43 protein-coding genes and 4 pseudogenes (1 of these 47 running past the window's edge) are annotated in these 57,671 nt (G+C 33.2%); 10 read left to right on the top strand and 37 right to left on the bottom strand.

The window, feature by feature from the left end:
- Positions 1-256: 256 nt before the first annotated feature.
- Positions 257-384: pseudogene (locus NLJ82_RS28790) on the top strand (IS3 family transposase); the annotation flags it as partial.
- Positions 385-483: 99 nt separating this feature from the next.
- Here NLJ82_RS28790 and NLJ82_RS14705 read toward each other — a convergent pair.
- The 10 genes from NLJ82_RS14705 to NLJ82_RS14750 form a co-directional block, all read right to left on the bottom strand.
- Positions 484-1,125, bottom strand: coding sequence for a nucleotide excision repair endonuclease (locus tag NLJ82_RS14705; RefSeq protein ID WP_001292170.1), 642 nt, complete (start codon positions 1,123-1,125; stop codon positions 484-486).
- 166 nt (positions 1,126-1,291) lie between these two features.
- Positions 1,292-2,707 (bottom strand): amino acid permease, encoded by a 1,416-nt coding sequence (locus NLJ82_RS14710; protein ID WP_000067433.1) that lies wholly within the window; start codon positions 2,705-2,707, stop codon positions 1,292-1,294.
- A gap of 133 nt (positions 2,708-2,840) precedes the next feature.
- Positions 2,841-3,659 (bottom strand): pyrroline-5-carboxylate reductase, encoded by an 819-nt coding sequence (gene proC / locus NLJ82_RS14715; protein WP_001041295.1) that lies wholly within the window; start codon positions 3,657-3,659, stop codon positions 2,841-2,843.
- 458 nt (positions 3,660-4,117) lie between these two features.
- A complete protein-coding gene (locus NLJ82_RS14720) occupies positions 4,118-5,311 on the bottom strand; it encodes a Ger(x)C family spore germination protein (RefSeq protein WP_000680804.1) in 1,194 nt (397 codons plus the stop codon).
- The gene (locus NLJ82_RS14725) at positions 5,308-6,399 is read right to left on the bottom strand and encodes a spore germination protein (RefSeq protein WP_000628607.1); all 1,092 of its coding nucleotides are present in this window, start codon (positions 6,397-6,399) and stop codon (positions 5,308-5,310) included. The genes NLJ82_RS14720 and NLJ82_RS14725 overlap by 4 nt, the downstream gene beginning before the upstream one ends.
- A gap of 26 nt (positions 6,400-6,425) precedes the next feature.
- On the bottom strand, positions 6,426-7,991 hold the full coding sequence (locus NLJ82_RS14730; RefSeq protein ID WP_012644464.1) for a spore germination protein: 1,566 nt from the start codon (positions 7,989-7,991) through the stop codon (positions 6,426-6,428).
- Between the two features lie 693 nt (positions 7,992-8,684).
- A complete protein-coding gene (locus tag NLJ82_RS14735; RefSeq protein WP_000274077.1) occupies positions 8,685-9,629 on the bottom strand; it encodes a response regulator in 945 nt (314 codons plus the stop codon).
- A 4-nt stretch (positions 9,630-9,633) separates the two neighbouring features.
- Positions 9,634-10,950 (bottom strand): sensor histidine kinase, encoded by a 1,317-nt coding sequence (locus NLJ82_RS14740; RefSeq protein ID WP_000584797.1) that lies wholly within the window; start codon positions 10,948-10,950, stop codon positions 9,634-9,636.
- 233 nt (positions 10,951-11,183) lie between these two features.
- Entirely contained in the window at positions 11,184-12,164 is a 981-nt protein-coding gene (gene glsA, locus NLJ82_RS14745; protein ID WP_000588653.1) for a glutaminase GlsA, read from the bottom strand.
- Positions 12,165-12,288: 124 nt separating this feature from the next.
- On the bottom strand, positions 12,289-13,713 hold the full coding sequence (locus NLJ82_RS14750; protein WP_000439278.1) for an alanine/glycine:cation symporter family protein: 1,425 nt from the start codon (positions 13,711-13,713) through the stop codon (positions 12,289-12,291).
- Positions 13,714-14,668: 955 nt separating this feature from the next.
- Here NLJ82_RS14750 and NLJ82_RS14755 point away from each other — a divergent pair.
- Positions 14,669-15,820, top strand: a complete 1,152-nt coding sequence (locus NLJ82_RS14755) for an anion transporter (RefSeq protein WP_000659289.1) — start codon at positions 14,669-14,671, stop codon at positions 15,818-15,820.
- Between the two features lie 261 nt (positions 15,821-16,081).
- Here NLJ82_RS14755 and NLJ82_RS14760 read toward each other — a convergent pair whose 3' ends face one another.
- On the bottom strand, positions 16,082-16,342 hold the full coding sequence (locus NLJ82_RS14760) for a hypothetical protein (RefSeq protein ID WP_001992624.1): 261 nt from the start codon (positions 16,340-16,342) through the stop codon (positions 16,082-16,084).
- A 353-nt stretch (positions 16,343-16,695) separates the two neighbouring features.
- Entirely contained in the window at positions 16,696-17,865 is a 1,170-nt protein-coding gene (locus NLJ82_RS14765) for a serine hydrolase domain-containing protein (RefSeq protein WP_238389569.1), read from the bottom strand.
- Positions 17,866-18,442: 577 nt separating this feature from the next.
- Here NLJ82_RS14765 and NLJ82_RS14770 point away from each other — a divergent pair.
- A complete protein-coding gene (locus NLJ82_RS14770; protein WP_000794268.1) occupies positions 18,443-20,020 on the top strand; it encodes an FAD-dependent oxidoreductase in 1,578 nt (525 codons plus the stop codon).
- A 328-nt stretch (positions 20,021-20,348) separates the two neighbouring features.
- Here the strand turns inward: NLJ82_RS14770 and NLJ82_RS14775 are convergent, their stop codons facing one another.
- From NLJ82_RS14775 to NLJ82_RS14820, 10 genes and pseudogenes are all read right to left on the bottom strand, one after another.
- Positions 20,349-21,677: an MATE family efflux transporter gene (locus tag NLJ82_RS14775; protein WP_012644468.1), complete on the bottom strand. Its 1,329-nt coding sequence runs from the start codon at positions 21,675-21,677 to the stop codon at positions 20,349-20,351.
- Positions 21,678-22,569: 892 nt separating this feature from the next.
- Positions 22,570-22,671 (bottom strand): annotated as a pseudogene (locus NLJ82_RS14780) (alpha/beta-type small acid-soluble spore protein); the annotation flags it as partial.
- A 114-nt stretch (positions 22,672-22,785) separates the two neighbouring features.
- The gene (gene aimA / locus NLJ82_RS14785) at positions 22,786-24,372 is read right to left on the bottom strand and encodes a glutamate/serine transporter AimA (RefSeq protein WP_000794164.1); all 1,587 of its coding nucleotides are present in this window, start codon (positions 24,370-24,372) and stop codon (positions 22,786-22,788) included.
- 808 nt (positions 24,373-25,180) lie between these two features.
- Positions 25,181-26,770, bottom strand: coding sequence for a bifunctional metallophosphatase/5'-nucleotidase (locus NLJ82_RS14790; RefSeq protein ID WP_000913794.1), 1,590 nt, complete (start codon positions 26,768-26,770; stop codon positions 25,181-25,183).
- Positions 26,771-27,316: 546 nt separating this feature from the next.
- The gene (locus NLJ82_RS14795) at positions 27,317-28,957 is read right to left on the bottom strand and encodes a catalase (protein WP_000392238.1); all 1,641 of its coding nucleotides are present in this window, start codon (positions 28,955-28,957) and stop codon (positions 27,317-27,319) included.
- 113 nt (positions 28,958-29,070) lie between these two features.
- Positions 29,071-29,244: pseudogene (locus NLJ82_RS14800) on the bottom strand (alpha/beta fold hydrolase); the annotation flags it as partial.
- Positions 29,245-29,307: 63 nt separating this feature from the next.
- Positions 29,308-30,258, bottom strand: coding sequence for a magnesium transporter CorA family protein (locus tag NLJ82_RS14805; RefSeq protein WP_000388892.1), 951 nt, complete (start codon positions 30,256-30,258; stop codon positions 29,308-29,310).
- A 305-nt stretch (positions 30,259-30,563) separates the two neighbouring features.
- Complete coding sequence (locus NLJ82_RS14810; RefSeq protein WP_000839470.1) at positions 30,564-31,589, bottom strand: ParM/StbA family protein; 1,026 nt, start codon at positions 31,587-31,589, stop codon at positions 30,564-30,566.
- A 35-nt stretch (positions 31,590-31,624) separates the two neighbouring features.
- Entirely contained in the window at positions 31,625-32,017 is a 393-nt protein-coding gene (locus tag NLJ82_RS14815; protein ID WP_000683204.1) for a hypothetical protein, read from the bottom strand.
- 75 nt (positions 32,018-32,092) lie between these two features.
- Complete coding sequence (locus tag NLJ82_RS14820) at positions 32,093-32,479, bottom strand: YflT domain-containing protein (RefSeq protein ID WP_000549422.1); 387 nt, start codon at positions 32,477-32,479, stop codon at positions 32,093-32,095.
- A gap of 132 nt (positions 32,480-32,611) precedes the next feature.
- On the opposite strand from NLJ82_RS14820, the gene NLJ82_RS14825 reads away from it, so the two are divergent.
- Positions 32,612-32,710, top strand: a complete 99-nt coding sequence (locus NLJ82_RS14825; RefSeq protein ID WP_080445125.1) for an acyl dehydratase — start codon at positions 32,612-32,614, stop codon at positions 32,708-32,710.
- 100 nt (positions 32,711-32,810) lie between these two features.
- Here NLJ82_RS14825 and NLJ82_RS14830 read toward each other — a convergent pair.
- Together NLJ82_RS14830 and NLJ82_RS14835 are read right to left on the bottom strand one after the other, a co-directional pair.
- Positions 32,811-33,109, bottom strand: a pseudogene (locus tag NLJ82_RS14830) (alpha/beta hydrolase); the annotation flags it as partial.
- A 115-nt stretch (positions 33,110-33,224) separates the two neighbouring features.
- Entirely contained in the window at positions 33,225-33,533 is a 309-nt protein-coding gene (locus NLJ82_RS14835; RefSeq protein WP_001088218.1) for a hypothetical protein, read from the bottom strand.
- A 300-nt stretch (positions 33,534-33,833) separates the two neighbouring features.
- Here NLJ82_RS14835 and NLJ82_RS14840 point away from each other — a divergent pair, with 300 nt between their 5' ends.
- Positions 33,834-34,199, top strand: a complete 366-nt coding sequence (locus NLJ82_RS14840; protein ID WP_000714883.1) for a YxeA family protein — start codon at positions 33,834-33,836, stop codon at positions 34,197-34,199.
- A gap of 87 nt (positions 34,200-34,286) precedes the next feature.
- On the opposite strand, the gene NLJ82_RS14845 is transcribed toward NLJ82_RS14840, so the two are convergent.
- The 3 genes from NLJ82_RS14845 to NLJ82_RS14855 form a co-directional block, all read right to left on the bottom strand.
- A complete protein-coding gene (locus NLJ82_RS14845) occupies positions 34,287-34,997 on the bottom strand; it encodes an alpha/beta hydrolase (protein ID WP_000758832.1) in 711 nt (236 codons plus the stop codon).
- A gap of 103 nt (positions 34,998-35,100) precedes the next feature.
- Positions 35,101-35,556 (bottom strand): TspO/MBR family protein, encoded by a 456-nt coding sequence (locus NLJ82_RS14850; RefSeq protein ID WP_000749761.1) that lies wholly within the window; start codon positions 35,554-35,556, stop codon positions 35,101-35,103.
- Between the two features lie 131 nt (positions 35,557-35,687).
- Positions 35,688-37,118 (bottom strand): cryptochrome/photolyase family protein, encoded by a 1,431-nt coding sequence (locus NLJ82_RS14855; protein WP_001179953.1) that lies wholly within the window; start codon positions 37,116-37,118, stop codon positions 35,688-35,690.
- A gap of 213 nt (positions 37,119-37,331) precedes the next feature.
- Here NLJ82_RS14855 and NLJ82_RS14860 point away from each other — a divergent pair, with 213 nt between their 5' ends.
- Positions 37,332-37,901, top strand: a complete 570-nt coding sequence (locus tag NLJ82_RS14860; protein WP_000743892.1) for a DUF3841 domain-containing protein — start codon at positions 37,332-37,334, stop codon at positions 37,899-37,901.
- Positions 37,902-38,038: 137 nt separating this feature from the next.
- Here the strand turns inward: NLJ82_RS14860 and NLJ82_RS14865 are convergent, their stop codons facing one another.
- The 8 genes from NLJ82_RS14865 to NLJ82_RS14900 form a co-directional block, all read right to left on the bottom strand.
- Positions 38,039-39,256 carry an NAD(P)/FAD-dependent oxidoreductase gene (locus tag NLJ82_RS14865; RefSeq protein WP_000365637.1) on the bottom strand — a complete coding sequence of 406 codons (1,218 nt, stop codon included), beginning with the start codon at positions 39,254-39,256 and terminating at the stop codon, positions 38,039-38,041.
- Positions 39,257-39,555: 299 nt separating this feature from the next.
- Entirely contained in the window at positions 39,556-40,077 is a 522-nt protein-coding gene (locus tag NLJ82_RS14870; RefSeq protein WP_000095513.1) for a carbonic anhydrase, read from the bottom strand.
- A 72-nt stretch (positions 40,078-40,149) separates the two neighbouring features.
- On the bottom strand, positions 40,150-42,774 hold the full coding sequence (locus NLJ82_RS14875; protein WP_000027422.1) for a DUF2309 domain-containing protein: 2,625 nt from the start codon (positions 42,772-42,774) through the stop codon (positions 40,150-40,152).
- Complete coding sequence (locus tag NLJ82_RS14880; RefSeq protein ID WP_000908900.1) at positions 42,774-44,306, bottom strand: NADH dehydrogenase subunit 5; 1,533 nt, start codon at positions 44,304-44,306, stop codon at positions 42,774-42,776. Before NLJ82_RS14880 ends, NLJ82_RS14875 begins: the two co-directional genes overlap by 1 nt.
- 644 nt (positions 44,307-44,950) lie before the next feature.
- Positions 44,951-45,313, bottom strand: a complete 363-nt coding sequence (locus NLJ82_RS14885; protein WP_000798158.1) for a Na-translocating system protein MpsC family protein — start codon at positions 45,311-45,313, stop codon at positions 44,951-44,953.
- Between the two features lie 350 nt (positions 45,314-45,663).
- Positions 45,664-46,752 (bottom strand): GerAB/ArcD/ProY family transporter, encoded by a 1,089-nt coding sequence (locus NLJ82_RS14890; RefSeq protein ID WP_002027996.1) that lies wholly within the window; start codon positions 46,750-46,752, stop codon positions 45,664-45,666.
- 27 nt (positions 46,753-46,779) lie between these two features.
- A complete protein-coding gene (locus tag NLJ82_RS14895; protein WP_000052122.1) occupies positions 46,780-47,967 on the bottom strand; it encodes a Ger(x)C family spore germination protein in 1,188 nt (395 codons plus the stop codon).
- On the bottom strand, positions 47,964-49,556 hold the full coding sequence (locus NLJ82_RS14900) for a spore germination protein (RefSeq protein WP_041185180.1): 1,593 nt from the start codon (positions 49,554-49,556) through the stop codon (positions 47,964-47,966). Before NLJ82_RS14900 ends, NLJ82_RS14895 begins: the two co-directional genes overlap by 4 nt.
- Before the next feature lie 642 nt (positions 49,557-50,198).
- Here NLJ82_RS14900 and satA point away from each other — a divergent pair.
- On the top strand, positions 50,199-50,756 hold the full coding sequence (gene satA / locus NLJ82_RS14905) for a streptothricin N-acetyltransferase SatA (RefSeq protein WP_001050472.1): 558 nt from the start codon (positions 50,199-50,201) through the stop codon (positions 50,754-50,756).
- A gap of 78 nt (positions 50,757-50,834) precedes the next feature.
- Here satA and menA read toward each other — a convergent pair whose 3' ends face one another.
- Complete coding sequence (gene menA, locus NLJ82_RS14910; RefSeq protein ID WP_000536372.1) at positions 50,835-51,746, bottom strand: 1,4-dihydroxy-2-naphthoate polyprenyltransferase; 912 nt, start codon at positions 51,744-51,746, stop codon at positions 50,835-50,837.
- Positions 51,747-52,052: 306 nt separating this feature from the next.
- Positions 52,053-53,048, bottom strand: coding sequence for a CgeB family protein (locus NLJ82_RS14915; protein ID WP_000678139.1), 996 nt, complete (start codon positions 53,046-53,048; stop codon positions 52,053-52,055).
- Between the two features lie 325 nt (positions 53,049-53,373).
- Between NLJ82_RS14915 and NLJ82_RS14920 the strand changes: the two genes are divergently transcribed.
- The 3 genes from NLJ82_RS14920 to NLJ82_RS14930 all read left to right on the top strand — a co-directional run.
- On the top strand, positions 53,374-54,129 hold the full coding sequence (locus tag NLJ82_RS14920) for an ABC transporter ATP-binding protein (RefSeq protein ID WP_000993160.1): 756 nt from the start codon (positions 53,374-53,376) through the stop codon (positions 54,127-54,129).
- 23 nt (positions 54,130-54,152) lie between these two features.
- Positions 54,153-56,123, top strand: a complete 1,971-nt coding sequence (locus tag NLJ82_RS14925) for an FtsX-like permease family protein (RefSeq protein WP_000522532.1) — start codon at positions 54,153-54,155, stop codon at positions 56,121-56,123.
- A gap of 79 nt (positions 56,124-56,202) precedes the next feature.
- Positions 56,203-57,671 carry the 5' portion of an ATP-binding protein gene (locus NLJ82_RS14930; RefSeq protein ID WP_000761141.1) on the top strand. It continues 121 nt past the right edge of the window, so the window shows 1,469 of its 1,590 coding nt (coding positions 1-1,469); its start codon is at positions 56,203-56,205; its stop codon lies beyond the right edge, outside the window.

The raw sequence follows: 57,671 nt of genomic DNA on the forward strand, positions 1-57,671 counted from the left end.
TTGTAAACAGTATATATAGGATTAGCTTTAGGAATATTATTAAAATGTAATTTATTAACTTTATATTTATAAATTACATTTTAATATTTTGCATATGCAAAATATTCTTCTAAAAACAAGGAATTCCCGCTATTTTAGCGTTACTTGCCCTTTTATCAGTCATATAGAACTAAAGCTTTTCAATAAAGGAACTCATTTGTAAAAAATACGCTATTCTTTCTGTAGATTTATAAGAAAGGATGGCGTTTTTGTATGTCTATTTCTGTATCGAAAAAATTTGGAAATATAACAGATTTCAAACAAGAATTAGCAAAGTATATAGAGTACTATAATCATGAAAGAATCAAGGGAAAATCAAAGGGAATGAACCCAGTATTGTACTAGGCTCATTCCCTAAAGGCTACCTAATAAACCGATCTTTCTAAATTTCGGGGGGCACATTCTAGTTGAATTGTTAAAAGCAACAAATTTACTACTTTAAAGTTAAGTGCTTAACCTTGACGTACTTAAATTCTTTTTTCCAGATAAAGCATACATTATATCTTGATGCTTGATTGTTCTCTTATAATTATGTGGTATCGGGAATTTGTTTCGGTGTTCTTTCATTATAATTAAAGTTTGAAGTTCTATGCTCAATACTTTTGCGAGGACATGATAGTTATATCCATTGTTTAACAGAGAAATTATGTCATAAAACATAGTTTTTCCACCCACTAATTTTACTAATCTATTCTTTAACTCATCCCTTTTTTCTTTAGCTTCATCAATTTCTAACAACATGGATTTTTTATTTGTTTGCTTAATGTATTGAGTATATAACTCTGGGAATTCTTTTTGGACTTCTTTGTTTAATACTGGTTTATATTTAATCATATAAGTAACTTGTAACAATGAGCGTTTTAACAAACTATCTTCAATGAGATACGCTACTTTATTAAATAAATGTACATATTCCTTAATATTGGAATAACTATTAAAATGAGCTAATACTCTACTTTTTATACTAAAAGCCTTGCCTATATAAATAATATTGTCATTATAATCTTTAATGAAATAAATACCACTGTCATCTTTTTCTAATTCATGATCCAGTTCTTCTAAACTCATAAAATGCAATTCACTCATACTTTCCTCTCCTTATTCGTTTTAAATCATGAAAAACAGGCAAGGTTTCTAAAAAAGGCACTCTGCTGTCCTAAGATTTTTCATTTTAGTTCTTGCTAAATATCAAAAAACTGGTTCTATTTTACTCAACTATCAATATGATTATTAATAAAATTTTCGATCGTTATTATCTCGCAATTTTATCATGTAATTTCGAGATCGTTTCCTCATTTAAATTACTGTGTTTTATCGAATAAAGGAAATATACTACTACCCCAATAGTAATCCAAATACTAAAGTACACCCATGTCCTTAACGGTAAATTTAGCATTAAAAACACACAGCATACAATTGCAACGCATGGTAATACAGGTACAAAAGGTACCATAAATCCACGTTTTAAATTTGGGTGTGATTTACGTAGCATAATAACTGATAGACAAACTAACGCAAACGTCACCAAACTACCGATATTAACTAAATTAACCAATTCTTTCAAATCAATAAACCCAGCTATTATAGAACTCCCTATTCCTGCCAATCCAGTTACAAAAGTGGGTGCTCCAGTTTTCTTATTAACTTTCGCAAATGATTTCGGTAACAATCCATCACGACTCATTGCAAAGAATACTCGTGTTGCCGCATACATATTCGAAAAAATAACTGCCATAAGGCCAATTACAGCACCTGCAGCAATTGCACCAGCGACTTTTCCTTGTCCTACCACTTCCATTACATAAGCCATTGCCTCAGGAACATTTAATTCTTTATAGGAAACCATTCCTGTCATAACAAGGCATACCATAATATAAATAATTGTACATATGATTAATGATGCAATAATACCGATAGGAAGATTACGTTTCGGATCTTTTACTTCTTCTGCTGAAGTTGCTAATATATCAAAACCCGTAAAAGCGAATAAAATAGCTGCTCCACCCGTAAAAACTCCACTTAAACCGTATGGTGCAATTGGTATCCAGTTCATTGGTTTTACATAGAATATACCAACCGTAATAAACAACAAAATCATTCCAATTTTAATCAATACCATTATATTATTGATTCGTTTACTTTCCTTCGTACCACGAGATAACATCCATGCCAATATCAATGTAATAATTACTGCTGGTAGATTCACAATACCACCATGCGAAGGAATCGTTACTAGAGCTTTAGGTATCTCTAATCCAAATCCCTTTATTAAATTGTGGAAATAGCCTGTCCATCCAGCAGCGACAGCTGCTGTTGCCACGATATATATTAACAGCAATGACCAACCTACTAGATGAGCAACAAACTCACCAATTGTTGCATATGAGTACGTATATACACTACCAGACGCCGGGAGTGTAGAAGCAATTTCTGCGTAACATAATGCTATAAATCCGCATATAATTGCTGCAAGTACAAATGAAAAAATAACTGCTGGACCAGCATCTCTTGCTGCTACTAATCCAGTTAAGACAAGAACACCTGTTCCAACTATCGAGCCTACTCCTAACATAATTAAATCAAATGCTCCTAATGTTTTCGTTAAAGTCTTGCTTTGATTATGCGCTAACAATTGTGTAACGGATTTCTTTTTTAGTAAATTACTCATATTTTCTGTATCCCCTTTAAAATAAGGTTTGTTCGTCTCGTTAGTGTTGTATATAAATTTACTTAGTTATTAACTAGCCTCATAATATTTCTTTTACATTAAATAGATTTGAAATATTATATAAATTCGCTTCTCACTTACTAGTTAAACTAGACATTTCCATAGATTTTTGCATACAACGTTTCATAGCTGAAATGATAGCTGTTCTTAAACCTTTTTCTTCTAGCGTTACTACAGCTTCTATCGTCGTTCCACCTGGAGAACAAACCATATCCTTTAATTCACCTGGATGTATTCCTGTTTCCAATACCATTTTTGCAGAACCTAATACAGCCTGAGCCGCAAATTTATAAGCTTGTTTTCTCGGCATACCGCCAAGTACAGCAGCATCTGCCATGGCTTCTATAAACATATACACATATGCTGGAGAAGAACCACTAATAGATGTAACAACATCCATTAGTTTTTCATTTACGACCTCCGTCTGGCCGAAAATATTAAATATGTTCAGTACCTCTTTTATATCTTTTTCTGTAACCATTTCATTAAAACATAACGCAGACATTCCTTCTCCAACAAGTGCCGGTGTATTAGGCATTACTCTAACAACTTTTAACTTTCTACCAAATTCATTCTCAGTGCTCTTAATACTTTTTCCTGCAGCAATAGTTACAACGATTACATCATTTTTTATTTGATCTTTTATTTGGTTAATTACCGATGAGTATAAATCTGGTTTGATTGATAAAATTAAAATGTCAGCACTGTTAGCGACTTCATTGTTGTTAGTAGTTATAGTTATGCCATATTCATTACTAGCATTTTTTAAATTAATGACGTTTAAATCTGAACAAATTATTTGATCTGGAGAAACTATATTTTTTTTAATCATCCCACCTATCATAGCAATACCCATGTTTCCACATCCGATGAATCCGATTTGTTTATTCATAATAATTTGCTCTTGCTCCTTCTACTCTAAATTTTATTGATTTTGAAATTATTATTCTAAATAAGGGTTATTACAATTACTGGGTTTATCAATAGAATTTTAAAATTCTCCTTCCTATATAGAGCTTACATATACCTCTAATAATTACTTATTTTCAAAATTCCCTTCTATTTGCACTGCTTTCGCTTGCACTTCAAACTCCCTCCTATTCAAACTTGTAAAGGATATATAACGATTCCTCTTTTTTTCCTAACGTTAAATAAAACACCATTAGTAACGGTTGTTATTTACTTTATAGTGCAAAAGAAGTGTATAGGATAAAGAATGAACTTTTAATAAAATCATTTCTTTAATCTATAATAAGAAGGACATAAAAAAACAAAAAGTTACAAAAAATTTCAAATTAAAATTTTCGTAACTTTTTGTTTTTGTGTAAATATAAGGTCAATTGAGACGTCTCACCGTTTTAAACTTGATGCTCCATAATCTTGTATAGTTGCATTTATATGATATTTAATCGGTACTTTACTAAATGTTCGATCCCAATCTTTTTTGACTTTCTCCCATGTTCTCGGGTGCTTAATTCTTAATTGGTTTCCAAAACCCGCAATATCGACTTGATATTCTTTTTGTATTTTTTTTGTAACATGATGTACTAAGTGCTTTACTTCTTTTTCAATAGCTTTTTCTTCTCTTTTTAAAAATTCATTTTCAAAATCTTTTCCTGATTGCATCCAATTTTCAGACAAACGCCCTTCTGATTCAATGTTTACATCAAAGGAAATATTATTTCCGTTAACATGTGGTATGATTTTGCTTTTTATTGACTTTATTTCGTATATAATGAGTTTCTTTGATTCTTTGTCAAAAGTTTTTACCACACCACCATTCCTTTTTCCGTTTATCCATACTACTCCTTCCAATTCCTGTTCATTTAAAAAGCCCATCAACTTTTTTGTCTTCCCTTTAATTACAGCAGCTCCTGCAAATTTTGTTTCTCCTTTTATCGAGATTACATTTTGCAAAAGAAAACTGGACCCTGACCGCATCTTTCCTTCCAATTTAGCGAGCGATACAGGAGGTAAAATCCTTGTTGTTCTATTTCTATTATCTGCAATTCCAGACAAACGAAATGCTGGGATTTCTCCTTTTTTGTTTGATTCCAGTACCTCCTTCGCTAGACCCTTGCTAATTAAGAGCATACAGCTAAGCCGAACTTCATTGTCACGGAGATACTGTTCAAGTAATTGTTCTAAACTGTATGTACGTACAAGATTATCACTAATAACAATGTTTTTTAAATGTGGGCTGAACATTGTGCTCTCTCTTTTCAATGAAAACTCACGAACAATTTGATGAATGGAATCACCGGTCTCAGAAACATTTATATAACGTTTTTGTTGTCCATTTCCTTTACTTTGTGCTTGCGAACTAACAATTTGATAAGTAGCTGTTATAAGATTTCTTTTAGTATAACCTCCTTCCTCATCCTCTTTCTCAATTGTTGAATCCTTCCCTTTATCTAGTGCTATACCTGCAGTTAAGCTCAACTCTTCTACTTCTTTACTGCTCCAACATCCTGTTAAAAATAGAAGCAAAAGCGTCCCTAACAAAGCCAAATAGAACCGCACATAATTAAATTTATGTTTCACACTACTCCTCCTTTTAATCGCGTAATAATAAGAAGAAGCAGTGGTAGTAAACCAAATAAAAATAATGCAACATTACCGAGCATATCCCCCAATTTAAGCAAGTCATTTATATTTTTCGAAGTCATAGCAATGATGTAAATGATTGGAATCAAAGCAAAAATAAACGGATGAATACTCTTTTTAAAGAGTTGCGCTAATCCTAATGCAGCTGCATAGTAACTAATCGTATAGGTAGCAAATATTTGCATAATCCATATTACAAGCAGTAAAGATTCAAAACGTTCAAATATCAAACCAGAAATTTCAAAACTGCGCATAAGGTCAATTGTCGGCCATGTTCTTGTTACAACCCCATCAATTGATAATGCACCAATGACCATTACAACAGTTATTACATAAAAGATTAACGGAATAGAAATTCCAACTAAAATAGCTTTTACTGCTTTCTTTCGTTGTTCCATAAATACCAAAAGAATTAACATAATTTCAGGACCTGTATATGCGAGAGACGTTGTTTTTATCCCATCTAACACGGGTTTAATTCCCAAACCTAATACGGGACGGAGATTATCTATCTCGAATATTCCGATACTCATAAAGGAAATGATTAAAAAAATAAAAACAGTAATAGGAAATATTATTTCAAACATCCGTGCAATTGAATTAATACCACCCATAATCAAATAGAGACCTATCCACATAAAAGGCATAACAATAGCCCATGTGGGGGTTCCTTCGAGCAAAAAAAAGCTTATTACTTCTGCCATTGAACGAATTTGAAATGCTGAAGTTGTAAGAAAATACCCTATAATAAGAAAACTAAGCAATCTGCCTATCCATTTCCCTACAATATCTTGACTGTATTGGTAAAATGTTTTTTCTGGAAACTGCTGACTTAATTTGACCATAATTACTCCTGAAACCATTGCGAGTATTCCACCTAATATCACACTCAACCATACATCTGGTGTTTTCACTTTTTCCACAGATGCTCTGGGCAAAGTAAGAATTCCTGTCCCAAGTATGTAATTTACAATAATAACAACTGCTTGTGAAGTTGTTATTCGGTCTTTAGGTATAGTAATCACTGAAGGTCACTTCCTTTCGTCATCAGCTACCTTTTGCGGATAGTTTTTTTGGTATGCATTATTTTCGGTCGACGTCTCATTATTTTTAATGGCATGCGAACCATAAAATCTTTCCAGTCACTGAATCGATATGGAACAGCAGGGCTGGTATAAGGAACGCCAAAACTTTTCAGTTTCACTAAATGACTGCAAAGTAAAAGAAAGAAGAGAATAACTCCATACAAGCCAAATATCGCAGCACAAAACATAGCTACAAAACGAAGAATGCGTAACGTAATTCCCACACTATATTGCGGAATAGTAAAAGAAGAAATAGCTGTTACCGCAACAACGATAACCATTATTGGACTAACAATTCCTGCTTCTACGGCAGCCTGACCAATTATTAAACCGCCCACAATTCCCATTGCCGGTCCAATCGGTTTAGGCAGACGTAAACCTGCTTCTCGTAAAACTTCGATAGCTATTTCCATAATTAACGCTTCTATTAAAGCGGGAAAAGGAACTCCTTCTCGCGATCCGATAATAGAAATAGCGAGCTTAGTGGGAATTAATCCTGGATGAAATGAAATGAAAGAAATATACAGTGCTGGAGCAAATAATGAAACAAAAGCTGTCATGAAGCGTAATAAGCGGAGAAGTGTACCAGGAAGCCACCTTTCATAATAATCTTCTGGTGATTGCAGCAGCATACTAAATGTAACTGGAGCAATTAAAACAAATGGTGTTCCATCTAACAAAATAGCTACTCGACCTTCCATCAAAGCACTAATAACACGATCAGGTCGTTCTGTATTTTGAATCTGCGGAAAAGGACTTAGATAATTATCTTCAATGAGTTGCTCTATATAACCAGATTCGAGTACACTGTCTATGTCAATTTTCTGAATTCTGTTTTTTATTTCATCCACCAATTCTGTACTAGCAAGATCGTTAATAAATGCGACAACTAACTCTTTCTTTGCACGTTCTCCTACTGGTAGCTTTACTAATGATAAGCTCTCATCCGCACAATGTCGTCGCAAAAGTGAGGTATTATCACTTAATACTTCAGTAAAACCGACCCGTGGTCCTCTGACTAATGCCTCCGATACTGGTTCTTCAATGTTTCGTTTATTTGCTTTTGTTGTACCAAGAATAAACACATCTGCTAAACCATCAATTAAAAGAGCTGTTGAACCTATCAATACTTTGGGTATTAAATCTTTTATGTAATGGACTTCTGCTACTTCACTAATTGTAAGAACTTTATTTTTAATATATTCTTTTGAAACAGTCCGCTCCACATAAGAAGATTCATTTTTATATTCATCAGAAAAATCATCCATTAGTAATTTCATAATATGTTTGTCAATTATCTCTTTATCTGATAGACCATCAACAAAAACGATACCAGCCTGAATATCTGTGCGCCCAATATTAAACTTCCGAAAGCGAACATCAGAATTATGTCCGATTTGTTGCTTTATAAGTTCTAAGTTAGAGGCAAAATCATTTGTGAAATGAACGATTGTATTTTGAGAAGGTTTATACTCTTGTTTCGTTTTACTTTGAATATTATTTTTTTCACTTGTTTGTCTCTTGACTTCCACCAACTCATTCTTCCCACTCTTTCTCTGACATACGAACCCAATGAAAAAATCTTGAGATAGTATACGGAATTAAAAACAAGATAAAAGCTTGTACAAAGACTTTCCAATCCGGAAGATAAGAAGTAATTATGTTCCACATTTTTATCACCCAATTTATATACTCTGCTAGGATTGAGATTTCTAAAAAACGATATGTACTTAATAAAAAATAACGATAAGATTAAAGAGCAGAAAAGCTAGACATTATGCTTGCGTACCAATAACCTAGTTAGTATAAAAACATTTCTGACCTAAAATACCATTTCCAATTATAATTTGTTAGATATTATCTCCTTTTCCCTTATTTATATGCCCGCATTTGAATTTCAAATAATATAAGGATCGATGATATTTCCTCTTAAAGAAAAAAAGATGCTAGAAGATAGCATCTTTTTTCAACTCAACTTACTATGTATTTATATTTTATTGTGGAAATACTCGTTTTTTTAAATGAATATTAATATTTAAAAAAATAAAAAATACATATTCTTTTGTTCTAAGTTCATACACTTCTACCAAATCGATACGGAATTTTCTGATTTTAAATTCAATATGAAATAAAGGAAAATCCTCTCTTAGAAAAACTATATAAAACAAATAACATGAAAACAACTATCAATCTATTAATTGAACGTAATAATGAGCAAGAGTTTATCATCTTAATTCCAAGTGTATTCGTTTTGCTTCAAAATAAAGAACTTGAATAAATTTTTTCGTATCAATACGAGCAGGTAATGTTGGTTCATTATTCAATTCTGTCATCTTTCTCCTTACGGTAGTAAAATCAAAAAATCTAGAAGCATAATTTTCGAACTTCGGGTTTAAAAAATCAGTAAGTCCAAGGGATGCTAAATGGTCTAATGATTGATAAATTGCTCTCCGAATCCGTTGTTTGGAAGCTTCTATGAACCTTTTTAATTCGGTATCTTCAGCTGAATCCCCAAGTTTTTTTTGAGCTAAATTTATAAAAATCTCTTTTAGTGAGGGAAAACCTTGTTCCAACGTGTTATCTTGTTCATATTTATATAAATAATCTAGCATATCCATTAAATCTTTACTTCCACTTTCACTGGCTATTCCTAATTCAGACAAAAGAAAATGAATGGAATTTTGAAAATGATTAAAAGTATTTAAATGTTTTTCATTACGGTATTTTTCTTGCACACTTGAATTACTATCCAATTTTAGTACCGTATTAAGCGATTCTTGAATGTTTTTTATCGATTTTTCCAAACGAATTCGTTCAATGACTTTCCGAACAACTGTTAATACTTCAATCCGGTTAATCGGCTTAATAATATAGTATTCAACACCTAGCGAATAAGCTTCAGCAATTAATTCTTTTGATTCTACTTGAGAGACCATGATAATTTTCCCTTTAAACGAAGGTTTTATTTGACGAATAGTTTTTATTCCATCTTGAATTGGCATTAACAAATCGATAAATAAAATGTCTATATTTTTAAGGATTAGCATTTGTTGCTCTAAAGATAAACCATCCTCAGCTTCTCCTATAACCTCCCCAAGATCTTCATCCTCGATAATTTGAGCCAACATTGAGCGAACCGCTTTTTCATCATCTACTATATAAAAATACATAGAATCACCCTTTCGAAATTATATGATCAATCCCTAATCTAATTATAAAAATTGATCCTTTTCCTTCGGTTCTGTCCTCAATCGTAACATCACCTTCAAGTTGTTCGACCATTTCTTTAACATACGATAATCCGATACCTGTCGATGGATTGCCTAAATCATCATATTTAGAAGTAAAACCAGGCTCAAAAATTGAATCTTTATATTTTGAAGAAATACCGGGACCATTATCGCCTATTTGAAATTCAACAAAATGGTGGTCTTTATTAATGTCAATTGTGATGGTTCCCATACCTTGGATAGCCTCTACAGCGTTTGTAACGATATTATTTATAATAGATAAGATTGTGTAAATATGATAATGAGGATGCACACCATCAATTTTATACACAAATTGGATGTCTTTCTCTAGCAACCGTGCATATTTCGCATTTGCCCGTATAATGATATTTACTAGTTCATGTACAGACATATAATCTGTAAAACTTTCATCAGAAATTAATTTTGAAAGTCCTGCAAAAATACGTTGGTTATCCTTTTTAACGTCATGAACCTCACCAGCAATTTGTAATGCCTGTTGCCTTAAATCCCCAAACTGAAAATCCATCTGTTTGTGCTCAAAAGAGTCTAAAGTTTTATATAAATCATAGGATTTTTTTGTTATATTCTCAGCATCTTGTAATGTTTTTTTTAAATGAACAGCATCTTCATATAAATTAGAGATGAGCATGAGCATGTGTTCATTTTGTTTCTTTATGTGTTTCTCCCTTGATTGCGCTTCATACAATTTCATCATATTGAAAAAGCTTAGAACTATAAAACTATGGGAACATGCGATAACAATGATCTCATTTATTGCCTCGGATGTGATCGATGTTTTTAATACGAAATATTGAATCATTAATTCCACACAGTCTGACAGTATTTCAATCATGCAACCAATCAAACCAATCATTAGTGGTTGATGATAAAAACGTTTAATTTTTGCTAAATGAAAGAGATACGAATAAGTAAAATAAAAGAAAAAACTAGGATAGTGAGTATGAAAAGCGGCTAGCCAATCCATATTTCCCTTTATAATGACATCCATTGAGATACGAAATACTACCACGACTATCGCTGTTAAAAAACCCGGTAAAAATGCTGGAATTCGTCGAAACAATAACAAAAAAAAGAAAAATGTTGGTGCACCAAAGCTCATTCTAAATGTTTCATTTAAAGGAAATGACTTTATTTCACCTACTAAGGGTACTGTAAGTATCATTAAAACGAGAATATAGATGTCTTTTTTTACTAAATTACTAAGATTCAAAATAATCACTTCTCACTTTCGCCTAACAGTCAGTATACAAACCTATTTGCATTAATACAATACTTACTCTATTTTTTTCAAAAACTGATAAATAAGATATAAACGAAAGCATTATAGATTGTGAGTATTCATTACACTCTTCTACTTTAGAAAGATACTTTATAACTCAAAAATGTTCAGACACAATATAAGGTCTGAACACTTTTGGACTCGCTCTAACACCAAAATATCTGTGTTCCTTTTTAAAATATACTTAAATCCCATTCTTTTGCAATATGTTCTAACAACATAATTCCTGGTAAACTATTCCCATACTCATCAATGGCTGGTCCGTAAATACCAATACCACATCCATCTTGGAACGATAAATCCTTCCTAGATTTTGAGGGAACAAGTGTCATAATTCCGCCGGATACCCCACTCTTAGCTGGTAATCCAATGAAAGCAGCAAATTTTCCGGAAGCATTGTACATTCCACAAGTAAGCATTAAAGCTTTTGTTAACCTAGCTACTTCTTTAGGGAGCACTTGTTCTTTGCGAATAGGATGATATCCATCATGTGCTAGTATAAGCCCTATTAAGGCAATATCTTCTGTATTTATTTCAATCGAACATTGTTTTAGGTAAACCTCTAGTGTCTCCTCCACATCTGATTCTAGAAAACCATTCTCCTTTAAATAGTATGCTAATGCTCTATTACGATGAGCCGTTTCCCATTCTGATTGAAATACTATTTCATTAATAGCGGGACGCTTCTCTATCATTTTTTCAATTAATACGTATATAGATTCTAATTTTTCTTGCACTGATGTCCCTGGCAAAAGTGAAGCTATCGTAATTGCTCCAGCATTAATCATAGGATTAAAAGGTTTTCCTGGTTTATGTATCTCCAAACGAATAATCGAATTAAAGGCATCTCCAGTTGGCTCTACGTCAACCCGTTCTAATACATAAGAAATACCGCGACTTAAACAAGCGGCTATAAAACCGATTACTTTTGATATACTTTGTAATGTGAACGGTATCTCCCAATCTCCTGACTTTATCATTGTTCCATCTGGCTTTACTATACAAATACCTAACTGTGATACATTTATTTCCCCCAGAGCTGGAATATAACTGGCGCTTCGTCCCTTAGCTGCATACGTTCGATAATGGGCTACCCATTGATCTAAGCAAACTTTTTCTTGACCCTCAACTTGAACGCTAGAATCCTTTATCATTTAATCATATTCCCCCGTACTATTAACTTTATATAGAATGATTTTTTCTTTACTATAATCAATAATATTTGCACTAGAACCAAGAAAAATATTCAGACATATTGCAGTCTGAATATCTTTCTTATTACACACTTTTCTTTTTTGAAGTTTCCTCATAACTATCCCAACATTCAATATTTTCAAGCCCTTTAATGTTTTCTTTATAAAAAATAGGATCTTTACCAGCTTTTTTCTGGTTTTTATAATCTTGTAACGCCGCAAATGCTACTTTTGAAAGTAAGGTAATAGCAATTAAATTAATAATAACCATAAAGCCCATAAATAAGTCCGCTAAATCCCATACAATTTGAATCTTTGCAACAGAACCAAATACAATCATAGCCAATACACTTATTCTGTATATCATTAACCACACTTTACTTGTATGTAAGAAGCGAATATTTGTTTCACCATAATAATAGTTGCCAATTAACGCACCAAATCCAAATAAAAAAACAAAGATAGCAAGACAACCCGATGCCCAAGGACCGATGTGTTCACTTAATGCTGCTTGTGTCAGTGCAATACCATTTAACCCCGGTTGTTTATATGCATCAGACAGCAAAATAATAAAGGCAGTGCTAGTACAAATGATTAGCGTATCCGTTAATACACCAAATGCTTGAATCAGTCCTTGTTTCACCGGATGGCTTGTTGTTGCTGTTGCGGCAACGTTTGGTGCACTTCCCATACCAGCTTCATTTGAGAATAAACCGCGTTTAACTCCATTCATAAGTGCTGCACCAATTGAACCACCTGCTATTTGTTTAAAACCAAATGCGTTTTGAACAATAAGAGAAAGAACTTCCGGCATTTTTGATATGTTGGTAACTACAACAAATAATGCAACTCCAATGTATAATACCGCTAAAAATACCACCTTGTATTCAGCCATTTTTGCAATACGTTGTACACCACCAAAAATAATTGCAGCAAAAGCAATGGCCATGATTATCCCAACTGTTAGACGATCTGTACCAAATGAGTTTTGAAAAGCGATTGTAACTGTATTTGATTGTACTGAATTGAATACAAGACCAAAAGTAATTGTGATTAAAATAGAGAATAATACTCCCATCCAACGTTTATTCAACCCTTTTTCCATATAATAGGATGGACCACCGCGGAAACCAGTTTTATCTTTTACTTTATATATCTGTGCTAATGTGCTTTCGACAAAACTGGAGGCCGAGCTAATAATAGAAATAATCCACATCCAAAATACAGCTCCAGGACCACCTAATGCAATTGCAATCGCAATTCCTGTGATATTCCCTGTTCCAACGCGGGCTGCCATACCAATACAAAACGCTTGAAAAGGAGAGATTTGATCTTTAGAACCACTTTTCCCCTCCATTAATACACGGACCATCTCTTTTAACATTCGAAACTGTACAAAATTCAATTTAAATGTAAAATAAATTCCGCAAATAACAAGCATAATAATTAACAATTTAGACCATAAAAAATCATTCGTTGATCCGACTAAATCTACAAAAAACCTTTCCATATTATCACCCCATACCAAAAATTTATCTATCATAATCTATATAAAATCACCTATATTCCCTGACATAAATACCTCATTCATATTCAAATACAACAAGGATAAAAATTTTCTATATGAATCGGATTGACCTGTTAAAGCAAACATCACAACATGTAACTGTAAAACTAAAATTTTGAAGAACTTAACATTTATACAAACGGATACTCTCCCCCTTTCTGCAAACTAATATTTTTATCCACTAACATTGTTGTACTATTATGTTTGTTTCGTTTACCGGTGATTTAAATCATAATAATCAATAGTGATTAAGTGGTTTTTTGTTAATTTTCTCAAGAACATGGAAGTATCTCCTTTCTCACTACTAATCTCAAAAATAGGCTAAGTAAAAACTTTACGAAAATTATATAAAGCGCTTTCAATCTTCAACTAAGAGAAGCTTGTTTTTAATTTATAATTAAAAGTACAGAATGTTACGAAAAAGTACAGATTTTTATAAAAACAAAAAATATTTTAAGATTTTTTCATATAAAAAAACAGTGAGATTTTGTGAATTTTATACAGTATCCAAATGTCGCGGATGCTGTTCTACCTAATCTCTGACAGGCCTCTATTTCCTTCATAAAAACATACATATTTTTTCTCTTTTAGAAGTTCATATAAAGTATTTGAAATCAAGAATCAACAGGACGTTATAAGAATATTTAAAAAATAAAACATTTAATTTATTTATGGTATCATACAAAAAACATTTGTTTTCTCAATTAATCCCCCTAGTTGGGTTCGTCTATATTGCACATATTTACAACATGAAAGACACTAAGAAAAAAAGGATTTTGTTGAAGGGATGAAACATTACAAAACTCTTATTTAGGACCTTATGACATCCTCTTTTCTAGCAATATCGAATTATCCCAAAAAACGTATATTTACTAACATAAATTACAGGTGGTGTATTGTGAAAGAAATAGTATTCGTTCAAAATAAAAAAAGACTCCTTATGAAATTCGAATTTTTAAAAAAGGATTTAGTACTTACCATCTCACTGATACTAGCAATTGTAAGCTGCTTAATACATTCGCCAAAGATCGAATATATTAACTTTGAAGTGTTAATTAGCTTATTTAATCTAATGGTGGCCATTAAGGCCTTGGAACAGCTAAAGATATTAGACAAACTTGCCGTTGCGATTTTAAATAAATGCAATAACAGCAGGTCAATATCTATTATTCTAATTTTGTTATGCTTTATTTGCTCCATGTTTGTAACAAATGATGTTGCTCTCCTCACTTTTGTACCAATAACACTTGTCATTAGTAAAAAAACACAAATGAACATGATGGATACAATCATCCTGCAAACAATTGCGGCAAACATCGGCAGTAGCTTGATGCCTATGGGAAACCCACAAAATTTATACTTATATTCTTACTATGGAATTAAGCTCCTCCCATTTTTAGGTTCAATCCTGCTTTTAGCTGTACTTGGAATCAGTTTGTTATTTATATTTACCCAAAAACTTCAAAAAACAGATTTAAAAATAGAACTACCTGTTATTACCTTGAAGAATCGAAAAAAAGCTACCATCTGGATTTTGATACTTATCACTATCATTGCATCCATTTTTGGTTTCATTAATTATTACATTGCTCTAATAGTTACATTGGTGGCAGCATTTACGTTAGATAGAAACTTACTATTTAAGATCGATTACTTTCTTCTAATAACCTTTGTCTGTTTTTTTATTTTTATCGGAAACATTTCCCATTCTGATGCGCTGGAGACATTTGCTCGCGCTAATTTAAGAGGAGATACTTCAGTCTTCTTTAGTTCCATATTTTTGAGTCAATTGATTAGCAATTTTCCTACTTCAATTCTTCTATCAAACTTTACTTCTGATTGGAAAGCTTTATTACTAGGAGTAAATATTGGAGGGCTTGGAACAATTATCGCATCTTTAGCCAGTGTAATTTCCTATAAACTATTCACTCAGGCCAATGGTAAAGAGAGTAAGGCATATTTAATTAAATTTAGCATTTACAACTTTTCATTTTTAATCATACTTACATGTATACAGTACTTTATCTTTAAATTTCTAAAGATTTTTTAAAGAATTGATTACTTTAGAAAAACCCAAATATCTCAGCATTCAATTGAGAAATTTGGGTTTTAATATAGGTATGTTTAAAGAGATACAACAAAGTTACCATCAATTTAATATTTTAAGATGTTCTCAAAGCGAAAATCTTTTAGTTTTTACGTTATTTATTAGATTTCAGCTTATTTTTTATGTACTCAGTTATATAATAAATGACTGAATTTATAGGGTAATAACTTTCAATTAATAATAGAAATATAGCATATTACAATGTTATTTCATTTTTGAAGTCCTCTTCACAAAATCCTTAATGTCCCTCAATTTTTTTCCGCTAATATTATCTTTGATGGTTGAATCTATTTCAATTTCTAATTTTGCAAATGCTGCTCCTGCACAATTATATATACTTGATTCAAAAGCAAGATGTCTTGCAGTACCACTAAATGCCTTTTTAATATCAATGTCAGGACGATAAACGTTGAATTTATCAGGCCCTTCAAATACGTTAGAGTCACAATTTGTTGCACCAATCATACAGTAGTATCCACATAACTAGTTACATTCTCCTTTTGTCTATTGTTAATAGCTTCGTAATAAAAGCTATTAAACAGCAAAAGTGCGAAGTCTTAAATTAGACTTCGCACCTTATACAAATTTACAATCCGTGACGATACCAACACAAATGCAATACTATATACATACTAATCACTCATTATATGTGTTGCTGTTTTAATTGGCCAATGTATAAACAAATCCTTTTACTTAGCCCTCCTTCATGTTTAGCTTAATTGTTTCTATATACTTAATCCCCTCTATACTCATTTCAAGCGATAATCCATTCTGATTGAAATTACAAATGACAAAATTTTTCCGTTTTTCCTTTTTGTCTACTTGCTAAATTCAGCAAGTAAAATATTTTTAAAAAATTCCGGATTATTAATGTTTAAACTGTTCGCATTGATAGCGAGTGTATGTTTACCTCCAAGTGTTCCACCAACAAAAGTGGAAAACCCTGGAACGGCTCCCCTGTGTCCCCATACCGAGACACCATTTGGAAGCTTAATTTCAAGTATTCCAAGACCATATCCAGTTCCCTCTCTTTCTGTAGGAACTGTAGTAAGCATTTGTTTTAATTGCTGTTCCTTCAGTAATTTGCCACCTAGTAAGTAAGAGAAGAATTTGTTTAAGTCGTCAGCAGTAGAAATCATATCTCCATCCGAGCTACCTGGGTTAATATAAGTAACGTCTTTTAGCTCACTCGCTTTGTCTAGTTGCAAATAGCCACGGGCATGCTTGGTGCCTGGAATCACGCTTGAATTGCCAGGTAGGAATGTATTTGACAAATCAAGCGGTTCAATAATCCGATTTTCAACCTCTTCCGCATAACTGTTTCCTGTTACTTTTTCAATAAGCATCCCCAGTAATACGTATCCTGTGTTTGAATAAGACCAACCCTTTCCTGGAGCAAAGTCTGGGGGAAGAGAAATCCCCATCTTTACAAATTCTTCAGCTGTATACGATTTTTTTATATCCGTAATATCAAAGTCTTTTGAATTTATATAGTCAGCAATACCACTTGTATGATTCATGATTTGCCGGATTGTAATCTGGTTACCATCATATCCGTTTCCTTGAATGACACCAGGCAACCATTTTTCAATGGAGTCATCTAGATTCAAACGGTTCTCTCCAGATAATTGAAGGAGCACTGTTGCAATGAACGTTTTCGTCACACTGCCAATGCGAAAGCGAAAATCTGCTTTCATTGGTTTCTTAGTTCTCAGATCCGCTATCCCAGCAGTATAAATCCAAGTTTTACCACCCTTAGAAATGCTAGCGAGTATTCCCGGGTATCCAAGTTGCAGTTCATCTCGCATTGCTTTCTTAACGGAAGTACGATTTACATTTTGCGTAGGTTCTGCTTTTACAATGGATGTTGGTGTTACGTATAACAGAGAACTTCCAGCTATTAAAAGTGCTAGACTTGCACATGTAATTTTACTGCGTGTTTTCATAAAGAATTCCTCTCTTCTATTAAAATTGTATAGATAGTTGATAGCAGTGTCCTATACGAACCACACAATTATCCATTCTCCCACTGATGAAAAGGCAACAATGTATTTGCAATCATTGTACTCATTATTTTCACAAAACACTCTTGTTACTGATTGTTTTATATGTAGGCCGTACTTATCCCCCTTTCACGCCTCCTTATATTTTTATCCTACACAATGAAAATCTCTTTTTTCTTACCTATCCCTTACAAATTCCTTACATTCGAAATCGCTTCTATAATAGGGTTGAAGTAGCATCTATGCCCGAAAGCGCAAAAGCACCAATGCTTTTCGCTTCAGTGTTTTTTTGCGCTTTACATATTGAAGATTCGTTTTACGCTTAACAGGTTACATTGCTGATTTTTTCTAATGCGATTATTCTTCTTGCTATATCACACAAATGAAATTACACTACACGAACCATTCCTAATGTTGTTAAAATCACTTGTTTCTATTTATACAAAAGTACAGATAAATTGAATACGCGTCCAATCACAATTTGCTATTTTCTAGACTCAAAGTTTACCTCTTCAATAAGTGGAAATAATAGAACTATAAAACTTTGGATGGAGGATTTATATTGAAGAATAACGATAATTACGATGGGAAATTACCACATAATGCTGAATCTTACTGGACGAGCAGTATTCATTTACCTGAATACCCTTCCTTAGAAAATGACATGCAGGTCGATGTTATTATTGTAGGAGGAGGAATTACTGGCATTACTTCTGCCTATCTTTTAGTAAATGAAGGTCTAAAAGTCGCTGTTATAGAGGCAGACAAATTATTAAATGGAACGACTGGACATACGACAGCTAAAATTACTGCTCAACATGATATGATTTATGAAGAGCTTATCAGATATACCGGAAGAACTACCGCAAGATTGTATTACGAAGCAAACATCGATGCTTTAAAATTCATTCAAACTACAATTAATAAACATCAAATCGATTGCGATTTCACTCAACAAGATGCTTATCTGTATGCCACAACAGAAGAATATGCATATAAGTTAGAAAAAGAAGCAGAAGCTTATAAAGAGCTTCATATTGAAGGCGAGCTTGTAAACAAACTTCCTATTGATTTAAAAATACATAATGCACTTGTTATGAGAAATCAGGCACAATTCCATCCACTTAAATATTTAGCCCATCTTTCAAATATAATTACAGAAAAAGGTGGATACATCTTTGAAAATACCACAGCAGTAAATATAAAAACAGGCGAGCAACCTGTGGTTCTTACCCGTGGAGGAGCTCAAATTACAGGGAAGTATATTCTCTCTTGTTCCCATTTCCCTTTTTATGAAGGTGCAGGACTTTACTCTACAAGAATGCATGCAGACCGATCTTATATAATTGCTGCTAAGACAAGAACAAATTATCCAGGTGGTATGTATATTAGTGTAGATGAACCGACACGTTCTCTCCGTTCCACAACAATTAATGGAGAAGAATTCATTCTTATCTCTGGAGAAAGTCATAAAACGGGACAAGGCGGCGAAATATTAAAACATTATGAAGCACTAGAAATATTCGGACAACAAGTTTTCGGCCTTGAAAATATCCCATATCGTTGGTCAGCACAAGATTTAATTACACTAGACAAGATTCCTTATATCGGTGAGATTACATCCGATCAAAAAAATATATTAATTGCTACTGGATACAGAAAATGGGGTATGACAAACGGAACCGCAGCGGCGCTTTTATTTCGAGACATCATATTAAAAGAAAAGAACAAATATCGGGAATTATATACTCCCTCTCGTTTCCACATGAACCCTAGTTTAAAGAATTTCTTAGTCGAAAATGCCAATGTTGTTGGACACTTAATTAAAGGCAAGTTAGAGATTCCTCAAAAATGTATTCGTGATTTATCTAACGATGAAGGAGCTGTCGTTGATATTGATGGACATAGAAAAGGAGCTTATAAGGATGTAGAAGGTAAACTTCATATTGTAGATACAACTTGTACTCACATTGGATGTGAAGTTGAATGGAACAATGGAGAACGTTCTTGGGATTGCCCATGCCATGGTTCGCGATTCTCGTATACAGGAGAGGTACTTGAAGGGCCTGCTGAAAAACCATTACAAAAGTATGACTATAAAATGCTTGATAATCTTACTTCAGAAGACTCTGGTTACTAATTAAATTTATGTAAGCAAAAACAGCTACATAGTATATAGCTGTTTTTGCTGTTTTTGCTGTTTTTGCTTTTTTAACTCCTTATTGTCCGTAATCTCAAATCGAAATATAATCTGTCCTATTCCTATCAATTTAAGAAATATATTCTTCCCCAACATGAAAAATTGAGTTGAACTTCTAAAGATAACTATGAAAGGGTAAAATTGAATTTACAATTAAAACCAACATACTGCCGTTTGAGGGTAACTCGGTTTTATTCGTTTGATGATGTTATGGTCCTACTCCTAAAACTGACAACTTATAAGAGAATATCATTTTTCACCTTCTATTCTAACTAACAAGTCGTGAAATTCGTTTCTTCTTCCATGAAAGTTTATAATATCCATATTGCAAAAGTAAACTTACAATAAATGCTGCTGGATACCCAATCCATATTCCTTTTATACCAAGATTTGTATGATAAGAAAGGTAATAAGCAACAGGGACTTCTACAAGCCATATTGATACGACACCGATAATAGTGGGCCATAATACAGTTCCACTTGCTCGCATTGTTGCACCAATAATTTGAGCATGACCGAAAATTAAGTAACTCCAAAGTGTAATCATCACCAAACTATGCGCAATTTCAACTGTATTCGTGTTCGTTAAGAATAACGATAAGATTTCTCTTGAAAACAAGTAAATAAAAGCGATTAGTATACCACCAATTATATAATTCATAATAATTCCAGCACGAATAACTTCCTGTAATCGGTTAAATTGTTTCCCACCAATAGATTGCGCAGCGAAAATAGATACCGTAATTCCAAGGCTAACCGCAGGCATCTGAACATAACTTGCAACCTGGTTTACAACCCCATATGCAGCAGTCGCATCAGAACCGAAACGATTCACAAATGCGATTACCGCAATCTCAGATAACGAAACAAGAATCATATTAATACTCGCTGGAATTCCAAGGCGTAATAATAGTTTTAATAAATCCCAATCCATACGAAGATATTTCCGTACGGTCTCATCTAATTGCAGTGGATGATTCTTCTTTTTTAAATAAATAAGCATAACAATAAATGTTACAACTGTCGAGATAACAGAAGCATAGGCAGCTCCGTACACACCAAGTTTGGGTATTCCTAGCCAACCAAAAATTAGAATAGGTAATAGAATTATATTTAAGACTGTACTAACAATTAAGAAATAAAACGGTGTCTTAGAATCTCCTGTACCTCTTATAAACGTTGTATAAGAGAAATATAGAAATAAAACTGGCATAGAAATAAATAAAATACGCGCATAATGCACACTCATATCAATTATATTCTCTGGCGTACCCATAAAACGCATAATGTTCAGAGCAAATACATTTCCCACTATTGCCAAAATAACTCCTATTATAAAGGTAAATGTCAACGTCGTACCAACAATGGCTTTTAAACGATCTTCATTACGGGCTCCAAATGCCTGACCAATTAAAATCGAACTACCTGATCCAATTCCAATTACAAACGAAACAAGTAAAAAGAATAATGGGAAAAATGCTGAAATGGCAGCTAATTCATTCACACCAAGCCATCGTCCTACTACCACCATACCAAATAATTGTCCAACTGATTGTAATATGTTACTTAAAAGCAAGGGAACTAGAAAAATAGACATTAATTTCCATGTTGTTTTCTCTCCCTTTTGTTGATTTTTTAATTTTTTACTTTCTTGAATACTATCTATCGATGATTTCACATTTGATTTCCCCTTTTATTTGGAGGAATTATGTCATTCCGAGAATAATACGTTACAAATAAAAAAAGAAATTTTTAAATTAACGTTATTATCTTATCCATAGATTTCCCCCTACGTAATAAAGATTTTTGAGAATTTGTTTATCCATTCATTCTTTCTACCATTTATCTCTTTCCCCCCAAATTTTGATATAAACGAAATGAAGCTTTCCCCTTATAAAGCCTATCCTGATATTTCTTCTAAGCAATAGTAAACATCTTCCTTACCTCTTTAAGTTAACTCTTCAACATCTACAGTAGTTAAATTAATTTGCTTTGCATCATTTATTTTAATAAAATTATTTATATTATTAAATGTAATAAATAATTAGGAAGCGAAATTGGTATAAAAAATGTCTTTTGTTATGTTTTTAACATCGTGAATACTTAATAATTAATTTATTTTACAATTAATACTAGACCCTTGTTGCTTTGTTTGTTAAAGCAATTAACATAGATTACTGTTTTTAGTTATGTTGTATATTTTCTTAAAGATGTGTCCAAAATATAACTAACCTGTTTTAGAACAAATTGGTTACCGAGTAGTTAGCTTTTGCTAACTACTTTTTATTATTAAATATGTTCTTATCAAAATAATGAATTTCTAACTATTAGCTCAGTTCTTCCCATCCAGAAGAGTAGTTTGTACTTTTACTTAAAATTTCTTAAAAACCATTTGAGCATAGATTTTTCCCATTAAAAAAGGAGAGATTATAATCCCTCCTTCTAATCCATACACTATATAATTAGCGAGTGAATCGACCATCAAGTTATATATTGAAATTTTGTGCGATTTTATATTTCATTTGATCGTTTGCACTTTCAGCATCACGAACTAATAATTCGTTACGGCTTCCACTATTATTGTTTGCTATTATTACGTATACTCATTAAATTCCATGTCCATACTATTTAGCAACGGTAGTCCATGCCATTCGGATTGACCTCCAGCACATGATAAATCTATTTTTCTAATTTATGTATATTATTCAACTAATTCTACCATTAATCTTCTGTGCTACCTGTAGATCTTTTGTTTTAAATCCGCTATTTATAGCCCATCTATAAAATAGAAATGAAACAATTGAAATAAGTACCATATCCCATCCATAAGTTATAATATTTAACCCGCCAAATTTTTCACTTCCAATGTACGATATACAAATCATAAATAATAAATACCCCACAATCCATAATCCAGCTAAAAAATTCTTCTTAAATCCAACCCATTTTGTTTTTAATTGATAATAAAAATATATAGGTAAGCCCATAAGTATAATAAACATTACTTCTCCTGTTAATGGCCACCTTGCCCAATATAATGTTAATGATGCAAAAATGAACCCTAAAGGTGCGATAATTTTTAATCCCTTTATATAGAAAGGACGATGAAAATTAGGTGCAGTTTTTCTCAGAGTCATTACTGTTATTGGTCCAGTAACATATGAAATTAATGTAGCTACTGAAATCACTTCAGCTAAAACACCCCATCCTTTAAATAAAAATAAAAAAACAAAACAAATCATTAAATTAAACATCATGGCAAATCTAGGCACACCATATGTAGGATGTAATTTCCCAAAAACTTTAGGGAAATATCCATTCTTCTCCATTCCGTACAGCATGCGTGATGTGGTTGCCATATAAGTAGTACCTGTACCAGAAGGGGATACAAAAGCATCTAAATATAATACAATAACTAACCAATTAATATTTAGTGCTATTGCTAAATCAGCAAATGGTGAATTGAAATTTAAATTTGACCATCCGTTAATTATCATATTAGGATTTACAGCGCCGATAAACGCAATTTGTAATAATACATATATTATAGTTGAAATTAAAATAGATCCTACAACTGCCCGAGGAATGGATTTCCCTGGGTTCTTTGCTTCACCAGCCATATTAATTGGACTCTGAAAACCATTGAATGCAAAAATAACACCGGATGTTGCCATAGCAGTTAATACATTTGACCAATTAGATACATGAAAGTCCTGATGACTAGTAAAGTTTTCTCCATGAAATCCAACGAATAGCAATGCACCAATTGTAAGACCAGGAATTACGATTTTAAATATAGTAATTAGAGAATTTACTTTTGCAAATAGACTAACAGTCCAATAGTTTAAAAAGAAATATATAATAATAAGTAAAGAAGCAGCTGCAAGACCTTTTGAAGTCAACATCCCATTGTCTACTAAATCCTTGGCCCAACTTGCCCACTCCCAAGGCCATGAACTCATATATTGTATTGAGGCTATAGCTTCAACTGGAATAACTGAGACGATGGCTATCCAATTCGCCCATCCAGCAATAAATCCTACGAAATCTCCATGTGAGTATTGGGTATATTTTACCATTCCGCCAGCCTCCGGAATCATAGCTCCTAACTCGCTATATGGTAAGGCAATAAATAATATTACAATCATTCCTAAGAGCCAAGAAAAGATAGCGGCCCCTCCTGATATTTTAGCAGCCTTCCATGCACCAAATAACCAGCCAGACCCTAAAATCGAGCCAATCCCAGTCATTGTGAGTGCAAAGGTTCCTAGCTTGCGTTTCATATTTTTCATTTTCCACACGCCCCTCGTTTACAAAATAAATAGGATTTTTTTATTTATTAACCATTTATTCATGTATACTAGCCCCCTTTTTATTTAAAGTAAGAATACAAATTTTATAGACTCATTCACCATAAAATTCATCTCCAATCAACTCTTTATATTGTATGTATACCCTTTATAATTCTCTCTAAACCTGAAATTTTTAACTATATTTGTTACGGAAAAACATCATAATCTAGTATGCCTCTATATTAAGAATATTTCAGTTCTAATAGACGAAAGTTCATCTTGTCTATGGTCTTAATTTGATAGGCGATACTACTCCCAGATGCACTCAAGCTAGATAAGGAACTGAAGGAAACTATTATAGAAATTTCTACATTTCTTTCGAAACATATGGTTCCCTTCTTACCAAAAACTCAACTCTAATTTAGTGAATTGATTAAGTGTATTGGGAGACTTTTATTGAGATAAATCTTCGGCAAATAATGACACCCCTTGTTTTTTATGCATATTCCTAAAAAGTATGTCACTCTTTCCCATTAATTAAGAAAATGCTAACGTGCTTTTAATCTCTAGAATAGTCCCAACTCTTAAGTTGATGGATGTGTGGCCGTACTCCATTACTATCAAACAAAACAATGATAGTTACGGATGAATTAGCAATTATACAAATTTCATTTTTTTCGGCATTCTGCATCTAGACGGTATACCTATTAGCCACGGTAAAACTCTATTTCAAATCAAAAAAATAGATTACCTGCACACGAAAAAGTATAGTGCATAGGTAATCTATTTTTTTGAGATTAATAAAAACCTAATTTTTTTTTTGAATTCTTCCATCAATAATAGACTGAATTGGTTCTTTTGATTTTTTTATGTAATCTACTAATGCTTCAAAATCAGTTGGTCCTGTTTCAGCATCTTTACCGTTTTTAAAGGATACAAATCCATCTCCACCTGAAGCTAAAAATGCGTTCGCAACGACGCTGTAAGTTTTAGAAGGAATAATTTCTTCTCCATTTGTTAGGTGAATACTTGTTACTTTTTCTCCATTAGGTTTGTTTGCATCCCAAGTGTATTGGATCCCTGAAATTTGAAGCATTCTTGTTATGTCTTTTTGCCATTGTTGATTTAAAATATCACGAATATCTTGACCCGTTAAATTTACTTTTATTAATTGATTTCCGAATGGTTGAATACCATATATCTCTCCCCATGTAATATCACCAGCATCTAAGTCATTACGAATACCACCAGGATTCATAAGTGCAATTTGAGATTGCATTGTTGCACGCTGGGCATCAGCAACTAAATTTCCAAGAGTAGATTCACCAGCCGTATTTAGTTTGCGATCTAGTGGAGCAATAGACTTACCTACAACTTCATTAACAAGAGGTGCGATTTTTGCTTGATATTTCTCCATCTTCTTCTTTATTTTTTTATCAGGCTCCATGCCTTCATGGTAAGTTGTAACAATTTCTGCTTTTTTCTCAACAATATCTTGTGTTTTACGATCAATCTTTACATCAACATCAGCAAAAGCCATACCGTAAGAATTTGCTTGTACGACAAGTTTATTATTAACAGTTCCATTTACATAAGTGTGGCTATGCCCACCAAAAATAACATCGACTTCTGGATCAGTCTCATTTGCTAATCGGACGATATCACCATTTGTTACGCCGTTCCCATCTGTTGTCCCCCCGTTATGTGCAAGAACAACGATAGATTTAACGCCTAGTTTTTTTAATTGCTTTACGGATTTGTTAATAGCTTCAACTTCATCTGTAATTTCTACATTCTTTAGCATAGTAGGCATAACAAGGTTAGGCACATCCGTTGTTACGACTCCGATAAATCCAACAGGAACTCCTTGTACCTTTTTTATAGTGAATGGTGGTAAAAATAAACGACCAGTGGATTTATTATAGAAATTTGCGGCAACATATGGGAATTTTGCACCTTTAAATTTCCCTGTTTTCTCATGGTATCCTCCATAAATAAGGCGTTTCATTTCTTCAACACCTTCATCAAATTCATGATTTCCTATAGTTCCAACATCGAATTTTAAATCATTTAGAAATTCAATGGTAGGTTCGTCTTGTAATAATGCTGAAACAGGAGTACTTGCTCCAACAACATCGCCAGCATGTACTTTTAATGTATTCGGATTTTGTTTTTCACGATCGCGTAAATAAGCCCCTAAGTACTCGATTCCCCCTGCATCTTTATTGTTAATTTTTTTTACTGTGTCTAGTTGCCCATGAAAATCGTTAATCCCGAGCATTTGCACATCTATGTAGCGGTTTGGTTCTGTACTTGCTTGGGCTGAAGGCACAGCGAATACACTAGTAAAAGTAACTGTACTTAATGCTAAAGCAACTGGAATGATTTTTTTCAACATAAAATTTCTCTCCCCTAATAATTAAAATCTTACATAATACGATGTTATTTTAATATATTAAGAGGATTATTTCTATAAAAATTCTACTAATTATAAAAATTAATAAGATTTTATCGTTTTCTGACAAAAACATTTCTTTATTTTGAGGATTATTCAAAATATTATCTTGATAGTAATATAGCAATCCACCTAAGAGACAAAAAACTCTAATCCATAAATTTTAGCCGTTAAGAAAAATATTCAACTCGAAACTAATAGAGATTTATCAACCTAACATTTCAATATCAATATTTAAAAATGAGCAAAAATTTCGTTATAGAAGATTTCGATTCTTTAAATTGGTTACAGTGGTGCACTACGCCGCATTCAAAAAGATGCTCCTGGATTTATCCAAGAGCATCTTTTTGAAACTTTATTTTTTATTTGTTTATGAACTATCTTATGATATTTAGTACTTCTCATATAAAAAAACATTTTAACAATCATATGGAAGGATACCTAACTATTTTCACGGAATCTCTAGGTATTCTACTGTGCTCACTTCAATTAATAAGCATCTGATTCATGGCTTTTCTTTACTGCATCTTTTGTTGCTTCGTTTGCAGCTAATGAACCTTGGCCATATTTTGATTTACTTACTTCGCGGCCTGGAAGTTTGTTTTCCGTTTTAGCTTCTTTCATTTTCTTTTCAATACCTTCTTTAACACGACGGCCATAATCTTCATCAGCTTGTGTGAAGTGTTCAATCATCGCATTCTGAATTCTTTTGTCACATACTGCAAGTGCTTCAGATAGATTTTTAACCAACTCATTTCGTTCCCACTCCTCAAAACTACGATACGTGTGACCTGCTTGACCATAATTATTAGGACGATCGATTGGTGCACTCATAGCAGCCGCATTGTAAGTTGGTTGGTGTGGATGGTGCTTTTCTTGTTTTGCATCTTTATAACCACCCAGCATAGATGGCTCATAGTTAATATGCGGATTTTCTCCAGACTCTTTCGGATTACGCATATCCATTTGACCACGATGTTGATTTGTACGAACAGGTGCTTTAGGTGCATTAACAGGTAATTGTAGATAGTTTGCACCAACGCGATAACGTTGCGTATCTGAATAAGAGAAAGTACGACCTTGTAGCATTTTATCGTCTGAGAAATCCATGCCATCCACAAGTACTCCTGTACCAAAAGCAGCTTGTTCAATGTCTGAATGGTAATCAACTGGATTACGATCAAGAACCATACGTCCTACTGGTAACCAGGGGAACTGCTCCTCTGGCCAAAGCTTCGTATCATCAAGAGGATCAAAATCGAGTTCTGGATGATAATCATCCTCCATAATTTGTACAAATAGCTCCCACTCTGGATAATCTTTGCGCTCAATTGCTTCATATAAATCTTGTGTTGCATGACTAACATTCATTGCTTGAATACTGTTTGCATCTTCTTGTGTTAAATTTCGAATTCCCTGCTTCGGCTCCCAGTGATATTTCACCAATACCGCTTCGCCTTTTTCATTTACCCATTTATAAGTGTTCACACCAGATCCCTGCATATGGCGATATGTTGCTGGAATACCCCATGGAGAAAATAAAAATGTAATCATATGCGTTGCCTCCGGGGTACGAGAAACAAAATCAAACATTCTCTGAGGATTCGCCACATTCGAAACCGGATCAACCTTAAACGCATGAATCATATCTGGGAACTTCATCGCATCACGAATAAAGAAAATTTTTAAATTATTCCCTACTAAATCCCAGTTACCATCTTCCGTATACATTTTCACTGCAAAACCTCGTGGATCCCTTGCTGTTTCTGGTGAGTCCTTAGCTCCAGCTACTGTAGAAAAACGAACCATTAACGGTGTTTTTTTGCCAGCCCCCGAAAACACTTTCGCACGAGTATATTTTTCTATCGGCTCATCTCCAACTTTTCCATACGTTTCAAAATACCCAAATGCTCCAGCTCCTCGCGCATGTACTACACGTTCTGGAACCTCTTCTCGATCAAAATGAGAAATTTTTTCGATGAAATGATAATTTTCAAGTGTTGCTGGACCACGATTCCCAATTGTTCGGATATTTTGATTATCCTTCACAGGGTGCCCCTGTCGTGTTGTCAATGTCTCACGTTTCACGTCTTGTTCATCTAGAGAATTCATGTCCTGGTTTTCTTCCATAATTGAAAACCTCCTCAAAATTATTCACCTTTAGGTATTTCCATTTATTAGAAAAAATATGATGGAATTGCAAATTATTTATCATGTATCAATTAACAATGATATAGTTTTAATCAGTCCTTTAAGAATAATAGGAGTGCTTCATGTGTTAATTTCCCACTATATTCAAATGGTACAGTTGCATCTGAATCACCATGAATAACAAGGGTAGGTATATTAATCTTGGCTAAATCGCCTCTGAAGTCTGTTTTGCTGAAAGCAGCGATATCTCTATTGTAAAATCGAAATGATACTATCCCAATTAATAAATATTACTAACTATATATCTATCATATATTTTATAAACAAGATTAATTAGATTTAAAAAAAGATTTCTTTTTCTTTACTCGTAATAAATCACCTGTCCACCCTTTGAATCGCATATACATATACATACCTCCTGTTGTGAAAATAATAAATAAGAGAGCAATTAAATAGCTATATTTCCATTCTAGTTCAGGCATATATTTAAAATTCATCCCCCACAATGCTCCTAAGGCCGTCAAAGGCGTACTTACAGCAGTTAATACAGTAAGAGCTTTCATAATCTCATTCCCACGATGTGAAGAAACAACTTCTTGTAAATGAATCATCGTGTCCAATTCTTCTTGGTACTCTTTAACAAGTTGTAATCCACGCTCTAATTTTACGTTTGTTTGCTTATAACAAAGAGTGTTTGTTAAGTTTTCTAACCAAGCTTCTTTCAGGCCTTGTAACACTTCTTGTATTAAGCGAAACACATGTGTGTTCATAAATAGTTCATGACGAATATGATAAATTCTTTCTAAAACTGCTATGTTATTATGATGATAAAAATCCCATAATACATTTCTGAAATTGTTTTCGAAATAGTCAACCTTTCGCAAATAGTGAGATATAAACATTGATAAGATAGCACATAATCCTTCAGCGGAACTATTACAATTTTTTGCACTAAAAGAGGCATTATGTATTAATTTCTGAAAGTCCCCTTCCTCTTTTTCCTGGACTGTTATGAGTATTCCATGAGCTACGAAATAATGAAGAAATTTTTGAATTTTGGCGTCCTTTTTATCTTGATCATATAAAAACGAACCATATACACAAGTTTGACTTGGTGATAATGTATAAACATATAATCCATTTTCACAAGGGGAACTTATTTTCTTTACAAATTGAGAGAAATAAGATGTTACATCACGAAGAATTATAGAAGAAAGTTTTTCAAGCTCACTAGTTTTCACATGATACCAACTCCATTTCGGCATTTTTATGCATTCCATATTATTCTTCCTTTCTGAACAGTTTTATGTTTGATCGAATCATATCCGTAATATGAAATTTGTATGTAGGTATTCATGTCTTGGAGGAAAAGTTTTTAGATCAACTAAATTACAAAACAAATGGCATAGGAGGTCTTATTCTATTAAAAGGAAGACCCCCTATATATTAGCTATTTTTATTCTCAAATTTAAACATTTCCTCTATACAAGCACTTTTTATCTTTTCTTATAAAGAATTTATTATATATGGAAAAGAAACTAAATAATTTGGCACGTCTATTCAACGAACTCCATTTTGGTCGTTATTATAATTTAGATTCATATACAGATTGATTGGTGATGTCGTCAAATACTTGACTTCCAATCATGTAGTATCCATGAAGTGCAGCCTCTTTCGAAGCGTCTACCATACGGAAAGAAGAAATTTCACCTTGCATTTTTTCAATTCGTTTTTTGTGGAGATCTACTATTCCTCCTGTCCAAATAATAGTGTCATACTGGTCTAACTTAAATTGTTCTTGTAATACACGCATAACGTCTTGGAAGTGTGCATCCAACTCTTTTTGAATCAAAGTATGAACCTGACTTGTCTGAGTATCTTCTTCTCGACCTCCATATCCTTTTTCTAATATGTTTGGCATATCGTTAATATGCAATTGATTACTTTCACCCGCATGATTCTGCACGATATTCTTAATATTTTTCAAAGGCTTGCTACATCCTAGTTCCGTCTCATAATGATTTAAAATGACATTCTGTTTCATATCTGTCATTTCTAATGTACGAAATCCACCATCAATAATTAAGATACGATCTCGTTCCTGAATGATTCCCTCTTTTAAGAAATAGGCATGTAAAGCGACCGGTTGCTGAAGAATTAAAGCATTTTCCACCGTAATAGTAATAAATTTTCCATCAATTTGCACAGAAGTTTCTTTTTTTAGTGCACGTTGTAATTGCTCATGCTGACTACCAAAATAAGTGACAGGAAGCCCGGTAACAACTAAAGGTAACACGACATTTTCTTTATAATCCTTTGCAATGCAACCAAATATTTGTTGTTTAAACCGTTCGCTTTCATAATAATTTTCTATTTCTTCGTCAAATGGAGGAAGCAATGAAGCGTCAGATTGATGCGCTTCATTTCCCATATAGTATGCAAAGTCTAAATCTATAAAACTTACCTTTGTTAAATCTTCACTTTCATCATGATTAGGTACAGGGGCTAGTGTGGAAGCTTCACTCTTAATCGTCACCTCAGAATCTACATCCTGTCGATATGCCCGCTTAGTAAAACCAATTCCTACATCAATTGCATACAGAGATTTCATACTTTCTTCCTCACTTTCTCTTTTTAGAATTAAATCTAAGCACTCTCTTCTTTCATATATTTCTTTTCATTTTTCGTTTTTTCTCCGTCTATGTCCTTACTGTTTTGATTTATTTCGTTATCCTTTTCATCTGTTTTCTTTTTGTTCGTTTCGTTTTCTGTTAAGTCTTTAATGGTAGAAATGACAACTGGTGTGGCTGTAAGCAGTTGTGGTAATGTTTGTTTTGCAACATTAGCTGCAGTTACAGAGAATTGTTTACTTGTTTCGGTTACCTTCTCCAATGTTTCCTTTATGTTTCCTTCTTGCAATTTTTCTTTTACGCTTTTTCCTTTTGTTTGTATCGCTTTCCGATTTTCCTTTTTTAATAAGGAGACTATAACTCCAGTCGTAATCCCAATCATAGCGTATTTAAATATTGTATGTTTCATTTTTTCTCACCCTTCTCCACTTTTATTTTCTTCCATGCTACAAGCTAAAATAATTACCTTACCTATTGCAATCTATTAGAGAGAATGATAGTTTTGCGGTTGCCTATCACTCGCCGTTAGTGTTTCATCTGTTACTAGGAGTAAAATTCTCCCTTGATCTAGTTTTTCTTCATATAAGTTAGCTTCCTCCTTCGACAACCCCATTTCTTCCATTTGATTTCGGAGCTCGTCCCCTTTTTTGGAGAAAAAGTTGATAATACTTGTGCCCAATCCTTGTTCTTTTACTCCAATCGTATTTATGTTTGTATCATCCGCAATCTTTTTTGTTATATGTTTTTCATGTGTTAAGACGTAAATGTCATCTTGGTGAATCCCTTGCAATTCTAGCTCTTTTACTTTCATAACTACTTCCTGTTCATTATCATATTCATGAACCACCGGTTTTCTTTCATTCTTATGCATCTTATTTTTCCTCCTTTAGATTTTTTATTTAGTTGTTATGTAATATGTAATACACCTATTTTAAAAATGTTAAACCTAAATTTTCAAAAAATTTCACACGATAGATTATTAATGTTTTTGAATATTAAAGAGATGTCACGAGCACTTTCCTTTGATAGCAGTGTTACAAATAACGATTTGTGTAAAAGGCATGTCCCTTATTTTATAGAAAATTTCTATTTAGAAAAATAAAAAACACTCCTTTTCAAAGAGTGTTTTTAAAAAATATAACCTAATAGTAATGTTTCTATTTTAATCGCAGAAAGAAAGTCTTTATTAAAACATATGGTTGCTAATTTAATTGCAATCTTCCTTGCACCCAAGCAGCAATATCATTTATAACATACTCGGGGATATTAGCAGGACATAATATTCATCTGGTTTACTTATTTCCCCATCACCCTCTGTAAAGAAATGATTTAACTTTGGATATAGTCGATAATCAACGTTACCTCGTTCTTTTAGTTATTCTTTCCAAAGAGGGATTTCGATTTTCGATTGAACTTGATAGTCTCGTTCTCCTTGAATAATAAAAAGCGATGTCTTTTGTTCTTTTGACATTTCCACTGCTTTCATTTTACGTATAGAATCCTTACTTCACAGGATTTTTTTGCTGTTTTCATTATATCCTTACTATACAAATGAAAATATACAATCATACTAAATATACAAACTTTGCATAAAAAAATGATTTTATAGTATCTTTTTAATATCCATGTCCGCCTTGCCAGCCACCATGTCCGCCTTGCCAACCACCGTGTCCGCCCGGCCAACCACCATGTCCGCCTTGCCAACCACCATGTCCACCTTGCCAACCACCGTGTCCGCCTTGCCAACCACCGTGTCCGCCCGGCCAACCACCGTGTCCACCTTGCCAACCACCGTGTCCACCTTGCCAACCACCGTGTCCACCTTGCCAACCACCGTGTCCACCTTGCCAACCACCGTGTCCACCCGGCCAACCACCGTGTCCGCCTTGCCACCAGCCTGCATAGCCTTGTCTCTGTGAGTTCATTCCTTCGCATCCCTTCTTATTAAAAGTTCAAATACTGTAACTGGGTATTCTCTAAATATAATTATGTATCCCAAAAATAAATGTATCCGCAAACATCCCGATTCTTGGTAAAGTAATTATCTAATGAAAAAAACATTTTCGCGGGATAAAAAATAATACGATTTGCATGAAAGAATAACCATACACTGTTATCCCTCCTTTAAACACCTATTTAAGAAAAACTTAAGAAATTCACTTCTAAATTCATAAGAATTTTTTCCTATACTTAAAATAAGTAATTTAACAAGAGGAGAAACGATCATGAAGAAATTTGTAATTTGCATAATAGGAATAGGTCTTCCTATATACTTACTACCTTTCATATTACGCGGGGATTTAGACAGATTTAATCCGATTGCTGAAGAAAAAAATGTATACGCCGTTGCGCAGGGGTATGGCATTCCAGATTATCATTATAAAGGCCAGGCTATTTACTCACTAAAAGATGTCGATGAATTAAGCAATGAGAAAGAATATAAAGTGGGAACGAACACCCCTAATGATTTTATAAGAAAAACTTACTTGAAAATTCATGTAAAAGGAAAGTATGTGTATTCTTACGATCTTATCGCTGAAAAGGATATTCCGGAGAAAATAAGGGGACAATTGGAGATGGCAAATAAATAAAAGAGCCAATTCGTACGAGTTGGCTCTTTATTATCTCTCCCACCTATCGTTTAGAGAATTCTTTCGGTAGATTTATTAAATTCGTTATCATTGTTTCAATAGCCATTCTTCCATTACTTTCACTGTTTCATCTCGTTGTGCTTTTGGCGTAATTAAACTCGCATTATCACCTTTTTGCTCGCCATACATGCCAAAATGAGCATGATTGCCCCCTTTTATCATGTGCATAGTTGTATTCTTTGACATTAACTTTTTATTGTTCTCTATTTTTTCTACAGTTGCTAAAGCATCTACTTCCCCGTAAATTGATAACATTGGAATCGACTTAGTAGAGAAGTCATCTGCAGGATACGAACCTAAGAAAATAATCCCGTCTACCTTTTCTTCATGTTGAAAGGCATACTTAGAAATCATAGCTCCGCCCATTGAATGCCCCGCAACATACCATTTTTGAACTTCCGGATACTTTTCAATTACACTATCTACCTCATTGATTCCAAGTATCGCTAAGTTTAATGGTAATTTAGGCATTACTACAAAATGTCCATCTTTCGCAAGAGCTTCTCCTAAATAACTATAAGCCTCGGCTTCTACTTTCGCTCCTTGATAAAAAATAACACCTATTTTCGCATCTTTCTCTCCAAAAGCTATATAATCTTCATCTTTTTTATCATCCACTAACGACAAAGCCTCTTTCGTCGGTTTGTAACTAAACTGAGACCAAACAAAAAAACTAATACTTCCTATAAGTAAAATACCAAGTAAAGAGTACAGCGTAATTTTTATCCATTTCTTCACACATATGGCCTCCCTAAGATGTATATATTCTATACTTTAGATTATCATTAATAAGCATAAAAACTCGAGCATTTTTATTATGCTCAAGTTTTCATTTACGTCTTTAATTCATACTATAAATGGTCCAAGATAAATATGTAGCAAATGTAGTCCATAAAAAATACGGGATTAGCAACCATGCCGATACTTTAGATAAATTGGAAGAAAACATAATGAGAAGTAACGTAGTAATAGCGACTAGTAAACAATCTACTGTTGCTAAAAACAAATTCTTTTGGCTAAATTGAAAATAGCTGAACGCTTGATTGAATATATAATTTAAAAGGAATAAAAACCAAAATGTTTTTGGCTTGAATCCATAGTTGTTGTAAATAATTGTAACTGATAATGCAATAAGTCCAAATAATACAACCCATATCATTCCGATTGTCATACCAGGAGGTGTCCAAGACGGCTTTTCTAACACATCATACCAAGTACGATCAATAGGATATAAAACACTAGAAACATAAAACAAACCATATGTTAGTAAAAATACTATAATACTAGATTTTTTCATAAACATTCTCCTTTTTAATAGAAGGTTTTAGAAACTCTATATGATTCGTATGCTCTTTCAATGAATACAACTTTAATACGTAAATAGATATTATAACCTTTACATATCAAATTCATATTGACTCGTGTATTTTATATAAATTCTTTCATACTTTTATATGCACAAAGGGCTCTCTCTCGTGCTGCCTTATGATCAACAACTGGCAAAGGGTATGTATCTCCTAGCTTTATATTGGCTTTTTGTAAAATATGCTCAGGTGCTTCCCACGGTTTATGTATATATTTATTAGGCATATCTCTTAATTCTGGTACCCATTTTCTTATATACTCCCCATCTTTATCAAACTTTTCACCTTGTGTGATCGGGTTAAAAATACGAAAGTACGGTGATGCATCTGCTCCACTTCCAGCAACCCATTGCCACCCCATTGTATTATTTGCAATATCAGCATCTAGTAATGTATCCATAAACCATTTTGCCCCTTCTTGCCACGGAATTAACAAATGCTTTACAAGAAAAGAAGCCACAGCCATTCTTGCTCGGTTATGCATAAAACCTGTTTGCCATAACTCCCGCATTCCTGCATCAATAAACGGATAACCAGTTTCGCCCTTCTGCCACACTCTTAATAACTCCTCTTCATTATTCCACGGAAAATGTTCAAAGTTCTTATTAAGAGGTTTATATACTGTAAATGGATAATGATATAGCAAATAATAAGAAAACTCTCGCCAAATGAATTGACGTATAAAGCTATTCACTTGTTGTTCAAAAAGACTACATTGTTTTTCGTTACTTTTATTTATTAAGTAATGATACATTAGCTTTACTGATATTTGACCAAATGAAAGGTACGGTGCCAACATCGAATGAGCATTTTGATTTGGAAAATCCCTTCCTTCACTATAAGAGACTAATTTGCTAGAGAAAAATTTCTTGAATGTTTTGTATGCCCCTTCTTCTGTAGGCTCCCATATTGATTCCATATGAGATGTCCACGGTATAGTCGGCAACAAGTGTAATTCTGAAACAGATAAACTTGCTGGTAAAGAACTTCCCCATTTTATACTCTGCACTTTACTAATAGGTTTAGATATTACCTGCTTTTGAAATGCATTATAAAAAGGCGTAAAAACCTTATATTCAGTGTTATCTTTCTTTTTAATAATCCACGGTTCTAATAATAAATGCGAATTAAATTCCTTACAGGTAATACCTTTATCTTCTAACATCATTTTCATTTTTTGATTAAATTGTAATCTTTCCGGATCATAACAAATATTCCAATATACAGCCGTTATACCTAACTGTTTTATGAGAGAAAGTATTTCTTCCAGTGTATTTCCTTTGCGGATTATTAAAGTAGATCCCAATGCCTCAAGTTGCCTCTTTACATCTATTATAGTATGGTGTAGCCACCACTTTGACGCACTTCCTATTGAAAAAGTTTCATCATGTACATATACCGGAACAACCTCACCGGACTGAGCCGCTTCAAATAGAGCTGGGTTATCATATAAACGAAAATCTTTTTGAAACATAACGATGATTTTATTTTGCATGGCTATCCTTTCTAATTCTTAAAGCACAATTCATTCTTTATTAGAACAAATACTTCTGTTATTTTTAAATGATTATAAGAATCATTTTTTGTAATTGCAAACAAACTCTTCTATCTTTAATGGATTTTTCCAACTCTTAATAAAGATAAAAATATAATGCACTTTGTACTTATCTTAAACTCTTATAAAATAAAAAAGAAAATGGAGAGAAAGATGAAAAAACAATTTTATAAACAATCAAACTTAAATACATCTATAGATTCAACAATCCTATGGACTTTTCAAAACCAAAATGCCATAAATACACTTTTGAATGAAGGTAAGCTTATAGCCGATCCTATTTTTGTTAGTAAAGAAGATTGCACAGCATATAAATACATTGTAAGACGCATGAAACAGAAAGGTATTGACTTTATTATAGATTTACCCATTTGGGCATGGCATTCATGCAATGGTTACCAAAAGAAGCCTACTTATGAGACTGCAAGAGAATTACTATCAGATATTCAATTAGAGAAAGAAATATACCTCATCGAATTCACATGTCCTAATTTTTTATTCATGTTAACAAACTATAGCCGATGGTGCGACATTTATTTTAAACTTACTGGCAATCCTAAAGCAAGTGTAACAAATGATGAAGAAAAATACTTATTTAATCTTTACCCTACCATTGAGGAAGAATGGGAATATCATCATATCCAAGCAACTCTACCCTACCTAAAAAAAGAATGGATTATACAAATAACTGAACTTAGTAAAATGAATGGATTTAACAAATAATATTGTTTATGAATGCTTTAATTAAGCATTCATAAACATAACAAATAGTCACATGAAACTAATACATTTAAAATAGCTTTTTTTATAATGGAATCCTAAATAAGCTCCTTACTACTATGATTTTGTATACATGCAGTTTACTCATTTAGTTTTGGTCTAGTTTGTAAATATAAACTCAAATCTGGACTTGAACCGTTAATAATTATATCTCGAACAATTTTAGAAAGTACCATACTATAAACTAATCCATTATCTCCATACGCATAGATAAAGTGACAATTTGGAAATTCTTCATACATTCCAATTATAGGTAAACCATCATGAGTACCACCATAAAAAGCACTTAAATAAAATTCAGGTTCAACTGTTATATTGGGAAAGAGCTTATTAAATTCATTCACTAATTTCTCTTTTTTATGGATTAATTTTGAATCTCTTTCTTGAGCAATGTTTGTATCTTCATCTAATCCACCTATAATAATCCTATTATCTACAGTAGTTCTCATATAAATATATGGTCTCGCAGTTTCCCAAATGAGAGTGCGTTTATACCAAGAAGATAAATCTTCCACAGGATTAGTAACAATTGCATATGAGCTAATCAGTGTAGCGTTCTTTTCCTTTTTAAATTCCAATCCTTCATATCCTGCAGCCACAATTACTTTATTGGCAGTAATAGAATTGCCCTCCTTTGTATAAAAGATAGCACATTCTTTCTCTAACTTTTTGCCAACAATCTCTGTATCTTCATAAATGTGAACTCCTTTATTAGAGGCTTGTTCTAATAAACTATGTGTAAATTTATAAGGATTTATTTCACCATCATTATACGTATAAATAGCTGCACGTTTTTTAAATGGATATCTCTGTCCAATTTGTTTTTCTGATAACCAAACCGCTTTAAAATCATGCTTATGTAAATAATACAGTTCCTTTTCTAATTTCTTTATATCCTCTTCATAACTTGCATAATATAAGCTGTCACGTCGTTTAAAGTCAGAGCAATAAGGCAAGTTTTGATCAGCATATTCAATATCATTAATAGCTTGTTCACATAATTTCATATGCTTAACTGCATACTCTTCCCCAAATGTATTTACAAGTTCATAAAACATCTTATCACCTAAATATTGAATAAGTGCTGTATTTGTAAGGTTACTTCCATGTCCTACCTTTCTTTTATCAACGATAACAATATTTAAATCTGATTCACTCAAATAGTATGCTGATTGAGCACCCGAACTTCCTGCTCCTATTATTAGTACGTCACATTTTATATCTTCGTCCAAACGAGGATAAGAAGGTGTATTAGAAAAAGTCGTGTTCCAATATAATTTCCCTTTCTGTAAATCCATTTTAATTGCACCGTCCTAAATAAAATAGTTATATCCCCATCGGTATCTCCAAATCATTCTTACTATATACTTCTTATCAAAATTATCTTGCTATCATGAATAAAGGTTTTCATAAACCTAAAAGCCTTGTCTTAAAAATTTTTTCGAAAAAACGTCAAATAATTTTTTATTTTTATTATAAAAAGAGCAAAAGATCTCCATTTATAGAAGATTTCTTTTACTCTTTTTAAAGGAAATAACTCCAAATATTTAACATATTATAGTATCTACCAAATAAAAGTTGCTTATCTATCGATAACTTACACATAAGAATACATTTGTTTCACTACTTTATTAACAGAAACTTTAACAACCGTTTCTTTTTCCCCTGTTCTATCAATCTTGAAACCATGAACTTTAACATCAGACGGTACTAGTGGATGATGACAAATCATATCTATACTCTTCTCAATATTTTCACTAACATTTTCTTTTCCACTTAGCCATTCCTCAAGGCTACCACTTGAAAATTCAGGCATACAATTTTCAAAGAGATAGTCTAGTTCCTTGTTATTTGTTATAGAATCACGTTGAATTTGTAGATTAACTACATTAGTTTCTTTATCCTCTATTCCGACAACAAAAATTTCTTCCACATTTTCTTCATAAATAGCAATAATAATAGATCTCATTATATCTCCAAAAGGATGTACAATTACGGAATCGTAGCTGTGTATAGTCAACATGTTTTCTTGTTGAATGTTAGTTACTTGTTGGATAATAGGCTCTATTCCTTGTTCCATCTCTGTTAACAATAAAACCTTTTTATGCTTTGAACTCATATATAGCACTCCTTCTTCATGATTGTATTTATGAAACTTTTAAGCTAGTAACAATGATTCATTACATGATTTTTACCAGTTTTTCCAGCGTCCCTCTGAATCAACACTTGCAAGTCTGACCCATCCATTTTGAACTTTTTCTCGAAATGTGAAATCATTATTTAGCAAACGTTCTATATATTTAGTAGGCGCTTGAATTACAATGAGTAAACGAAGTGGTGAGTGATACGTTTCACTATCTGACTGCATAACGGATTGCCAAGGTAAGCCTGATAACAAATCACTTGCATTTCCTTGCATAACACCGAGACCTGCCGTAACGGTTTGTGTTGTTTTGTTTCCACTACCATAATAATGAGGAGCTACAGTTGAAGCGTAATATTGTAGATTGATCCACTGCGCTACTGTTCCTGGTCCCGCTATGATGCTAGCTAATATATCGCCATTTTCATCCTGTTTCCAATCATAATTATGAAGGAAAGCCCTACCTTCTAAGTCACAATCCTGAGTCAATTCACGCTGCCCGATAATAAAAGATGCATTACGAGCTAATCCCCATTCCGGACGTATTTCACTCCAATCTTCTGCAAATCGATGTGCCTCTTTACTCGGATTTTTTATTTTCATTTTAAAATTAGGCAATTGTGTTAAACGCTCTCTATTTGCATGTTGGCTCACATTTGGCATAACCGACTCAATATTATCAAATGCTTCTTGCGCAGCTTCCGAAAGTTCTGGAACGTAAATCCATTCCAATTCGTCCACTGTTGTTTTATGTTCAGCTGCTGCAAAAATGGTATCCTCAGGAATTTTAATGCCTTCAGCAGACAATGCCTCTCTTACTTCTGGAAGATTACATAATGTAGCAAAAACTCTTGCATTGAACCCTCCTGCTGCTCCGCCACACGCACCACACTCAAGCGCTGCAGCATAAGGATTGTTCGTACTTTGACTACTGTGTCCGCACATTACAACTAAAGGAGCAAATTTTTCTGTCAGTCCCACCATTTTTAAAGCTTGACGCACATAGTTCACTTTTTCTTCTTTCGTAAAACCGATAGGTATCTCACATTTTGTATCATGGACATGATTAAGTGAGAATGTTGTATTAGGTTTTTGTAACATATTTTTACGAAGGTTACGAATGAAGCCACCTACTCTTCTTGGCACAAAACTCCTTGTTATCATTTGTAAACCAAGTAAAGGGCCACTCACCTCAGGTAATAGCATACTTGTCAATACATTTTTTTTCATCGTCTTAAACGTATAACTTACTGAGCTGTCTATCTTCTTACGTTGCTCATAAGATTTATATTCATTTTCATCCGCGAGTTCTTTTATTTGATGTTTCGGTTTTAATATAACTGGCAAAGAAGGATGGCTGTTATTACTGCCTAGTTCAGTAGTCGCAATTGGTAACCCAAAGAAGCCAGCTATTCCAAACGTTTCAAACGGACCTAATTTTTCAAGGTGGCGACGAAACGGTTCTGAACGGACATCAATACAAAATGCTAATTGAGCTACTACACGCTTTTTATCATTCGTTGCACGTTGTTTAGAAGAAATCTTCTTCTTTAATTGCTCTGCATGCGTCTGTTCCCAAGCTTCCAGCCAAAGTTTCTTACGAGTATTTTCATCAAAACGATAAGCAAATGCTAATAATTCGCTTTGTTCAGTGGCAGACATTTGTAACCATTCCCGTGTTGAAATATCCCCCCAATAGATCCAAGAAGCTATAAGTGGGACAATCGAAACTTTTTTCTCAGCCTTTTGATTTTTTAAAGGTAAATAAGGTTTTACAATAGCCAGCTCCATTGAAATTCGAACTGCTAAATATTCTATAACGAGTGCCTGTTCCTTAATTGATTGTTGGGAGCGCCATCGTATCATTCCTGCCCACCCAGGCAAAGAAAGTAAGTGCCCTTCAAGGTAAGCTTGCCTGTTAGATTCAGGAATTCCTAGTTCAGATAATGCTTTTGTTAAAGCTCCCTGAGCATCCTGTGGCCAATCTTTTAAAACTTTACGCTCATTTTTACTGAGCGCTGGATCAAATGTAATAAGGTGATGCCATGCACGATACAAACCTTTCTCTCGGTTTGGCATCGTCCAACTTGATCCGGAGTCATCAAGATATAATTTACACCATTTAATAATATGGTAATTAAGAACATCTGATAGGTTGTCACCCTTTTGATTCTCTATAAGTGAACTGATTGGTTGCATAGAAGAGTCTTCCATACTCCCTGTATTTATATAACTTATTTCTTCTGCTAATTTATTTAATTCTGGCGATGATAATAAACTAGAAGGTAATCTCTCTAACTTTAAAGCTTCTTGGCAAAAACGCTCTGCTGTCTCTCGCGGAATATGAAAAGATTGTGAATCAAGCCAACGAGACAAGCCTATTTGTAAAAATGATTCCTCAATCTCACCTTTCGCCTTTGCCGAATGAATCATGGAGGCACTAGGATAAATATCTACATTACGAGCTTCTTTTAACCAATTTGCGACTTGTTCAAATGATTGCTTTTCAAGCCCCATCCAAGGGTGATGAGCTGCGAATGTAGAGATAGGCCAAAGTGGTGCAATCACTCGGCTAGCAGATTCAACTAAATCATTCATATTCTTTTCTTGTATTTCAATGTTTGTATCTTTCTTTTTTAAAGTTTCTTTCGTTACGATTGACTGTATGCTCATCACGAATTACCTCCCTTTGATACATAATGTTTCAGATAGCTTGGGTGACTTTCTACTGACTTTCGTCTCGCCTCACCTACTCGAACTAACCAAAGATAAAGTACAGCGAATAAAGTAGAAGATTGATTACGAGTAACGAAAGTACAAATAACACTACTAAATAGTAAGATACATATAACAAAAATAACGGCTGGAGCTGAGGGTTGAACACTTTGATACATGTCAGTATGCAACCATTTATAAAGAGAGTTATGAACAGTAAAGTAAATGAGAGAAAATCCACTCAAAACTATTAAGCCAGCAATTCTTCCCATTCTTCCCTCTCCAAAAACAACAAGCTGTTTCCACGAAAAGTATAATGACCATCCTAAGATTAACGCACTAACTAATTCATACCCCTCTCCAGAAGTCATAAACCAGAAAGCAATTGCTATAAATAATCCTAAAACACGTCCGAACATAATCCATAAATTGGACATCTTTTCATTAGATTGCTTCACTCCATCAAAACGTTGTACGGAAGAACCAGCTTGTAAAAACAGTGTGGCTTTAAATAAACCGTGTAAAATTAAATGAATAACAGCTGCTAAATAGGCCCCTAATGCGCATTGAATCAGCATAAATCCCATTTGTGCAATCGTCGAACCTACTAGCTGACGTTTATAATCAACTTGGACTAAACTAATTCCTGTACCTATTAAGACAGAAATACTAGAGAAAATGAGTAAAATGATTTGTGCAATATCATCATGAAAAAGTGGCGAAAATCTAGTTAACATGATACCGCCAGCATTTACTAAACCCGCATGCATAATAGCAGAAACAGGAGTTGGAGCAACAGCTGATTCAATTAACCATCTTTGGAAAGGCCATTGTGCTGCTGGAATCATCACAGCTACTATAATCAATAAGTTAATTCCTGTTTTCTCCAATGTTCCAAATTGAGCTACATTTTCATTCGTTAAAACTGATGTTAACTGCCACTGTCCAGTTATTTGAAACAACCAAATGATAGCTGATAGCAAGGCAATCCAACTTATTGTAAATAAATAGCCTGAGATTTTTGTTGCTTCACTAACTACCTTCCACCCTTTATTTAGCCCGATGAGTAGAACCAATCCTATAAGAGTTGCTCCCCAACACATAATCATGAAGCGAAGATCATCGCTTAACCATGCAACCGAAGATACACCTGTAGTAAATGTAAAAAGTGCAAAGTATTTTCGATATGAGCGGTCTCCCATTAAGTAACGTACAGAAAATCGCTGAATGATTAAACCAATTGTAAGAACGAAGAAAGCCATGAACCAAGCTAAAGTATCTAGATGCCAAGGCCCCACAACTCTATCTCCATTGTGATTAACAAGTGCAAGTAAAGAAACCAATGAAGGCAAAGCAGCGATACCAATATGGATATGAACAAAACGTAAAGGCATCCTTGCATGTAAAAACAATAATCCACTTAGCCAAGAAGCACTAAGCGCGATAAAAAATAATGTTAACAGTGTTGATGAACTTAGCGAAATTAACATGTAAAATACTCCCTTCCAAACGAAAATAACTTATAAAAATTCCTTTTCATTACGATAGTTTTTTTAATTTTAATTTTCATTCACTCTTTTTCGTACATCGTTTTTTTCCATAAAAAAAACCGACAACTTCCATAATTCAATGATTTTATATCATCATTGAATTATGGAGATTGTCGGTTTCACTTCAACTAACTTCAATAAAGTTTTTTGAAGAGCTCCCATTTTATAGAGGATAGTAATATATGTATTACTCCTATGAAAAATAACAGTATATCTCTGATCTCCTAGATTATGCAATCAATATATCAATTTATGTTATGCGCTATCTTTTCATTAAGAAACTTTTTCATTTAGTCAATATTACATATTAAAAAAATGCTAAAGCCTTAATTATAGCAAACAGTTAAAATAAGCATCTATTAATTTTTAAAACAATTATAAGATAAACCATATTAAGCAGTTTGTCAATTTATTTATCCGTTTTGCGAATCAAAATTCATTATACATAAATAATTTCAAGTTTTCTTGTTTTCTAATCATTACCTTGTTAATAAGATAAAATAAAGTACACAACTTGTAGATTTCTTAATTACCTCACTGCATTTTTAGTGTATCTTCCACTACCCCTACAGTGATTTTAATTTTTAAAATTTCTCCTCAAGATTATGGAACAATTTAAAAATCATTACTCGTTCACCAGTACGAGAACTTATATCCGTATGAAAACTTTTCACTTTTTCTCCAGTTAATTCTAGTATGATCTCTTTCAAATCGTCAATTCCAGATTCAACTAGCTCCGAACGATTTTTCTTTATCGTTAGCATACCGTCTTTCGTTTCGCAAACAGTATATTCAGCCGGTGTTAAAATACCTTGTAAATTTACGATAATCATATCTCGTAATATATCTGTCTTAACGGATATAGACCCGCGTCCTAGGTAGTCCTTTTCCCAGTGCGTAATTGCTTTACTTATCTCTGACTCAATAGAGCCTTTTGAGTTTTTCATTTATGTATCCTCCTTCAATAAAATGAATTTACAATAACAATATAATAATCTGGATTGATTTTATTTTCAATTATTGAGAAGAATTTATAGAAATCGTTTTAAGGAATCCTTTAGGATTAAAATAAATTTTCATATGGCGATATACGTTTTTGGGGTTATTCCTAACAAGATACTCTTACTATAAAGACTCTGTTGCATAGATTTCTGAAAAGGACATTCCGGGGAAAATAAGGAAACTTTTGTGACATAATACATAAACGAAATAGCCTACTCTGATGAGTAGGCTATTTCGTTTTATTTTCGTCAAAAATCTATGCATACCTTCATTCGAACACATTATCCGATTAGGTTTATGCATATTTCCTTCGAATTTTACCAACCACCAATAATAGTAAAGGAATTCCTAGCTCATAGACGGGAAATGCAATTGGAATTACAAAAAATATGTAGTAATAATGGGTAAATGTTTGGATATTTTTAACTGATACAGCTATGATGAACGAAATAGGAGCAAGAACTAAAGCTACTTTTCGCCAATCCTTTAAATGAAATATTTGTGCTGTTCCATAACAAGCGATAAACATGTATAACGCCAGTTTAACAAAAATACTAAAAAACCAAATAATTACTATCAAAATATCTACATTTTGAATGAACTCCATGACGGATATGTACCGGCTCAAATCGTAAACCGGATACAAAAAACTTGAAGATAGATTCGGACCGAATGTTAAAATGACCGCTAATGTTCCGATCGTTACCATGAAAACGGCCAGTCCTACTCCCCACATCGCCCGCGATGACGCTTGTTCTGGTTTGTCCATAAAGAAAACGAACATCATCATCATGACAGCCTCCCCGAAAAATGCAGCTACAGGAGTATAGGAGCCTTTAAGTATCGGAAGCCATCCAGAATCATGATAAATAGGCCGCATATAATCCCAATTCATATTGCCAATATTCAAAATGATTACAAACGTTATCATTAAAAGTACAATTGGCCCTATAATTTCACTTAAACGTCCAACCCCCTCCACCCCGCCTTGGTAAATAATAAAAATGAGCAATAACATCGCAGTCAAGACAATAACCCACAAAGGTGTATTATGAAACAAAGCGATAATAATGAACTCACCAAATTCACGGACGGTTATCCAAATTATCATGTACCATCCAAAGAAGTAAGGAATCAGCAGCAGCTTTCCTAGCCATTTACCAAGAATGGTTTGACTAAATTCAATTAACGTTTGTTTCGGATAGAGCGAACCAAGTGTAGTTGCCAAAAAAGTAAGAGCAACCCCTATCCCCCCTGCAATCAAGATCGAAATCCACGCATCTTGTTTGGCAGTGCGAATCGTCGCTGGAATAACTAGAAGGAGTGATTGTCCCACTTCAAATGTGAACATCATCCAAAAAATTTGCCTGCCAGAGATTTTCATTGAATTTCTCACACTCTATATTCCTCCTTATTTTTTCATTTCGTTTTTCTTTAACTGCAACGGTGGTCCAGTCAGTCCTACTCTCCGAATAGTAAGCTTTGTATGAACAGAAACTTGCACTTTTCGAAATTGTTTACTCCAATTCTTTTTTAGCCCTTTCCATTCGGATGGATATTTTCGATGAATGGCTTCCCCAAATCCAAAGATATCGGTTCCGTATTGTTTTTGAACCTTTTTAATAGTTTGGAGAGCTTGCTTTTCAGATTGTTTTTCCAATACATGTTCTAAAAGAGTGATATTTTTTGGCTGCGAAAGATCTAAATTCGTATTATTCTCCTGAATTGTTCCTTCACCAGAAAAAACAATATCACACTTAATTGTGTCCCCTTGTATAGTAGGTATAATTTTTCTATTGATTTTTGTCATATATAAACTTGCACTACCATTTCCTTTAGAGGCGCTTGCTGTAACCGTCTGTTTACTTAAACGATTCACTATCCAAAGAGTAGTTAACCATTCCTGCATGTTTAAATACCCTATCAATTTGAAATCGTTGTTAAATATAGCACCGCCTACAATTTGAAACCCTTTGACCTCAGTTTTTCCTTTTTTATGAGACACATTTAGTTTAATAACGGGTAAAATCGGAGTGATTCCATCACTCGTACTAGCAATAAGAAAATGTAATAAAGACATATCTCCTAACGCCTCTATTTGCATATGCTCTTTCAGTGCCCCAAGTGCCGGGATAGATTCTAAGGGGATGGATGCTTTCAAAAACTCTTTTGCAGTATGCCCCTTTATTACAAACGCATCTGCTCGTAATCGAATGTCAGGATCGCGGCTATATGCATCTAAAACTGAAGCGAGGCCATTTTTAGCCATTTTTTCTCCAATCAATATTACACGCTGGTGCCCTCGAAAGATTTCTCTCGACATTTTTGTTTGCATCATTTGTACAGCTTCATGTGTATCCTTTCCAATTCCTGATTCTATAAAAACCGATTTTCCTGCATTACTTCTTCCGCTCTGTCCCATTCCCATTTTTGATGGGATAATAAACTGCGCACTAATTTCAACCTTATTATTCTTCGCTTGATCAAGTCCCCACCCTAATTCAATTGCCAGATCATTTAGCTCCGTACGATCCCAACATCCCGTCAAGAAGCATAATGAAACGACCAGTATCATAGAGAGCGCCTTGTGCAGACTCATTCTGTTCCCCCTCCCCGTTTCTCATCTGGCTTTTGTCCATCTGGAAAACGAACTTTCTCTTCACCAGATACCATTATTGGGCGGTGTGTCATATTCCAACGAGGCGTTCGGAGAAAAACATCCTTTAAATCACGCGGAGTCTGAGGCGCAACTGGACTTAAATACGGAATGCCAAAAGAACGAATGTTAGTTAAATGAATCAAAATCGCAAGGGTACTTATTGCTATACCGTATAGCCCAAGCATTCCTGCCAATAACAGCATAGGAAAGCGTAACATCCGGTAAGCTGTTCCTAAGTTGTAGCGCGGGAACGCAAATGACGCAATACCGGTTGTCGCCACAACAATAACTAAAGGTGCGGAAATAATACCTGCTTGCACAGCAGCTTGCCCGATAACAAGTGCCCCCACAATGCTAACTGCTGATCCAACGGGTTTTGGTAACCGAACGCCCGCTTCCCTCAAACCTTCAAATAAAAATTCCATCATTAGTGCTTCTATAACAGCAGGAAAAGGAATACCTTCTCGCGCAGCTGCAATACTAATAAGCAAATTTGTCGGAATTAATTTCGGATGAAAAGTTGTAATAGCAACATAGAGAGACGGAAGAAATAATGAAATATTAATTAATATTAAACGTATCCATCGAACAAAAGTCGTGTAGATGGAGCGCTCATAATAATCCTCCGCTGCTTGCAAACCCGTCCAAAATGTCATCGGAACGATTAAAACGAAAGGTGTATTATCGACTAAAATGGCGACTTTCCCTTCTAATAAACTTGCACAAACCGCGTCTGGTCGCTCGGTATTTTGAATTTGCGGAAAGGGAGAAAAGGGTTGATCCTCGATAAACTCTTCAATAAAAGCTGACTCCAACACCCCATCAATTTGAATTCGCTTTACCCTTTGGCGAACTTCATCCAAAACCGAATCGGGTGCAATGCCCTCAATATAGGCAATTACCACATCTGTCTGTGATAATTCCCCAATCGAATAAGGTTCCATTTTTAGTCTTTGACTCCGAATCCTTCGGCGAATTAGGCTCGTATTCACCCTTAACGTTTCGGTAAATCCGTCCCGAGGGCCACGAACAGAAATCTCGGCAGCCGGTTCTTCAATACCTCGTTTTTCAAACCCTTTTAAATCAGCGACTAGAGCTTGACTCTCTCCTTCTGTTAAAATGACGATATTCGCTTTCAATATCGCTTCTATAACCTCATGAACTTTTGAAATCGTCTTTACTTGAGAAACCGCAATAAGCTGTTTTTGTATAATTTCTCCTACCGAATCCTCACTCTTTACTCCACTAGGCAAACCTTCAAACATCATTGGTTTGAAAACAACTTGTTCCACAATCTTAGTGTCAACTAATCCATCTATATAAATAAAAAGAATTTCAGTTTGACTATTTATGAGAAGTGGACGAAATACAATATCGGAACAATTTTCAAAAACTTGTCTCAAAACTTCTTCATTCGCACATACACTCTGCTTGAGTTCACACTCTTGATCATGTTGGATCTGCATACTTGCACTCTCAAGTTCCTGAATATCTTTTCTCAAACGATTTCTACTAAGTTTTTTCATCATACTACCCCATTTATCGAATGGTTTATGTTTTTATACTTGAACTTTAGTGTTAGTGATTTCTTGACAGAAAAGCTTTAGAAACCGTTCCACCACATGGTTTTTGGGTCAGTAATCATTTGGCTAGAAAACAACAGGAAAATATCCCCTCTATATCCTTCTTAAAATCTCCTTACACATGAAAATTATTCAATTTTTTCTATAAGTTAGTTATTCTAAAGTGTGGTATCCAAAAAGTAACTTGTAACTGATGAGTTGTTAAATTGGTACTAATACACTTATGGAAACGAGCCCAAAAAGCATGCTCTGAAGAAAGATAAATCAGAACATGCTCTGAATTGATTTAATGGAATCACTCTTTTAGAAAAGAACTAAGATCATTTCTTTAATCCTTCTTTCACTAAAATACTCTTTAATGAAATCATCTCATTTTTTAGTAACCCTGTTGATACTATATGATTTTTCTGGAAGTTTAATTGAAAATAATCCGCTTCATTTTAAACAATATTTTCATACTAGCATGCTAGTATAAAGATAAAATACAGAGATAGCCTTACCATTGAAATTCTATTATAATTTTGTAATCGCAATTCATTTGAATCAAATAAAAAATCAGAAGAAATAATATTATTGGGAGGTACTCCGATGAACCTTTTAATTAGAAAGTTAGAAAAAAATGATGTAGGCAATTTCCCGGAGATTGATGATAGTTTTATAGTGAATGCTCGGTTAATTCTTTCTCTTTCCAAAGTAAATAGACGCATAGAATATACAGTAGAAGACGTTCCGCGTTATGAAAAAAGTTATTTGCAAAATCAATATGATAATGAAGCACTTGCTTACAATGACTATATAAATAAACCGAATCAAGTAATTTACATAGCACTGTTACATAACCAAATCATCGGATTCATAGTATTGAAAAAGAATTGGAATCACTATACTTACATAGAAGATATAACAGTGGATAAAAAATATCGTACACTCGGAGTTGGTAAAAGATTAGTTGACCAAGCAAAGAATTGGGCAAAAGAAGGCAATATGCCCGGGATCATGCTTGAAACGCAAAATAATAATGTCGCAGCATGTAAATTTTATGAAAAATGTGGATTTGTAATTGGTGGATTTGATTTTCTTATTTATAAAGGTTTGGATATGACAAATGATGAAGTTGCAATGTATTGGTATTTTCATTTCAAATGAAACTGTTTTTAACATGAAGCAAAGTCAAAATAAAACCCCCAGTTTCTAAATTAAAATTGAGAAACTGGGGGTTTTTATTTAAAACAAGTAACTTATTAGTAATCCTGCTGATAATAAGAAGCCGAAAATCGTATTTGTCATCGCTGTTGATTTCATGGCGATGCGCATATATCCGGGATCCTTTGCACCTTTTTGGAAACTTTGAATTGCAGATATTGGTTTTCTCAAACCTAGGAACATAACTAATGCCCAAGGGCTTATATAACCCATTAATACAATTACCGCAATCCATAAATAAGCAACGAAAAAGGCTACAGCTAGTGTTACTACAGCTTTTTCTCTGCCAAGGAGGATTACTAATGTCTTTCTTCCACCTTTAATATCTTCTTCGATATCTCGGATGTTATTTGACATGTTGATTGCACCGACTAAAATTCCAATTGGAATGGAAATCAATACACTTTCAGTCGTTATCGTATTCGTTTGAATAAAGAAGGCAATAAGTACAAAGCATGTCCCCATTAACAAGCCAGAAACTAATTCTCCAAACGGAGTGTACGCAATTGGTAATGGACCACCTGTATATAAATAGCCAACCGCCATTCCGATTAAACCGATGACGACTAACCACCAGCTACTATTCATACAAATATAAATTCCGATAAGTGCAGCTAGTACATACAATAAAAGTGCGACTGTTAACACATTTTTTGGTTTCAATCCATGACGGACAATTCCGCCACCAATTCCAACAGAATCAGCTGTATCTAATCCACGTTTGAAATCATAGTACTCATTAAATAAGTTCGTCGCTATTTGCAATGCTAAACATGCAACCATCATCGCAATAAATAAAAGCCAATCAATTTTGGCAACATAAAGTGATGCCACTGTTCCTAAAATTACAGGAGAAAACGTCGCCGTTAACGTATGCGGGCGCGTCATCTTCCATATTAATTTAGCGGAACTAATTTCTTTTTCTGTCCCCATAACTCTGTTCAATCTCCCTACATTTAAGTATAAATTACTAGCAGTATCTTTCTATCTGTTTTCTGCCACGCATCCATTATATCAAAAAATGAATTGGTAATAGAACTGTAATGCTCTTGCTTATCTCTCCATCACTCTTAAATTCAGTTTTTCAAAAGAAAGCCCGTTGCTCGCATTCGAACAACGGACCTTTTTTATATGAACCAATTTAAAACATCCTCAGTAATCTCTTCTGGTCTATCCCTGTGCATTAAACGCTTATCTTCAAGTATAATCGATGCTATTTCATGTAAGTTGATGGTTAGACTACATCTTCACGCCCCTCAAATTAATATAGTTTAATAATTGTATGATTCGTTTATCATATGTGTGGTGTTTCAAGGTCCTATCCAGCCCATTTTTTGCTATACGTTTTCTTTCTTGTACATGTTCCAAATAATACTCTGTTTTTTGTATAAACTCCGATGCACTATTAAAAGTTTCTATTTCAACACCTGGTATGTAATGTTTTGCTATATCTGGACGTATATCAGTTAATTGAAAAGAACCTACGGCATTAATTTCAAACGTCCTATTATTTACGGAATACGCTTGAATATTTGCAGAGTTACAATTCAATTCCTGATCAATTAGTGAACGATGCAAATTTATATTGATTTTAGTAGATACGTAAAAATGTAACGCATCTTCATACTTTGCAAGTGGCAAGAGTTGTATTTTATCCTTTAATCTTTCATAATTCTTTAACTTCTCCCAACCGAATCCTACAATTTTTATGTTCTTCCCTACTAAATACTCTGCAATCGAATCAACAAAGTGAATTCTATTTTCAAATGCTGTACCTATAAAACTAAGGTCATACTTATATGTATCTTCTTTAAGAGAAGGTTTAAACACATCTTGATTTGCTGCTAACGGGAGATGAAATACATTCTTACATCCTATCGCCGTATAAAACTTGATACAATTTAAATCTTGCGTAAATATGTAGTCATAAAACGGAACAACGTTTTGTGTTACATCCGTATAATAAGGATCGTCTGTTAGCCAAAGCCCAGTAGTAAACCCTGCCTTTTTTAAGAATGGCATAATATGATTAAATTCTTCACTTAAACCGCTTAATACCAAAATAAAATCTGGTTTCATTTTTAACGCGGTTTTTATAGCTTTTTCTGGACTCACCATACTTGTATCGCTGTTTATCTTTTGTAAACTATTCAAAATTGCTGCTTCGATCATTGGATAATAAAAAGGAATTCCTGATTGAATAAATAAAATTTTCTTAGGAGTATTACCTTTCATGTCACTTCCCCCTATTTCTACATAATCAAAGCGCACGAAAATTAGCAGTCTTTATTCATTTTCATGACCTCTTACTTTACATGTATAAGCACCGTTTATGTCCATTATGTTGAACTTCCCTCATTTTATAGGTAATGGGATTTTGGAAGGTGATGTTTCTTTTATTCATACTCCCTATCATGATGTATCTATATTTTTTATCATTTACACAATTTCGTAATACAAAGTAACAGCATATGAGTACAAAATTGCGCTTTTTACTCATGCGTCTTTTTATATCAAAAGATACACTTCATATATAAACAGATGAAAAGGAGTAAATAAAATGAATGCATTAGTATCTGCAAGGAATGTGACAAAAATTTATAACAAGAATCAATTACCAGGGATTAATAAAGTTTCTTTTGATATTTTAGCGGGTGAGTTTGTGGGGATTATGGGGGCCTCTGGATCCGGAAAAACAACTTTATTAAATATTTTATCCACTATCGACACACCTACAGAGGGCGATGTTTTTATAAACGGGATTAATATCCAAACGCTCAACAATAATAAATCTGCTGATTTTAGGAAGGATTACTTAGGGTTTATTTTTCAAGAGTATTTTTTACTTAATAGTTTAACCGTAAAGGAAAATATTGCTGTTCCACTTACTCTGTTAAAAAAATCTCCAAAGGAAATTGAATCGACAATAGAAAATTTAGCAAAGCGTTTTGGGATATTTGAGCAATTAAGCAAGTATCCTAGTCAATTATCGGGTGGACAAAAACAAAGGGTTGCAGCTGCAAGAGCTCTTGCAAAGCAGCCTAGTATTTTATTTGCAGATGAACCTACAGGCGCGTTAGATTCAAATTCTGCAACAGAACTACTTCAAAAATTAAAAGAGGTAAATGAGGAACTTCAAACTACCATTTTAATGGTAACTCATGATGCCTATGCAGCCAGTTTTTCTAGTAGAATTTTAATATTCAAAGACGGAAACATTATAAAAGACTTAAAGAAAAATAAACAAAATAGAAAAGAATTTTTCGAAGAAATATTAAAAGAAATCTCTAAAATTGATGAAAATCGATATAACTAGAAATATGAAAGGAAGATTGAACTGTGGGATTATTTACAATCGCAAAAAAGAATTTAAAAAATAACTTCTCCTTCTATTCATTCTATTTTATTTCAGTAGCTTTTGTACTGATGGTATTTTTCTCCTTTATCTCTTTTTCCATGAACGATATTGTCATGGAAAAGATTTCGTCTGATGGTAGAGTAGAAACGATGTCAAAAACGGTGGCGATCTTTGTTATGGCATTTGTACTATTCTATATGTCATACTCTAATACATTTTTTATGAAAAAAAGAATGAACGAACTCGGCATTTACTCCCTTTTAGGATATAGAAAATCAACGATGCTAAAACTGTTAACTTTTGAAAATATTATCATTTGCTTTGCTGCCCTATTTGTAGGAATTATTTTTGGTGCTATTGCTCATAAAGGAATTGTAGGAGCTATAATCAAAATATTAAAATTACAAATCGATACTTCTAAAGTATCATTTATTAACCTTGATGCAGTACTATTCACCTTTGCTTTTATCTTTGCTGTTCTTTTTGTTTTATCTTTATCAAATTGGATTATTCTTCGAAAAAGTTCCTTACTAACTTTAGTACGTATGGAACAAAAAGAAGATAAAAAGATAAAAATCAATACAGTTTTTTCACTACTAGGATTATTTTTCATTTTAATTGGCTATTTCTTAGCAATCGATATTACAAGGGGCACGAACTCTTTGTGGAAAACAATTGGCTTTTCTCCAATCGCTCTCTTAACGATGTTCAGTGTAATATTAGGGACGATCTTCTTTATTCATTCATTTTTACCATATGCGATTCAACAGCTAAAGAAAAATAAAATATGGTTTTATAAAGAATCCAATATTATCGTCATCCCAAACTTTATATTTAAAATTCGTTCAAAAGCAAAAACTTTCATTTTATTAACCTTATTAACCGCAGGAACTTTAGCTATATTCAGTTCTACTCTACTGACTCTTTACTATCCTGTTGCCGCTACAGAACGGATCGTACCTTCAGCTATCGAGTTTCCTTTAGACGATAAGGACGTAACCAATAAAGCACTACAAACTGTACAAAATACTGTCGGTAAAGAAAATACAAGATATACAGAAACAACCATTATTAACGGGAAATCTAATTCTGATAATTTACCGAAAGAATATCGTATAAAAAAGGAACACGGATTTGACCTTATCTCTGAGTCAGATTACAGAAAGTTAATACATATTCAAGATAAAAATGTAGAATTTAATCATCTAGCTAAAAATGAAAGCATCCTAGTAAAATATCGACCTGAAAAAGAAAATCTAGATAAAGGGAAAATATATACTTTAAATTTAACGCCTACAACTAATATAGATATTAAAGTAAAAGACACTACATTACTTAATTCAATTGGATTTGCAAATAGTGTCGCAACACTTATTATCTCAGATCAACTTTATAAAGAAATAAAAGCTTTAGAATTACCCGAAAAAATGATAGTGAGTTTTAATGGATTAGATATGAGGAATAATAAAGCAGTTTATGAAAACTTAGCTCCACTATTTAAAAATAATAGTTATTTTACAAGCAGTTACCAGAAAAATGATTATATTATTCAGCAAAATAGCTCAACATTCTTGCTCATTAGTTTTGTTACTATCATCTTCTTTATTGCAACAGGCAGTATTCTCTATTTCCATAACCTTTCAAGTATGATGGCAAATAAAAATGAATTTATTATTTTAAATAGAATGGGCTATAACAAAAAGAAGATAAAAAGAATAATAAGTAAAGAAATTTTCACCTTGTTTAGCATTCCTTACATAATAGGATTAGCACATAGTATCTTTGCATTAATAGCTTATAAGACTGCTTTAATGGATGACCTATTAGGAAAAAGTAGTGCGTTTATATTACCGATTCTTTTTGCAATATTTATTTTTACTGTTGTATATATCGTTTATTATTTGTTAACAAAAAGAGCATGTTATAAAATTATATTTAACAATAAAAAGTAAAAAACTATAAATAAAGCTGATGATAAATAAAAAAACATCAGCTTTATCTGTATGTAATCTAACAAAGGTAAGTGATTTTATGAAAAAGTACTATGAGCAAAAACAAATTTTAATTTTAATTAACCAACTTTGTATGATTATTTTTCTATGCTACGAATTTTCGATAGACAATATTATAGGAACAGCAAAATTACTCCCTTTACTGCTTATAACGGTCATGTCCATTTATGGATCATATATTAGTTTTATCAACTTAAAAAACAATACTCTATTATCACAGTTTTCTAGTTTACTACTTTTTACTTCTTGGCAGTTTTTACTTACACTGAACGATGAACCAATTTTTCGTGCATTCAGCACACTACTAAGTGTATTCATTCTATATAAAATCGTGCAATTTATACTCCTATTCTTTTTCCAAGATTCTATTTATAGTTATAAGAAAGAAAAAGATTGGATTTTACGAGTTACATGTTTACTTACATTAGGTGCATATTTAATAAACGATAGAATATTTTCTGTTCTATTTTTATTTCAATGGCTTATCAGTGTTAGTTGGATTACTTTTCTATTCCTACAACATCACAAACGAATTAAATTTGTTTTTAAAAGTGAAAAAAAGCATTTACTTACATCTACTACGATTCTTATCTTCCCCTTTATCATATATGTTACGTTATTTGGGAGGAGTCCCGAATATGTAAATAATTTAGGATGGTACACAATAATTCTGTTCCCCCTATTTAGTATTCATGCAATTGCTTTTAAAAATCATATATCTATGAAACAATATTTCCCCTTAAAAAAAAGTGCAATTGCTTTTATGTTTGTATGCATTTTTATTTTTATGAGTTCACTTGGAGTACTATTTCAATTTAATATGATTACTTATTTCATTTTTATACATACAATTATTTGGTTCGTTCAGCTTTATTTCACATTATTATTTCAAGACACCAAAAACACTATTTCAAATTTGAATACAAAAGAATTGAAAACTTTACCCGACAGTTCTTATATTCATAACTTAGTACAAATAGTGAAAGAAGAACAATTAAAAAGTGGATTTTCTAATTATTTACATGATGAAATACTACAAGACATATTAGCTGTTAAAAATATGATGAACAAATCTAACAAAAAAGAAATTCATGATATGATCGTAGCGACACTGGATAACTTAAGTCATACAATACGAATTGAAATGCAAGAGTATCATCCAACTCTATTAAAAACACTTACATTAAAAGAAAATTATCGTAATTTACTTTTAATGATACAAAAAAAATATGAAACGAAACATGTTAATATATCCTTTACGTGTAATAACGACTTGTTTTTAGTAGAACCTTATCACCTTGTTGTATATCGAATATTAAAAGAACTAGTAACGAATGCATTCAAACATTCAAATTGTTCAAAGTTACATTTACATTTAGTACAAGAAGATGGGGAAATAAAACTTGTTGTGAAAGATAATGGCAAAGGTCTAACAACTACCGAAGCAGATATTTTGAATGGTCATAAAGGATTGAATTCGATTAAAGA

The sequence above is a fragment of the Bacillus paranthracis genome, assembly GCF_024296885.1.
Classification (GTDB): domain Bacteria; phylum Bacillota; class Bacilli; order Bacillales; family Bacillaceae_G; genus Bacillus_A; species Bacillus_A paranthracis.

Coding starts and splice junctions, on each gene's coding strand:
- NLJ82_RS14705 (WP_001292170.1), bottom strand. CDS start 1,125: ATGAGTGAATTGCATTTTATGAGTTTAGAAGAACTGGATCATGAATTA.
- NLJ82_RS14710 (WP_000067433.1), bottom strand. CDS start 2,707: ATGAGTAATTTACTAAAAAAGAAATCCGTTACACAATTGTTAGCGCAT.
- proC (WP_001041295.1), bottom strand. CDS start 3,659: ATGAATAAACAAATCGGATTCATCGGATGTGGAAACATGGGTATTGCT.
- NLJ82_RS14735 (WP_000274077.1), bottom strand. CDS start 9,629: ATGTATTTTTATATAGTAGATGATGAAAAAGCGGTTCGCTCAATGTTG.
- glsA (WP_000588653.1), bottom strand. CDS start 12,164: ATGATAAAGGATTCTAGCGTTCAAGTTGAGGGTCAAGAAAAAGTTTGC.
- NLJ82_RS14750 (WP_000439278.1), bottom strand. CDS start 13,713: ATGGAAAGGTTTTTTGTAGATTTAGTCGGATCAACGAATGATTTTTTA.
- NLJ82_RS14760 (WP_001992624.1), bottom strand. CDS start 16,342: ATGATTGGTGCAACAAATTGTGACTCTAACGTATTTGAAGGGCCTGAT.
- NLJ82_RS14775 (WP_012644468.1), bottom strand. CDS start 21,677: ATGTCTATTTTTCTAGTTCCCTTGCTTTTAAGTAACATATTACAATCA.
- aimA (WP_000794164.1), bottom strand. CDS start 24,372: ATGAAAAATATGAAACGCAAGCTAGGAACCTTTGCACTCACAATGACT.
- NLJ82_RS14790 (WP_000913794.1), bottom strand. CDS start 26,770: ATGTTGAAAAAAATCATTCCAGTTGCTTTAGCATTAAGTACAGTTACT.
- NLJ82_RS14795 (WP_000392238.1), bottom strand. CDS start 28,957: ATGGAAGAAAACCAGGACATGAATTCTCTAGATGAACAAGACGTGAAA.
- NLJ82_RS14805 (WP_000388892.1), bottom strand. CDS start 30,258: ATGGAATGCATAAAAATGCCGAAATGGAGTTGGTATCATGTGAAAACT.
- NLJ82_RS14810 (WP_000839470.1), bottom strand. CDS start 31,589: ATGAAATCTCTGTATGCAATTGATGTAGGAATTGGTTTTACTAAGCGG.
- NLJ82_RS14815 (WP_000683204.1), bottom strand. CDS start 32,017: ATGAAACATACAATATTTAAATACGCTATGATTGGGATTACGACTGGA.
- NLJ82_RS14820 (WP_000549422.1), bottom strand. CDS start 32,479: ATGCATAAGAATGAAAGAAAACCGGTGGTTCATGAATATGATAATGAA.
- NLJ82_RS14825 (WP_080445125.1), top strand. CDS start 32,612: ATGTCACGAGCACTTTCCTTTGATAGCAGTGTTACAAATAACGATTTG.
- NLJ82_RS14835 (WP_001088218.1), bottom strand. CDS start 33,533: ATGAACTCACAGAGACAAGGCTATGCAGGCTGGTGGCAAGGCGGACAC.
- NLJ82_RS14840 (WP_000714883.1), top strand. CDS start 33,834: ATGAAGAAATTTGTAATTTGCATAATAGGAATAGGTCTTCCTATATAC.
- NLJ82_RS14850 (WP_000749761.1), bottom strand. CDS start 35,556: ATGAAAAAATCTAGTATTATAGTATTTTTACTAACATATGGTTTGTTT.
- NLJ82_RS14855 (WP_001179953.1), bottom strand. CDS start 37,118: ATGCAAAATAAAATCATCGTTATGTTTCAAAAAGATTTTCGTTTATAT.
- NLJ82_RS14860 (WP_000743892.1), top strand. CDS start 37,332: ATGAAAAAACAATTTTATAAACAATCAAACTTAAATACATCTATAGAT.
- NLJ82_RS14865 (WP_000365637.1), bottom strand. CDS start 39,256: ATGGATTTACAGAAAGGGAAATTATATTGGAACACGACTTTTTCTAAT.
- NLJ82_RS14870 (WP_000095513.1), bottom strand. CDS start 40,077: ATGAGTTCAAAGCATAAAAAGGTTTTATTGTTAACAGAGATGGAACAA.
- NLJ82_RS14875 (WP_000027422.1), bottom strand. CDS start 42,774: ATGAGCATACAGTCAATCGTAACGAAAGAAACTTTAAAAAAGAAAGAT.
- NLJ82_RS14880 (WP_000908900.1), bottom strand. CDS start 44,306: ATGTTAATTTCGCTAAGTTCATCAACACTGTTAACATTATTTTTTATC.
- NLJ82_RS14885 (WP_000798158.1), bottom strand. CDS start 45,313: ATGAAAAACTCAAAAGGCTCTATTGAGTCAGAGATAAGTAAAGCAATT.
- NLJ82_RS14890 (WP_002027996.1), bottom strand. CDS start 46,752: ATGAAAATCTCTGGCAGGCAAATTTTTTGGATGATGTTCACATTTGAA.
- NLJ82_RS14895 (WP_000052122.1), bottom strand. CDS start 47,967: ATGAGTCTGCACAAGGCGCTCTCTATGATACTGGTCGTTTCATTATGC.
- NLJ82_RS14900 (WP_041185180.1), bottom strand. CDS start 49,556: ATGATGAAAAAACTTAGTAGAAATCGTTTGAGAAAAGATATTCAGGAA.
- satA (WP_001050472.1), top strand. CDS start 50,199: ATGAACCTTTTAATTAGAAAGTTAGAAAAAAATGATGTAGGCAATTTC.
- menA (WP_000536372.1), bottom strand. CDS start 51,746: ATGGGGACAGAAAAAGAAATTAGTTCCGCTAAATTAATATGGAAGATG.
- NLJ82_RS14915 (WP_000678139.1), bottom strand. CDS start 53,048: ATGAAAGGTAATACTCCTAAGAAAATTTTATTTATTCAATCAGGAATT.
- NLJ82_RS14920 (WP_000993160.1), top strand. CDS start 53,374: ATGAATGCATTAGTATCTGCAAGGAATGTGACAAAAATTTATAACAAG.